Genomic DNA, 41,702 nt, shown 5'->3' with positions numbered 1-41,702 from the left:
GCTGCTTCTCCACCGCGCGCTCGGAGCCGGCGTGCGTCGCCTCGTCGATACGACGCTGCAGGTCCGCGAGCTTCCCCGCGGTCGTGTGGATGTCGGTCTCGGACGTATCTGTGGGCTCGGCGCTCACCGGATGGATCCCTTCTTGCCGATGTCGTCGCGGGCTGTCCGCCGCGCGCCGGGGTTCCTACGGTCCGTGTCGACCCCTGCGTAACGCCGAACCGGCAGGACGGCATCGCTGTCCGCGACGGAATGCCCACCGAACCCTTCGGTACTCGATTTCACTCAGACGGTACTCAGTACCATGAGTGAGGGCAAGAGACACCGGACACGGGGTCGGGGTTGAGGTCGGGGCCGATGGTGACGGTAACGGTGACGGGAGAGGATGGGTGGTCATGAGCAAGCCATCTGCGCGGATGCGACTGGCGGATGCCGCGTTCGCCCTCTTCGACGAGTGCGGCTACGAGCAGACCACCGTGGACGACATCGCCGAACGGGCCGGGGTGGGGCGCACGACGTTCTTCCGGCACTACCGGTCCAAGGAAGGGGTCATCTTCCCCGACCACGACCGGTTGCTGGAGCTGATCAAAGACCGGCTGACGACGTCGAGCCACCGCACCGCGCTGGTCTCCGTGTCGGACGCGGTCCGCCTGGTGCTGCTGCACTACATCGACGAAGGCGATCTCGCCCGGCGACGGTACGCGCTGACCAGCAAAGTGCCTGCTCTGCGCGACCGGGAGATCGCCAGCGTGGCGCGATACCAACGGCTGTTCCGTGAGTTCATCGCCGACTGGATGGGTGACCCCACGGAGTCGGCGTCACTGCGAGCCGAGCTCATGGCGGCATCCGTAGTCGCGGCCCACAACCATGTGCTCCGCCGATGGCTGCGCGGCGAGTCGACCGATCCGGTCGCGGAGATCGACGAAGCCATGCGCGAGGTGCTCGCGCTCTTCCCGGCACCCGGTTCCTCGCCGGACGATGGGCGCGGTACCACCGTCGTCGCGTTCCGGACCGGTCACGACCTCGACGCCCTGCTCCCCGAGCTGCGGCGCCTCGTCGAGGGCGAGCCCGGGCGGTGAGCCGGGGGCTCGGTGTGGGCGAGTGGAGTCGGCGAGCGCCGGGTGATGCCGCGCACATACGGTCGGTATGCCCTCTGGTGCGTGTTAGCTTCCGGCCGTGATTTCCCCAGCCATGGACGGATACGCGCCCGCAGACGGAGCGACAGGGCGCGGCCCGGGTGACGGTTCTCCCGGCACCCGTGACCCGCTCGGTCTGCTCGACCTGTTCGGCGAGCCCTTCGTCCGCGACCCCTATCCCTGGCTGGACCTGCTGCGGTCCGAGGCTCCCGTGCACCACGACCCGGTGACAGGGCTCTGGCTGGTCAGCCGCCACCCTGACGTGCGCCGGGTACTGCTGGACCCGGACGTCTTCCGCCCCGACAACGCCCAGTACAGCGTCACTCCCCTGCCCGTCGCCGTGCTGCGGGTCCTCGCCCGTGGCGGTTTCGCCCTGCCGCCCGCGCTCGCCAACAACGGCACCCCGACCCACCCCGGGCTGCGTCGCGTGGTCACCCGGTTCTTCCACGCGAGTCGTGTCGCGGACGCGGTACCGGTGATCGAGCGCATCGCCGACGAACTGCTCGACGAGGTGCGGTCGCGAATCGACGCCACGGGCGGCTGCGATCTGTTCACCTCGTTCGCCCAAGTACTCCCCTGCCGGGTGCTGATGGAGCTGCTCGGCATACGAGGCGTCGAACCGGCCACCCTGATCCGCTGGAGCGACGCGTCGCTGGAGTTGTTCTGGGGCAGACCCACCCTGGAACGGCAGCTGGAGCTGGCGAGCCTCGTCGTGGACTTCCATCAGTGGCTCACCGCGACCGTGCGCGGCGGCACGGCCCCGGCCGACTCGTTCATCGGGGCGCTCGCCCGTCACCGGCTGCCCGATGGCAGGCCGTTGGACGTGGGGACCGCGGTCGGCGTGTGCTTCTTCGTCTTCATCGCCGGCCAGTCCACGACCGGGCAGCTCATCACCACCGTACTGCGCCGGGCGTTGGCCGACTCCGGTGTGTGGTCGCGCGTGGCCGGGGAAGCGGGCCTGGCCGAGGCCTGGGTGGAAGAGGTTTTGCGGCGCGAGCCGCCCGTGACCACCTGGCGTCGGGTGACGGCTCGGGCCACCGAACTGAACGGGGTGGAGCTGCCGGCGGGCGCTCAGTTGCTGGTGATGCTCCTGGGCAGCGGATCCGATCCGGAGGTCTTCCCGTCCCCGGAGCGCATGTGCCCGCACCGGGAGAACGTCCGCCACCATCTGGCCTTCGGCGTCGGCCGTCACCGCTGCCCGGGCGCCTCGCTGGCACGCACGGAGGCAGCGGTCGCCCTGCGGGCCACGGCCCGCGGCCTGCCGGGTGTCCGACCGGCGGTTCGGTCCGGGGAACCGCCGATGCTCGGCCTGTTGTCGTTCCGAGCGCCCTTGGAGATGGTGGTCGCGTAACGGCCGCCCGCGTGTGGAGCCGTGCCTCACAGGGGCGCTGGGCGATGCACCGCATCGCCCGCGAGGGCATCGAGTCCTCGAGGCGGCTGGGCCACCACCGCGCGGTCGGGGATGCGAACGGTGTCGTGGTCGACAGGCCGCCGACGCCGACGCCGCCGCCACGAACACAGGCCCGGGTCCTTCCCCGACTTCGTCGGCGTCGCCGCCGCCCCCGTCCGCCACCGCCGTCCGGACATGACATGACATGGCTTCGTACGCCCGTCCGCCACGCCTTCTCTCTCCGGCCGCGGGACAGGTACGGCCCCCGCAGCGCCGCGATCCGCTGCGGCGCCGCGTCCCGCCCCGCGATGACACGATCAGACAGCGGGTCCCACACCGTCCATGAGGCCCTGGATCGCGGACAGAATGCCCTCCAGAGCGCCGGGCTCCGAGGCGAGGGCGGGCAGGGAGACGGACGGCCAGGCGTTGTACGCCTTCGACGGCAACACCTGCAGCCTCCCCGTCAGTTCGGGAACGGCCGGCAGCGACGCCGCGAACGCTGCCGCGCGCTCGTGGCCGAGGTGATCCTCCTCCGTCTCGAACCGGCAAGCTCCAGGGCCTGCAGTTCCTCACCCAGAACGAACACCGGCTGATCAGTCATCCGTTCCCCGCCCGTCTCGCACCCGACGCCCAGGACGCCTACGCCGCGCCCCGGCGAAACGTACGCGGGACAGGCGGCCTGGACCGAATCCAGGTACGGCAGGACGGTCGTGCGGGTACGATTCCGCACGCCTCGCAGAGGCAGGAGCACGCCTATCGAGGCAGGCGGCCCAGCACCACACGAAACCTCTCCCGCCCTGCCGTGACGCTCGCGTCCCACAGGCCCGAGGCGTCACCGCTCAGCGAGAGCGACTGCAGCCGTTGTTCCTCGGCGAGGAGGCCGGCACCCGACACGTTCTGGTCCAGCAACCCCATCGCGGTGAGCGCCGCATGACCGCAGGACACCGCCTCATCAGCGTCTCCCGACCCGTGGGCCGGCAGCGCATACCGCAGGCAGAGGACACCGAAGAAGGCGTAGGTATCGGCGACATCCGTCATCCCCTCCTCGTTCGGCTGCAGCTCAGGGAACCGCTCCAACCGGCGTACGCGATCGGCGGCGTCGGCGAGCGGCCGGTCGACGGACCAGAGATCCCGCACGGACTGCGCATAGAAGTCCAGGTCGGCTTCCCGCCCCGGCGTGCCTGCCCGCAGGCCCACGAACAGGGGCGCCATGCGTTCGGTGCAGGCGGAGACATACAGGCGAATCGCCTCGCCGCCCCTGTCGCGCAGCGCCTCCGCGACGGCGTCCTCCACCAGCGTCCGCACGCCCACCCTCATCCTCTTCGAACAGATCGACAGGCTACACAGCGGGATGACGGCCCCGGCTCGACGAACCTCGCACCGCGCCGACTCGCCCCGTTCGCGGCAGGAATCGAGAAGCGCGGCGCACGAAGTCGCGTCTAGCCTGCTCGGCATGGACATCACCATTCACACGACCTCTCTGCCGCACGACGACCCCGACGCGTCGCTCGCCTTCTACCGCGACGTCCTCGGCTTCGAGGTCCGCAGCGATGTCGGGCAGGGCAGGATGCGCTGGATCACGGTCGGCCCGGCCGGTCAGCCCGCCACGTCGATCCTGTTGGCCCCACCTGCCGCCGATCCCGGCATCACGGAGGAGGAACGCCGCACCATCGCCGAGATGATGGCCAAGGGCACCTACGGCTGGATCCTGCTGGCCACCCCGGACCTCGACGCCACGTTCGAGAAGGTGCAGGCCGGTGACACCGAGGTCGTCCAGGAGCCGACCGAGCAGCCGTACGGCATCCGCGACTGCGCCGTCCGCGACCCCGCGGGCAACCTGGTCCGCATCCAGGAACTGCGCTGAACCCTGCGGCTGTCGGTGCAGACGTGTCTGCCCACACCGTCGAGCGTCCGGGGTGCCCGCCGAGGCCGGTACCCCGCACGCTCGAAGACGCCGATGGTGGGGGAAGACGAACCACGAAGGGGAGGGTTCTCATGTGCAAGCCCGAATGGCGGCACGCACGCGTCCAAGCGCAGCGCCTGGACGATCTCGCGCGGCTCCGCCGCGTCCGCGACCGGATCGACAGGGAGTACGCGCAGCCGCTCAACGTGGAGGCGCTCGCTCGCGACGCACACATGTCCGCCGGGCACCTGAGTCGGCAGTTCCGGGCCGCCTACGGTGAGTCGCCGTACGCGTATCTGATGACGCGTCGCATCGAGCGGGCGACTGCGCTGCTGCGGCGGGGTGATCTCAGCGTCACCGAGGTCTGCTTCGCGGTCGGCTGCGCGTCGCTGGGGACGTTCACCACCCGCTTCACCGAGCTGGTCGGCATACCTCCCGGGGCCTTCCGACGCCAGGCGGCAGATGCTGTCTCCGACGTTGCCGAGGCCTCGGGTACGTCCCACGGCGCGGGCCCGGCGATCACGGTGGAGGGGATGCCCGCGTGCGTGGCCAAGCAAGTGGCGAGACCGGTCAGGAATCGAGAAGCCCAGGCCACCGCCCGGCCTCTAGCGTGAGGGACATGGCAACCACCGCTTCCCTCGCAGCCCGCACCATCCTCGCGTCCGTCACTCTTGAAGTGGCCGACCCCGATGCCGCCCGCCGCTTCTACGGCGCCTTCGGCGTGGACACGTACATACGCCTGCGGGAGTCCGTGGCGCACTCGGCGGGATTTCGCGGCTTCACCCTGGCGCTCACGGTGTCCGGGCCGGCCACCGTCGACGGCTTCGTCGCCGCCGCCGTGGACGCCGGTGCGGCGGTACTGAAGCCCGCCACGAAGTCGATGTGGGGTTACGGCGGCGTCGTCCAGGCCCCGGACGGGACGATCTGGAAGATCGCGACCTCGGCGAAGAAGGACGCCGGCCCCGCCACCCGCGAGATCGACGAGGTCGTTCTGCTGCTCGGTGTCGAGGACGTCAAGGCCACCAAGCAGTTCTACGTGGGCCGGGGCCTGACCGTGGCCAGGAGCTTCGGCGCCAAGTACGTCGAGTTCGCCCCCGGTCCGTCCAGCCCCGTCAAGCCGGCGCTGTACAAGCGCCGCGCGCTGGCCAAGGACCTGGGCGTCCCCGTGGACGGCACCGGCTCGCACCGCATCGTCCTCGGCGGCACCGCCGACGCCTTCACCGACCCGGACGGCTTCGCCTGGGAGGCCGCCGCGCCGCCCGCCCCCACACCGTCCTGACGTCCGATCTCCGACGGCACCACATGACCGCGCCGTCGGAGACAGTGTCGGACCGGCTGCGGGACCGGGCCAGATGACTGTCGCGGGCGAATGGCCCCGATCAGCATCCTCCCAGTGCCCGTGGTGTGGCCACACCGGCTCGCTACCGTCGATCCGATCGGACCGCTGCTCGCGGACACTCGGTCCCGCCCCGGAACCAAGATCGATTGTCAGTGGTGGGTGAGAGAGTAGAAGCAATCGGGTCGGAACGAGGGGGAGCCACCATGTCCGGAAGCCAGAACTACATCAATCACGTCGCTCTTGTGCTGGACGCCAGCTCGTCCATGTCACATCTGAGCAGCAAGGTCGTGGAAGTCGCCGACCAGCAGATCGCCTACCTCGCCCGTCGGTCGGGGGAGTTGGACCAGGAAACCCGCGTCACGGTCTACGTCTTCGCGGACAAGGTCGAGTGCGTCATCTATGACAAGGACGTGCTGCGGATGCCGTCCTTGAAGCAGCTGTATCGGACCGGCGGGATGACCGCCCTGCTGGCGGCGGCGCTGAAGTCGCAGGGGGAGCTGGCGCAGACGGCTCAACTGTACGGCGACCACAGCTTCCTGACGTTCGTCCTGACCGACGGCCAGGAGAACGCGAGCCATCGCTGCCCGGATGTCACTACCAGGGCTCCCCGTGACCTGGTCAAGGCCGTGTCCGAGATGATCGCGACACAGCAGGACAACTGGACGCTGGCCGTCCTGGTGCCGGACCAGATGGGCAAGCGCGAAGCCATGCAGTGCGGTTTCCCGAAGGACAACATCGCCATCTGGGACGCCACGAGCACCCAGGGGCTGGAGGAAGCCGGACAGGTCATCCGGCAGGCCACCGAGAACTTCATGGTGGGCCGTACCCAGGGCATCCGAGGATCGCGGGCCGTGTTCTCCACCGGTGCGGAGGCGGTCAACAAGGACACCATAGAGGCGGCCGGGCTCACCCCGGTGGACCCCTCGCAGTACCAGCTGATCCCGGTGGCCCGCGACGCGGCGATCCGGGACTGGGTCGTCGAGTGCGGGCACGCCTACCGCACCGGTGGTGCGTTCTACCAACTGAGCAAGTCGGAGAAGGTCCAGGCGAGGAAGCAGATCGCGGTGCTGGAGAAGAAGACGGACCGGGTGTACACAGGGCCGGAGGCCCGAGCCCTGCTCGGCCTGCCGAACACGGAAGTCCGCGTCAAGCCGGACCACAACGACGACTTCACGATCTTCGTGCAGAGCACCAGTGTGAACCGCAAGCTCGTACCGAACACGCGCCTGCTGCTGATGCTCTGACGCACTGCCGGCTTCGGCGCCGCGAGGCCCGGCTCTGTACCCGGCCAAGAGCACATGACGTAAAGAGTTGGACGGCGTCAGGTGGCGGCTTGTAGCTTGAGTCGACTGTGACGCCGTCCGAGGAGGTGAGACCCATGAACGCTGTATCGCTGTGGGTGCTCCCCCTTGCCGTCATGGTCGGGCGATCGACGTAGGTGTCGCCGGGAGTGCCTCGACAACCAGGCACTCCCGAAAGGCAACACCTATGAACTCTCCGCAGTTCACCACCGAGCCGTCGCCGAACGGTACGGCCGAGCACGACCACACCGAGGGCGACTCCCCCGGACTGCGTGGGCCGGCCTCAGGCGCCGGTCGCGCGCCCTTCGCGTACGACGTGATCATCGCCGGGTGCGGGCCGACCGGCGCGATGCTGGCCGCCGAACTGCGGCTGCACGATGTGCGGGTCCTCGTTGTGGAGAGGGAAACCGAGCCCGTTTCGTTCGTCCGCATCGTCGGTCTGCACATCCGCAGCCTTGAGCTGATGGCCATGCGCGGCCTGCTGGACCGCATACGCCGGCACGGGAGACAGCGCCCGGCGGCCGGGTTCTTCGCCGGCATAGACAAACCGGCGCCCCAGGGCCTGGATTCCGCGCACGCCTTTCTGCTGGGCATCCCGCAGCCGGTCATCGTTCAGCTACTCGAAGATCACGCGACCCAGCTGGGTGCGCACGTCCGTCGCGGTTGTGCGGTGGTCGATTTCGAGCAGGACGAGGAGGGTGTGACCGTCGAGCTGTCCGACGGCGAACAGCTTCGCTCGCGCCATCTCGTGGGCTGCGACGGCGGGCGCAGTACGGTGCGCAAACTGCTCGGCGTCGGCTTCCCCGGCGAGGCCTCTCGGACCGAGACGCTGATGGGCGAGATGGAAGTGGGTGTGCCGCAGGAGGAGATCGCCGCCACGGTGACCGAGATCGGCAAGACCGACAAGCGATTCTGGCTCAGGCCCTTCGGCGGAGGGGCATACAGCGTCGTAGTCCCGGCTGCGGGGGTCAGCGACCGTGCGGAACCGCCCACCCTTGAGGACTTCAGGCAACAGTTGCGCGCCATCGCCGGAACCGACTTCGGTGTGCACTCCCCGCGCTGGCTGTCCCGCTTCGGGGACGCCACCCGGCTGGCCGAGCGTTATCGGGTCGGGCGGGTGCTGCTGGCCGGCGACGCGGCACACATCCATCCGCCCACCGGCGGTCAGGGCCTCAACCTGGGCGTTCAGGACGCGGTCAACCTCGGCTGGAAGCTGGCCGCACAGATCCGCGGCTGGGCGCCGGAATCACTGCTGGACACCTACCACGCCGAACGCCATCCGGTCGCCGAGGACGTGCTGGACAACACCCGCGCCCAGATGGAACTGCACTCCACCGAACCGGGCCCACAGGCCCTCCGCAGACTGCTCACCGAACTCATGGACTTCGACGAGGTGAACCGCCGTCTGATCGAGAAGATCACCGCGATCGGGATCCGCTACGACTTCGGCGAAGGCCCCGATCTGCTCGGCCGCCGCCTGCGTGACATCGACGTGGAACAGGGCCGCCTCTACGGTCTGCTGCATCGTGGTCGCGGCCTGCTGCTGGACCGCACCGAACGTCTGACTGTCGGCGGCTGGTCGGACAGGGTCGATCACCTCGCGGATCCCACCGCGGCGCTGGATGCTCCGTGCGTCCTGCTGCGTCCCGACGGCCATGTCGCCTGGGTCGGCGACCGTCAACAGGACCTGGACGATCACCTCTCCCGCTGGTTCGGCAAACCGACCGCGTAGATCGTCCGTCCGGCGGCGGCTTCGTGAACCGCCCTTCGGGGCGGGCCCACGAAGCCGCGGGCCGAGTCGTGGCAGCCAGGGCAGAAGCCGACCGACGTGGTCCCTTGTCCGCGATCTCGGTTTGGGCGAGCCTCATCGCCGAGCCTGCTCAGGCACCGAGCGCTCCGACTCGTTGATCTTCCCGAAGGGGACGTGCACGCTCGGCGTGCTGCGGGCCGTGCCGGTCAGGTGGCCGACCTGGTCGTCGAAGAAGATGTGGGGCCTGAGGACCTCCATGATCGTGCTCTTGTCTATGCCGCCGAGGAAGAAGGCGTCGTTGACGGTCACGCCCCAGTTCTGCAAGCTGCGCACCGCGCGCTCGTGAGCCGGTGCGTCGCGGGCGGTGACCAGGGAGACGTGGACGCGAATCCTGTAGCCGGCGTCGGCTGCCCGCCGTTCTTCCTCGCGCCGCTGGAGCCGGTTGACGCCTGCGAGGAAGTCACGCAGGGGGCCCGGGTCGTGCGGGGTGGCGGCGTTCGTCGTCTCGTGCGAGCGGAAGCCCTCGATGCCGTCGGCCTGGTAGACCTGTTCCGAAGCGTCGTCGGCGAGAACTCCGTCGAAGTCGAAGGCGATCCGCAGGTCCTGGTCATCGTCCTCGTCGGCCACGGCCGGGCCGAGCACGCGGCCGGCGGGCAGACCGAGCGCGACGGCCTCGCGGACGTCGTCCTCGTTCGCGGACAGGAACAGGGACATGTTCAGGGCGGGCATGAAGCGGTAGGGCGAGCGGCCCTGCATGAAGATGGCCCGGCTGATCGGCAGACCGTGGCGCTGGATCGACCGCATGACCCGCAGCCCGGTCTCGGGATCGTTGCGGGACAGGATGATGACCTCGACCAGAGGGTCGTCCGGTGAGAGGTGGTTCAGGGACAGCAGCCTGCGGATGAAAGGGAAGGCGACCCCTTTTTCCAGCGTGTCGTCCAGGTGCTCCTCCTGGTAGCCGCGGTAGTCCTCCTCCCCCTGATCACGGAAGACGGCATCCGCCTCCGCCAGGTCGAACAGTGCGCTGGAGGCGACACCGACGACCAGGCGGTTCTCGAGTTCGTAGACGGCCACGGCATCCTCCCCGGCTGTACATCGCACGCAGGCTCCGATCATGGCATGTCGGGCTCGCCACGACGGCGGCCGGCGCCGTTTCACGCCCCTACGGGGCAGGGGTGTACCTGTGCCTCCGAGCCCGGCGGGCAAACGTCTCGGGCGGTGTTGTCGTCGTCAGTGACACGGCGTCACCACCGCCGATTCGTCCGCCCGTCCGGGATGTCGCAGCCGGGCGTGCGGCCCGCGTCGCGCGACCTCAGGCCGAGTTTCAAGAGGTTGCGGGCCGGACCAGTCGCTCGTCCGGGATGACCGCGACGCCGACGATCTCGATCAGCGCCTCCGGCTGCCACAGCGCCGTCGTGCCGATGCCGGCCATCGCGGGATAGACCGGCCCGGCCAGCTCACGCCACACCTTGCCGATCTCCTTCCCGTGCGCCTGGTAGTCGGGGATATCGGTCAGGTAGAGCGTGATGCTCACCAGGTCCTGCGGGATGCCGCCCGCCTCCGACAGTGTGGCGAGGACGTTGGCGAATGCCTGCCGGAACTGTTCCACGATGCCGCCGGGGACGATCTTCATGTCCGGGTCGAGGGCGGTCTGGCCGCCCAGGTGGAGCGTGTTGCCGCTGAGCGTCCCGTGCGAGTAGCCGCTGGGCGTGGGCAGGGACGCGGGGTTGATCGGGACCGGGGCCGAGTGGGTCGCCATGGAGAGCTCCTGCGGGACGGTGCCGGGGCTGGCTGTCTGCCGCCTCACCGTAGCATCTATTGACAGAGGTCTGACGCTCGTAGAAATAATGAAATACCCCGAGGGTCGGCGAACGGCCAGGAGAGGGAACACCCATGCGTCTTTCGACCGTCTCCCATGCGGCGGGCACGACCGCCGCCGTCCTCCATGGAGACACCTGGCGAGCGCTCCCGGCAGCCGACCTGTCGGCCCTGCTGACAGTCACGCCACCCCGGCAAGTGGCGGATCTGGCCGGTGAAGCGCTCGTCGACGCCGTACCGGTGCTGCCGCTCCCCGCTCCGGGCAAGGTGGTCTGCTGCGGGCTGAACTACGCCGATCACATCCGGGAGACGGGCCGGGAGCTGCCCGCGTACCCCACGCTCTTTCCCAAGTACGCCGACACCCTCACCGGTCCCGATGCCGAGGTCGTGCTGCCGAGGGGCCTCCAGGTCGACTGGGAGGCCGAACTCGCCGTCGTGGTCGGCGCGACCCTGCGCCGGGCGGACCGGGAGACCGCGCTCGCCGGGATCGCCGGCTACACGGTGGCGAACGACATGTCCGTCCGCGACTGGCAGTACCGCACCCCGGAGTGGTTCCAGGGCAAGGCATGGGACGCGTCCACTCCCCTCGGTCCCGTGGTCGTGACGCCGGACGAGATCGAGCCCACCGCGGGCCTGGAGGTGATCTGCCGGGTCAACGGCGAGCAGGTGCAGCGTGACAGCACCAAGACGCTGGTGTTCGACGCCGCCGACCTGCTCGCGTACATCTCCACCTTCACCGTGCTGCGCCCCGGCGACCTCGTGCTCACCGGCACGCCCGGCGGCGTCGGGGTGGCCCGGACGCCCCAGCGCTTCCTCTCCGACGGAGACGTCGTGGAGACCGAGATCGCCGGCATCGGCACGCTGCGCAACACCGTGCGCCTCACCGACTGACGGCGTCCCCCTCCCCTCCCCCGCGATCCGCTCCTCGCCCCCGCCCCTCGCCCCGCAGCCGCAGCCGCAGCCGCAGCCGCAGCCGCAGCCGACCAGGAGACCTCATGAACCCCGATCCCGATCAGTACGTTCCAGGTCATCACACCCCCGGTCAGTCCGCCCAGGGCCAGTACGTCCTGGACGGGGACGACTCGATGTACGCCACCGCGAGCGGCCTGGTCGTCCCGGTCGTCACGCGGGCCGGTGCGGAGCCCGGGGACACCGGGCAGTCCGCCGGGGCCACCCGGATCTCGGGGGTCAGCATCCAGCACACCCCGGCGACCCGGATCTGGTTCGGCAAGGTCCACAACGATGGCGGCTACCGGTCCGTGCCCCACCACCACGGTGAGGCCGAGACCGGCGGCTACGTGCTCTCCGGCCGGGCGCGGATCTACTTCGGCGCGAAGTTCGAGGACTACATCGACATGTCGGAGGGCGACTGGGTCTTCGTGCCGCCGTTCCTGCCGCACGTGGAGTGCAATCTCGACCGCAACAGGCCACTGACCTGGATGACGACCCGGACACCGGAGAACATCGTGGTCAATCTCCCCCAGGTCGAGGACACGGACCTGCGCGACTGGACGGACCGGCCCTGATGACCGACACCACCTCAGACATCTTCACGGCCGCCGTCACCCTGACCCCGGCCGAGGCCGAGCGCTTCGACCTCGCCTTCACCGCGGTCACCCAGCCCTGCCCATGGCCCAAGGCGTACGGGGGCGACCTCGTCGCCGCAGCCGCAGCGGCCGCGATGAGGTCCGTCGACGACGGCAAGACGCTGCACTCCATGCACTCCTACTTCATGCGCCCCGCCGACATCGGCGCCGACGTGCGCTACGAGGTCGAGCTGCTGCGCGACGGCCGCGGATACGCGACCCGGCAGGTGCGTGGCTACCAGAACGGCAAACCCCTCTACGTCTGCCTGGCCAACTTCGCGGCCGGCGAGCCCGGCGGAAGCCACACCTGCGCCGTCCCCGACTGGCTGGGCTCGGACCTGCCCGATCCCGAGGAACTGCCCAGCTCCGCGGAATGCCTCGCGGGGCGGACCGGCGGGACGATGACCGAGGCCTCGCAGGGCTACTGGTCGGAGGGCCGGGGCTTCGACATGCGTCATGTGCCGGGCCCGGTCTACCTCGACATCGAGGGTGCCCGGGAGCCGCACCAGGCGGTCTGGGTCAAGCCGTTCGACGCGCTCCGGCCGGTCGACGGGCTCACCGACGGCCAGCGCGACGCGGCTGCCCTCGCCTACGTCTGCGACTACACCATCCTGGAGCCCGTGCTGCGCGTCCTCGGCCTGCCCTGGGCCCAAGAAGGCCTGGTCACGGCGAGTCTCGACCACGCGATGTGGTTCCACCGCGCTCCGCGTCCGGGTGTGACGGACGGCTGGCTGCTCTACACCCAGCAGGCGGTCGCGGCGGACGGCGGCCGCGGGCTGGGCTCCGGCCGGTTCTTCACCCCGGACGGCACCCATCTGGCGACGGTCGTCCAGGAGGGAATGATCCGTGCCTCCGAGGGGAGGCCGGCATGACCCTCTCCCCCTCGGGACACGTCGACACCTTCGCCCGTGACCACCTCCCCGGACCCGGGCAATGGCCGGTGCTGGAGTTCACGACCGACCTGCTCCAGTACCCCGAACGCCTCAACGCCGCCGTCGAGTTGATCGACCGTCCGGCCGCCGCCTTCGGGCCCGACCGGCCCGCGCTGCGTACACCCGAGGGTGAGGTCTGGAGCTACGGCGAGCTGCGGCTGCGGGCCGCCCAGGTCGCCCAGGTGCTCACCGAGGATCTCGGTCTGGTGCCCGGCAACCGGGTGCTGCTGCGCTCCCCCAACACCCCCTGGGCCGTCGCCGCCTGGCTGGGCGTGCTCAGAGCGGGCGGGATAGCCGTCGCCACCATGGCCGCGCTGCGGGCCCGTGAGCTGGCGCCGATCGTGGCGAAGACGCGGCCGGCCGTCGCGCTGGTCGACCACCGCTTCCTCGACGACGTGTTCGCGGTACGGGACACCGTCGCGCCGAAGCTGGTCGTCGTACCGTACGGCGGCGACGCGGCCGACGACCTGAGCGAGCGGGCCGGGCGGAAGCCGGGGCGGTTCGCGGCGGTCGACACCGCCGCCGACGACGTCGCGCTGTTCGGGCCGACCTCGGGCACCACCGGCGTCCCGAAGATCACCACCCATTTCCACCGCGACATCCTGTCGATCGACAACACCTTCGGCAAGAACACGCTCCGGCTGCGATCCGACGACCTGGTGGCGTGCACCGCACCGCTCGCCTTCACCTTCGGCCTCGGCATGCTGGTCGTGTTCGCCCTGCGGGCGGGTGCCTGCGCCTACCTCACCGAGCCCGTGGCGCCGCCGCGGCTCGCCGACCTCGTGGCCGAGCACGGGGTGACCGTCCTGGCCACCGCCCCGACCGCGTACAAGCAGATCGTCACGGCCGGGAAGGTGACACGGCTGGCGGGACTGCGCCGCGCGATCAGCGCGGGAGAGCACATCCCGCGGGGCCTGTGGGAGGAACTGCGCGACCGGCTCGGCATCAAGGTCATCGACGGGATCGGTGCCACCGAGATGCTGCACATCTTCATCTCGGCGGACGGCGACGACATCCGCCCCGGTGCGACCGGCAGACCCGTGCCGGGCTACCGCGCGGCGATCCTCGGACCCGACGGCGAGGAGCTGGGCCCGGGCGCCGAGGGCCTGCTCGGGGTGATCGGCCCGGTGGGCTGCCGCTACCTCGACGACGAACGCCAGGCCGGTTACGTCGTCAACGGCTGGAACGTCACCGGCGACACCTTCCTCCGCGACGAGGACGGCTACTTCTGGTACCGGGCGCGCAACGACAGCCTGATCGTGTCGTCGGGCTACAACATCGCCGGCCCCGAGGTCGAGGCCGCCATCGACACCCATCCGGACGTCGTCGAAGCGGCGGTCGTCGGCGCGCCCGACGCCGAACGCGGCGCGATCGTCTGCGCGTTCGTCGTGCTGCGCGAGGGAGTCGTCGGTGACGCCGGGCGGGCCAAGGACATCCAGGACCACGTCAAACAGCAGATCGCGCCGTACAAGTACCCGCGCGAGGTGCGCTTCGTCGAAGCGCTGCCGCGCAATCCCAGCGGCAAACTGCAGCATTTCAAGCTCCGTCGGCTCCTGGAGGAGCAAGCATGAGGATCGCCATCGTCGGCGGCGGCCCCGGGGGCCTGTACTTCGCCGCGCTGATGAAGCAGCTCGACCCGGCGCACGAGGTCACCGTCTGGGAGCGCAACGCGCCCGACGACACCTTCGGGTTCGGGGTGGTCTTCTCCGACGAGACGTTGGGCGGCATCGACAACGCCGACGAAACCGTCCACGCCGCGATGGAGAGCCGGTTCGCCCGCTGGACGGACATCGACATCGAGTTCCACGGCCACCGCTTCACCGTCGGCGGCCAGGGTTTCGCGGCGATGAGCCGCAAGGAGCTGCTGCAGATCCTGCAGCGGCGGGCCGCCGGTCTCGACGTCACCGTCCACTACCGGACCGAGGCGCCGGACGTGGACGAACTGCGGGCCTCCCACGACCTGGTGCTGGCCGCCGACGGCCTCAACTCCGCCGTCCGCACGAAGTACGCCGACGTCTTCCGGCCGTCGCTGGACACGCGGCGCAACAAGTACATCTGGCTGGGCACCGATCTGGTCTTCGAGGCGTTCCAGTTCTTCGTCAAGGAGACGCGGTGGGGCACCATGCAGATCCACGGCTACCCGTTCTCCGACACGGGCTCGACCTTCATCGTCGAGATGCACGAGGACGTCTGGCGGCGCGCCGGCTTCGGCCGGACCGGGGACCAGGTGTTCGCGCCGGGTGTCTCCGACGACCACGCGGTCGCGAGGATCGGGGAGATCTTCGCCGACGAGCTGAAGGGCCACCGGGTCCTCACCAACAACTCCAAGTGGCTGAACTTCACGACGGTCCGCAACGAGCGCTGGTACGACGGCAACGTGGTCCTGCTCGGCGACGCCGCCCACACCGCCCACTTCTCGATCGGTTCGGGCACCAAGCTGGCCATGGAGGACGCGCTCGCCCTGGCGGCCTGCCTGCACGAGCATCCGACGGTGGCCGAGTCGCTCGCCGCCTACCAGAGCGAACGCAAGCCCGTCGTCGAGTCGACCCAGCGGGCCGCCCAGGCGTCGTTGGAGTGGTTCGAGAACATCGGTATGTACGCCGGTCAGGAGCCGGCGCAGTTCGTCTTCAACCTGCTCACCCGCTCGCGGCGCATCACCTTCGACAACCTCAGGGAACGCGACGGCGAGTTCGCCGCGCTGATGGAGGCCGAGTTCGCCAGGCACCAGCGGGCGCCCACGGTGGCCCCGGCGATGTTCCAGCCGGTCCGGATCGGTCCGCTCGAACTGAAGAACCGCGTGATCGTCTCCCCGATGGACATGTACTCCTGCGACTCCGGCGTCCCCGGTGACTTCCATCTGGTGCATCTGGGCTCCAAGGCGCTGGGCGGGGCCGGTCTGGTGATGAGCGAGATGGTCTGTGTGTCGCCGGAGGGTCGGATCACCCCGGGCTGCCCGGGGTTGTGGACGGACGAGCAGCGCGACGCCTGGCGCCGGGTCACCGGCTTCGTGCACGAGCGCACGAGCGGGAGGATCGGCCTGCAGCTCGGCCACTCGGGCCGCAAGGGCTCGACCAGACTCATGTGGGAGGGCATCGACCAGCCGCTGGACGAGGGCAACTGGGAGGTGATCGGCCCCTCGGCGCTGCCGTACGGCGCCGGCTGCCACGTCCCCCGGGAAGCCACCCGCGCGGACCTGGACAAGGTGGTCGCGGACTTCACCGGTGCCGCCCTGCGCGGGGTGGAGGCGGGCTTCGACCTCATCGAGGTGCACGCCGCCCACGGCTACCTGCTCTCCTCCTTCCTCTCCCCCGTCGCCAACAGGCGCACCGACGAGTACGGCGGCTCCCTGGAGAACCGGCTGCGCTTCCCCCTGGAGGTCTTCGACGCGGTGCGCCGCGCCGTCCCGTCCGCCGTCCCGGTCACGGTCCGCATCTCGGCGACCGACTGGATGCCGGACGGCAACACCGAGGACGACGCCGTGGACATCGCGCGCGCGTTCATCGAGCACGGTGCGGCCGCCATCGACGTCTCCTCCGGTCAGGTCTCCCAGGACGAGAAGCCGGCCTACGGCCGCTCCTACCAGACGCCGTTCGCCGACAAGATCCGGCATCTGGTGGCCGCGCCGGCCGGGGTGCCGGTGATCGCGGTCGGTGCCATCTCCTCGTACGACGACGTGAACTCGATCCTGCTCGCCGGACGGGCCGACATGTGCGCCCTGGGACGCACCCATCTCTACAACCCGCAGTGGACCTTGCAGGCCGCCGCGGAGCAGGAGTACGCAGGGTCCGGCGCGCAGTGGCCGGTGCAGTGGTCGGCGGGCAGCCGCAGACCGCCCTCCTCCCGCACCGACAAGATCTCGCCGCGTCTGTCGCTGTTGCGGGCGGGAGCCGCCGAGGACGTGCACCTGCGGTGGACCGCCGCTTCCGACGCGGCGTCCACGTGATCGCCTCTCCCGGCGCCGAGAACCCGGTCGGCGTGCACCGCACACGGATCGAGTGGATCGACACCGACGCGGCCGGCATCTACCACAACAGCACGGTCGTACGGTTCGTTGAGGCCGCGGAGGCCTCGCTCATGCGGGAGCTCGGCCTGCACGGCTACTTCCCGGTCGCACCGCGCGTGCGCTACGAGGTGGACTTCGACGCGCCGCTCTTCTTCGGACAGGACGTGTGCACGGTCGTGGAACCGGTGCGGGTCGGCACCAGTTCGATGACCTTCGTCTTCGAGGTCTGGGGCGAGGAGTTCCGCGGCCGTCCGCGCGGCCGGGCCGCACGCGGCCGTTATGTGACCGTCCATATCGGCGGGGACCACCGCGAGGGTGCCGCGAGTGCCCCGTGGCCCGAGGAGTGGGTCGCCGCGCTGACCGGGCCGGTCCGGTCGTCGGATGCCCGTCCGGCATACTCACTGGAATGAGTACGATCAAAGGCGACCGGCCCACAGCGGCCGGGCGTCGTTCCCGGACAGTGCTCGTGAGCTTCCTCGGCGCCATCGTCCGCAAGATGGGCAACTGGATGCCCATCGCCGGCACAGTCGAACTGTTGACCGGGCTGGGTCTGGACGCGCCCAGCGTCCGGACGGCGGTCTTCCGGCTCAAGAAGCGCGGCTGGCTGGAGTCGGAGAGCCGCGCGGGGATGCGCGGCTACACACTGACGCCGACCGCGCTGGAGGCACTCGCCGCGGGTGACGAGATCATCTGGCACGCCCGGCAGCCGGCCGATCTCGGGGACGGCTGGTGCTTCGTGAACTTCTCCGTCCCCGAGTCCGCTCGTGCCCTGCGACACCAGCTGACCGCGCACCTCACCTCGCTCGGTTTCGGCAACATCGGATCGGCGGTCTGGATCGCGCCGGCGCGGATGCTCCCGGCCGCGCAGCGCGCCATCGCCGAACTGGACCTCACTGAGCAGTGCGCCGTCTTCGTCGGCGACTACGTCGCCGGGCAGAACCTGACGGCCATGGTCCGGGGCGGCTGGGACCTCGACGAGATCGACCGGCGCTACCGCGAGTTCATCGGCGAGTACGACGGGGAGGCGGACCTCCTCGGCGAGGCCGCGGTCATCGACGGGCAGCACGCCTTCGTCACCTACCTCGCCGTCATCGACCACTGGCGCAAACTGCCCTTCCGCGACCCCGGGCTGCCGCGCGAGGTGCTCGCCGAGGACTGGAGCGGCCCGGCCGCCGTCCGGCTCTTCGAGCGGATGGTCACCCTCCTGGAGGGCAGGGCGCTGGCCCACGCCGCTCCCTACTGGTCCACACAGCCGAAGGCGGCCGAGCGGGCGGACGACACCAGGGCGCTTCAGCGCAGCTCCTGATCGTCCTGCGGTCCCGCAGCGCGGGGCACGCGGGCCGGGCGTGAGTCGTCGGTGACTCATTTCCGGTAATGCGCAAGCGAGTTCGACCGACACAGGCAACCCACAGGTCCCGTTTCACCTCCTTCGTGGCGTGAGGCGCTCCCGGTACGTACGGGGCGCCCGCGCTCGAAGCGTGAGGAGGGACCCTTGATCCGTACCCGGCGAACGGGTGTCATCGCCGTTGCCGTGCTCGCGGCACTGGCGGGATCACCCGGATCGGCCCAGGCCCAACAGCCGCCCGGCGCCCCGGCGGCGGTATCGGCCGCGTCGGACGACGACCTGCCGAAGGGCTGGAGTGTCACCGGCCAAGGAGTGGTACGGAAGCTGGTCTGGCGGTCCGGGCAGAACGTGCCCATGGGGGACGCCCGGGTCGAGTTCCACGCCGGAGGCCGGCTGCTCGGCGTCCCGAAGGCGGCCAAGGACGGGCGTACGTTCCGGCTCGCGCTCGACCAGGACACCCCGCTGAAGGACCTCAGGGTCATGGCGGCCGGACGCCGACTGGACGCGGCGGCCGGCGACTCCGGCGGGAGCGAGGACCGTTCGCCGGACACGGCGCGGCCCTCGGCACAGCCGCCGGCGAACTCCGTCGACCCCGGCAGGCCCGGCGCCTACCGCACGGTCTCCGGCGAGTACGACCTTCCCCCCGTGCGGTTGCCCGGATTCCCCGAGCCCGTCGAGATGCGGGCCGTCGTCGTCGCGCCGAAGGGCGCCACCGGCAAGCGGCCGCTCGCGCTGTTCCTGCACGGCCGGCACAGCACCTGCTACAAGCCGGGCGGCGAGGACGTCACCGGTGAATGGCCCTGCCCGGCCGGGCAGAAGGCGATTCCCAGCCACAAGGGTTATCTGCGGGACCAGAAACTGCTGGCGTCCCAGGGCTATATGACGGTGTCGATCTCGGCGAACGGGATCAACGGCCAGGACTGGCAGGCCGAGGACGGCGGCGCGCAGGCCCGTTCCTCGCTGGTGCGGCAACACCTCGCGCGCTGGGCCGGCTGGAGCGCCGACCGGGACGACGCCCCGCCCGTGGTGCGCGACGCGCCCACGGCCGACCTCTCCCGCGTCCTGCTCGTCGGTCACTCGCGCGGCGGCGAGGGAGTCGACCGGGCCGCGATGGACAGCCTCTACCCGGCGCCCGCCGCGCAGGACGGCTACCGCGGCCCGGTCCGCTGGAAGATCCGCGGCACCGTGCTCATCGGACCCACGATCTTCGGCCAGAACCCCGTGCCCGACGTCCCGTCCGCGACCATCCTGCCCGGTTGTGACGGCGACGTCTCCGACCTCCAGGGCCAGGTGTACGTGGACGGCACGCGCGGCGTCAGCAAGGGCAAGGCCCTGCACAGCGCCGTGTACATGGTCGGCGCCAACCACAACTTCTTCAACACCGAGTGGACGCCGGGCCAGGCCGAGGCGCCCGCCTCCGACGACTTCTCGGACGACCCCGAGAGCGGCGAACGGGACGCGGTGTGCTCCCCGGGCGCCCGTACCCGGCTCACCGCCGACCAGCAGCACAAGGCCGGCGCCACCTACATAGCCGCGGCGGCCCGGCTGTTCGTTGCGGGCGACGACCGGGTACGCCCGCTGCTGGACGGCTCGGACCGGCGCGCCCCGTCGGCCGACCCGGCCCGGGTGCTGACCCACGCCGTCGGCGCCCGCCGCACCGGCGGATTCCTGCCCGACGGCGGGGTGAAGGTGACCGGCGCAGGCAGGCTGTGCGCGGCGGTCGACCCCGCCCCGGCCAGGGCCTGCCTGGGCAAGGGCGTCCGAGGGGCGTCCCCGCACTTCGCCTGGTGGCAGACGGAGAAGGAGGCGGGCCGCAGCGCCGTCGCACTGAAGTGGTCCGCGGCGGGCAGGGCGACGAAGGTCACGCCGGCCGCACCGCTCTCCCTGACCGGCGCCAAGGACCTGGCGCTGCGGGTGATCGTGCCGCCGAACACCGCCGGTACCAAGCTGGACGTGTCCCTGACCGACTCCGCCGGCCGCCGGGCCGACCTCGGTCGGGTGAAGGTCGCGGGGCTGCCCGGCACCGAGCGCACCGCTTCGTACTGGGCGCGCGAGGTACGGATCCCGCTGACCGCCGCCACCCGTGGCCGGTTCGACCTCAAGCACGTCAAGTCCCTGGAGCTGACCCCGCGTTCGCGGTCCGGGCGAGCCTGGATGATGGATGCCTGGGGCTGGTCACCGGGTACTCCGGCGGTCACCGCCGCCGCCCTTCCGCGCGTCGACATCGGCCGGCTCACGGTGAAGGAGGGCGACTCCGGCACCCGCACGTACCAGATCCCGGTCAAGGTCACCGGCCACGGCAGCGGCAAGGTCCGCTTCTCGGTCCTGGACCCGGACACCGGCCGCGCCGTGGACAAGCTGGTCACGGTACGGCCTGGGGCAAGCCCGATCAAGGTGCCGGTCGTGGTGGAGGGCGACACCCGCTTCGGTTACGAGCAGAGCCAGGATCTGGTCGCCAAGGCCGTGCGCGGCGCGGTCGTCGGCTCGTACCTGGGCGGCGTCACCGCGGTGAACGACGACCCCGAGCCCGAGATGACGCTGACGCCGGTCGTGGACCGGGTGACCGAGGGCGGAAAGCTGACCTGGCGTGTGTCGCTCTCGGCGCCGGCCGAGGTGGAGCTCGTGCGGGATCTGCGGGTGCTGCCGGTCACCGAAGGAGTCGAGTTGTCCACCAAGGACGTGGATCCGCGGTGGTTGAGGGACAACACCGGTGAGGGGCCCGATCCCGAGCGCCCGCTGTCGCAGGCGGGCCTGTGGCTGTTGACCGACATCCCCGCCGGGAGCACGACCGGCGACATCACGGTGCCCACGGTGAGGGACAGGGTGACCGAACCGGCCGAGTCGTTGCGCCTGGCGCTGACCGGCGAGGACGGCGAGCCCGTGCCCGGCGGGCCGGTGGTGACGGGGACGGTCGTGGACGCGCCGTAGGCCACATGCCCGCGACGTGGAGGGGGGCACGGACCGAGGGGGCACGGACCGAGGAATCGGTCCGTGCCCCCTGCCGTGCCGAGACCGTGCCTCGGGTGAGGACGCGGGTACGGATACAGATGCGGGGACGGTTGCACGGGCGGCGTTCAGTGGCCCCGGAAGACCGGAGCGCGCCGTTCGAGGAAGGCCTCGACGGCCTCGCGGTGGTCGGCGGTGGAGCCGAGCCGCCGCTGCACGACGGACTCGCGGTCCAGCGCGGCCGGCAGGCTCGCTGCGGCCGCAGACCGCAGCAACGCCTTGGTCTCCCGGTGGGCCGCGGTGGGCCCGGCGGCCAGCGCACGGGCCACGGCCAGCCCCTCGGCGGCGGCCGAGCCGTCCGCCACCACGCGGTGCACGAGGCCCCATTGCTCCGCGTCCCGCGCGGAGAACGCGTCTCCGAGGAGCATGAGCCCGGCCGCCCGTGACGGGCCCAGCTGGCGGGCGAGGGCGCGGGCGACACCGGAGTCGGAGGCCAGGGCGACACCGGTGAAGGCGGTGGCGAACCGGGCGCTCTCGGCGGCGACCCGCAGGTCGGCACAGAGCGCGATGCCGAGGCCGGCCCCGACGCAGGCGCCCTCGACGGCGGCGACCACCGGGACGGGCAGCGCCTGCAGTTCCTTGACCAGCGGGTTGTAGTGCTCGGGGATGTTGGCGAAGGCGGCGCCCGGCGCGTCCTTCAGCAGCCGGGCGTGCTCCTTGAGGTCCTGGCCGACGCAGAAGTGCCGTCCGCGAGCGGTGATCAGGGCTGCCCGTACGTGCCGGGCGGCGTCCGTGGTCAGCCGACGTGCCGCCGTCAGGAGCGCGCCGCGCAGGTGTGCGTCGAGCGCGTTGCCGCCGGCGCCCCCGCGCAGCTCGATGACGGCGACGGCGTCGATGACCTCGTACGACACGCCATGGGGAGCGGAAGTGCCGGTCACGGCCATGCGTAGAACCCCTGTCCGCTCTTGCGGCCGAGTTCACCGCGGGCGACCATCTCCCGCAGCAGTCGGGGCGGGGCGAACCGTTCGCCGAGGGTGGCGTGCAGGTGTTCGGCGATGGCGAGGCGTACGTCGAGACCGACCAGGTCGGTCAGGCGCAGCGGCCCGATGGGGTGCTTGTAGCCCAGGGACATGGCGGTGTCGATGGCGTCGGGGGCGGCGACGCCCTCCTCCGCCATGCGGATCGCCTCCAGCCCCAGGGCGAGCCCCAGGCGGCTGCTGGCGAAGCCGGGCGAGTCGCCGACGACCACCTCCTGCTTGCCGAGGGCACGGGTCCAGCCGACGGCCGACTCCAGGGTGTCGCTGGTGGTGTCGGGCGCCAGGACCACCTCGATCAGGGCGGAGACCGGCACGGGGTTGAAGAAGTGCATGCCCAGGAAGCGGCCGGGGCGCCGCAGGGCCGCCGCGAGGTCGGTCACCGAGAGAGAGCTGGTGTTGCTGGCGAGCACGCACCGCTCCCCCACGGCCTGTTCGGCCGCGGCGAGCAGGCGGGCCTTGAGCGCCGCGTCCTCCGGCACCGCCTCGACGACGAGATCGGCGTCACGGGGCAGTTCGGCCACCGAAGCCACCACGGTGAGCCGGAACGCGTCGCTCTCGGCCCCGCCCCGGCGCAGGGCGGCGGCGATGCGCTCGACGGCGGCGTCCGCGGCTTCGGCGTCCTGTTCCACGACCACCACCGATGACCCGACGGCCGCGAAGGACTGCGCGATACCGGCGCCCATCCGGCCGCCACCGATCACCCCCACGACCGCGGGCGGTGCCGCTTTCTGTTCTTCTGCTTCTGCCGCTGCCGCCGAGGTCATGCCCGGCCTCCGTTCTTGTCCAGGAAGCGCGTCATGCGCTCCTGCTTGTCGCGGCCCTCGAACAACACGGCCTGGGCAAGGTCGTCGGCGACCGGGTGGGCGCCGGGGGCGTCCGTGACGAGCTTGGTGAGGCGCAGGGCGAGCGCCGAGGCGCGGGCCATGCGGTCGAGCAGGGCATGCGCCTCGGTGGTCAGCCGCTGCGCCGGTACGACGTCCATGACCAGCCCGCAGGCGAGCGCGGCGGCGGCGTCGAGGTTCCGGCCGGCCAGCAGCACCTGTTTGGCCACCGACTCTCCGACGAGTTCCCTCAGCCGCCAGCAGGCGCCGGCGGCTGCGAGGATGCCGAGGCCCGGCTCGGGGTTGCCGAACACCGCGTCCGGACCGGCGATCCGTATGTCACAGGCGTACGCCAGCTCCGCGCCTCCGCCGAGGGCCCAGCCGTCGACGGCGGCCACGGTGGGCAGGGGCAGTCGGCGGACCCGTTCGAAGAGGCGGCTGTTGATGCCCTGCAGGGCCTCGTCGCGGCCCCGTGCGCGCAGTTCGGCGATGTCGGCGCCGCCGGCGAAGACCCCGCCGTGGCCGGTGAGCAGCATGAGGCGCGGGGTGCGCTCCAACTCCTCGCACAGTTGGTGGAGTTCGGCGATCATACGGGCGTCGATGGCGTTGCGGGCCTCGGGCCGGTGCAGGGTGACCACGACCCGGTCCGCGTGTTCTTCGACGAGGAGGGTGTCGTACGAGGTTGCGGCGGCCGTGCTCATACGCGCTCCACCAGCAGCGACACGCCCAGCCCGACGCCCACGCACATGGTCGCCAGGCCCCGGCGGCCGTCCTCGCGCTCCAGTCGGCCGAGCAGGGCGAGCACGATGCGGGTGCCCGAGCAGCCGAGCGGGTGCCCCAGGGCGATCGCGCCGCCGTCGGCGTTGACCCGGTCCTCGTCGAGCTTCAGTCGGCGCACCACCGTCAGCACCTGGGAGGCGAACGCCTCGTTCACCTCGATCGCGTCCAGGTCGTCGATGTGCCAGCCCGCCCGGTCCAGTGCCTTGGCGGTGGCCGGCACGGGGCCGAGCCCCATCAGACGGGGCTCGACCCCGGCCGAGGCGGCGGTGACGACACGGGCCCGTGGCGTGAGGCCGTACCGTTCGACCGCCGCCCCGCTCGCCACCACCACGGCGGCCGCCCCGTCGGACAGTGGCGAGGAATTGCCCGCGGTGACGATCCCGTCGCCGCGGAAGGAGGTGCGCAGCCCGCTCAGCCGCTCCAGTGAGGTGGCGGGCCGGGGCCCTTCGTCCCGGGTGACCTCGCCGTCCTGGACCGGCACCGGGACGATCTCCCGGTCGAACCGGCCGGCCTGCTGGGCAGCCACGGCCCGGCGGTGGCTGCGCAGCGCGAAGGAGTCCGCCTCCAGGCGGGTGATGCCGTCCAGGGCGGCGAGTTCCTCGGCGGTCTCGCCCATCGACAAGGTGGTGTCGGCGGAGAAGCGCGGGTTGGTGAACCGCCAGCCGAGGGGGGTGTCGTGCACCTCGCCGGGGCGGGCCCAGGGGGTGCCGGGCTTGGCCATCACCCAGGGCGCGCGGGTCATCGACTCCACGCCGCCCGCCACGATCAGGTCGGCCTCGCCCGCCCGTACGGTCTGGGTGGCGGACGCCACGGCCGTCAGGCCGGACGCGCACAGCCGGTTGACGGTGTATCCGGGCACGGTGTGCGGCAGTCCGGCCAGCAGCGCCGCCATGCGGGCCACGTTGCGATTGTCCTCGCCGGCCTGGTTCGCGGAGCCGAGGATCACCTCGTCGACGGCCTCGGCCGGGATCGCGGAGCGCTCCACCGCCGCACGGACGACGAGGGCGGCCAGGTCGTCGGGGCGTACGGAGGCCAGCGCCCCTCGGTGGCGGCCCAGAGGGGTGCGGGCGCCGTCGATCAGATAGACCTCGTCAGACATGGGCGGACTCCTTCGCGGGGGCATGGCGGGGGGACCGGGCGATCGCGGCCGGTCCGGTCACCGCGGCCAGGTGGGTGACGGCGGTGGAGAAATCGGTGGGCAAGAGGGAACTCCAGGCCGAACGTTCGGTTGATCGAGGGGTGCACTGCGCCCTGGGCGCAGCGAGAAGCGGAGACGGTGAGAAAAGTCCGGTCAGACGTCCGCGAGCAGGATCGACGGGCGTTCCACGCAGTCGGCGACGTAGCGCAGGAAGCCGCCGGCCACGCCGCCGTCACACACACGGTGGTCGAAGCTGAACGACAGCTGGGTGACCTTGCGGACGGTCAGCTCCCCGTCCACGACCCACGGCTTGTCGACGATGCGGCCCACACCGAGGAGCGCGGCCTCCGGGTGGTTGATGATGGGTGTCGATCCGTCGACACCGAACACCCCGTAGTTGTTGAGGGTGAAGGTGCCGCCGGTCAGCGCCGCCGGCGGGAGGTTGCCGCCTCGGGCGAGTTCGGTCAACCGGGCCAGTTCCGCGGCCAGTTGGACCGTCGTCAGACGGTGGGCGTCGCGGACGACGGGGACCATCAGGCCGCGGTCGGTCTGGGCGGCGAAGCCCAGATGCACCTCGCCGAAGCGGACGATCTCGCGACGCTCGGTGTCGACGGTGGAGTTCAGCTCCGGGAAGCGGGCCAGTCCGGCGACACAGATACGGGCCAGCAGGGCGAGCAGCCCGACGCGGCCGCCCGGTGCGGCGGCGTTCAGTTCCCTCTTCGCCCGCAGCAGGCCCGTGGCGTCCACGTCGACCCAGGTGGTGGCGTCGGGGATCTCGGTGCGGCTGCGGGAGAGCTTGTCGGCGACCGCGCGGCGCAGTCCGCGCAGCGGGATGCGTTCGGGGCCCGCCGGCGCGGGGTCCCCCTGCGGTCGCGGAGCCGGAGCCGGCGTGGGCCGCGACGCGGTCTGCCGGGCCAGCTCGACGGCCTGCTCCACGTCACGGCGCAGCACGATCCCGGCCGGGCCGGAGGGCGTCAGAGCGGCGAGGTCGATTCCGTGGTCCCGGGCCATCCTGCGGACCAGCGGCGAGATGGCGCGGGGCGCCGTTCGTCGCGTGGGTCCGTCGGCCGGGGTCGGCGTCGGCGTCGTTTCCCGTGCGAGGAGCGCCGAGGGTGCCGGGCGGTCGGCCGCTGTCGGCTCGCCGGCCCGGGCAGCCGCGGGTCCGACGGCAGGGGACGTGCCGGTGGTCGACGGCATGCCGGGTCGCCTGCGTCGGCGGCGCGGGGCCGGGCCGTGGCCGGTGCCGTAGCCGATCAGGACGTTGCCGGAGCCGGCCTGCTCCTCCTCCCGGTACCGCTCCGCCGCGGTGTCCGGTCGAGCGGCAGCCCCGGCGGACCCGGCGAGGGACGGGCCGATCGGGCCCGCGCCCGGGTCGCCGTTCTGGCCGGAGGCCGCCGCACTCACCGTGATCAGCGGCTCCCCCACCGCCAGTGGCGTGCCGGCCTCCGCGTGCAGGCGCAGCACCGTGCCCGCGTACGGGACCGGCACCTCCACCGCCGCCTTGGCGGTCTCGACCTCGACGACGATCTGGTCGATCGTGACCGTGTCGCCGACCGCGACCTTCCACTCGACGATCTCGGCGTCGGTGAGGCCCTCACCGAGGTCGGGGAGCCGGAACAGCTGTTCGGCGTGTGTCGCGGTGGTCATGCGGCTGCTCCCTTCGGCAGGCCGAGGTGCCGGACGTCCGGGTCGTCGGCGAACTGGAGACGGTCGACGGCGTCGAGGATCCGGTCGACGCCGGGCAGGTGGGCGTGCTCCAGCTTGGGCGGCGGGTAGGGGATGTCGAAGCCGGTCACCCGCAGGACGGGCGCGGCCAGGGAGTGGAAGCAGCGTTCCTGGACGCGTGCGGCGATCTCCGCTCCGACGCCGGCGAAGCCCTGGGCCTCCTGGACGACCACGCAGCGGCCGGTGCGGCGTACGGACGCGGTGACCGTCTCGTCGTCGAAGGGCACGAGGGTGCGCAGGTCGACGACCTCCAAGTCGATGCCCTCGGCCGCCGCAGCCTCGGCCGCGGCCAGGGCGACCGGGACCGACGGGCCGTAGGCGACGAGTGTGGCGTCGTGGCCCTCCCGCCGGATCGCCGCCCGGCCGAAGGGCAGGGCGGCGCGGTGCCGGAGGCCGGTGTCCTCCTTCGACCAGTACAGCTTCTTGGGCTCCAGGAAGACCACCGGGTCGGGGTCGGCTACGGCGTCCCGCAGCAGCCAGTAGGCGTCCTCGGCCGTCGCGGGGGTGACGACCTTCAGCCCGGGGGTGTGCGCGTAGTACGCCTCGCTGGAGTCGCAGTGGTGTTCGACTCCGCCGATGCCGCCCGCGTAGGGGATGCGGATGACCATCGGCAGGTTCAGCCGTCCCCGGGTGCGGTTGCGCAGCTTGGCGACGTGCGAGGCGATCTGCTCGAACGCGGGGTAGGCGAAGGCGTCGAACTGCATCTCGACGACGGGCCGGAAGCCGCCCATCGCCATGCCGACGGCCAGACCCACGATGCCGGCCTCGGCCAGCGGGGTGTCGAAGCAGCGCTCCTCGCCGAAGTCACGGGTCAGCCCGTCGGTGATCCGGAAGACACCGCCCAGCGGGCCGACGTCCTCGCCGAAGACCAGCACCCGCTCGTCCTCGCTCAGCGCGTCGCGCAGCGCGGTGTTCAGCGCCTGCGCCATCGTCACTTTGGTCATGGTGGTCAGTCCTCCTGGGCAAACGGCGTGGCGATGTCGGCGGACTCGGCGCTCTCGGCGCTCTCGGCGCTCTCGGCGCTCTCGGCCAGTTCGGCCGCCAGCAGGGCGCGCTGTTCGCGCAGTTGCGGGGTCGGCTCGGCGTAGACGTGGTCGAACAGCTCCAGCGGGTCGCCGACGGTCTCGGCGTTCATCCCGGTGCGCAGCTCCGCGGCCAGTGCCTCCGCCTCCTCCCCCACGGCTGCGATGTCCTGGTCGGTGAGCGCGCCGCGCGCCCGCAGGTACGTCTCCAGGCGGATGAGCGGGTCGGCGGACCGCCACTGCTCGACCTCGTCCGCGTCCCGGTAGCGGGTGGCGTCGTCGGCGTTGGTGTGGGCGTCCATGCGGTAGGTGTGCGCCTCGACGAGGACGGGGCCGTGGCCGGCGCGGGCATGGGCGACGGCGTCGGTCAGCACGGCCAGGACGGCGACCGGGTCGTTGCCGTCGACCTGTTCGGAGCGCACCCCGTAGCCGACGCCCTTGTAGGCGAGGGCGGGTGCCGCGGTCTGCCGGGCCAGCGGGACGGAGATCGCGTACTTGTTGTTCTGGACGAAGAAGACGACCGGCGCGCGGAAGACCGCCGCGAAGTTCAGTGCCTCGTGGAAGTCTCCCTCGCTCGTGGCGCCGTCGCCGACGAGGGCCATCGCAACCCCGTCCTCGCCCTTGCGCCGCAGGGACTCCGCCATGCCGGTGGCGTGCAGGACCTGGGTGGCCAGGGGGGTGCACTGGGGCGCGGTGCGGGTGGCGGCCGGGTCGTAGCCGCAGTGCCAGTCGCCGCGCAGCAGTGTCAGCACCTCGACGGGGTCGATGCCGCGGGTGACCAGGGCGACGGAGTCCCGGTAGGTCGGGAAGAGCCAGTCGTCCGGGCGCAGCGCCAGCGCGGCGCCGACCTGGCAGGCCTCCTGCCCCCGGCTGGAGGGGTAGACCGCGAGCCGCCCCTGCTTGGTGAGGGCGGTCGCCTGGGTGTCGAACCGGCGCCCCAGCACCATCCGCCGGTGGGCCTCGCGCAGGACCTCGACCGGGGGCTCGGCGTACGCGGCCGGCGGCCTGGCCACCGGCGTGCCGTCCTCGGCCACGAACCGCACCGGCGTGAGCGACGGCAGGAGGCCCTGGACCGTCTGTCGGAGGCTCTTCACGGACATGGAGGGCGCTCGCTTTCTCTGGACACTTGACGGGAGAATGGTCGCTACTGCGGAATATGTGTTCAATACTTCGGCGGAACCGGCGATGAACTGCCGGATCCTGCGTCCCGGGAGAGCAATGTGTCCGAGGAATTCCCCGCGCCGGTCCAGGAGACCGGACGAACTGCCGCCCCCGTCCCGCTCGACGCCATCGACCGGCAGATCCTGGCCCTGCTCCTGAAGGACGGCCGGGTGTCGGTCCGGGCCCTCGCCGACCAGGTGCACATCTCACGCGCCAACGCCTACACACGTATCGGCAGGCTGCTCGCCGACGAGGTCGTCACCGGCTTCACCGCCCAGCTCAACCCGCAGCGGGCGGGCCTCGGCACCAGCGCGTACGTCACGATGTCGATCGAGCAGAACGCGTGGCGGGACATCTCGCGCGAGCTGCGCGAGATCCCCTACATCGAGCATGTCGCCCTCGTCACCGGGGACTTCGACGTCCTCGCCCTCGTCCGCACGCCCGACAACGCGCTGCTGCGCCGGATCGTGCTGGAGAACATCCAGGCGATCGCGGGTGTGCGGTCGACCCGCACCTGGCTGGTCTTCGACGAGGTGCGGGGGCGCGGGGCCGACTGGGGTGCCTGACCGCGCCGGTCACGCCGCCGCGGCGACGTGCCGCCGGGACCGTACGACCCGGAACCGGCCGGTGACGAAGTGGGCGCCCCCGGCCGGGAGGTCCGATCCGGCCGAGGAGGGGTCGGCGGGGAGGTCGTCCGCGAGGTTCTGCACCAGGTGGGCTCCGGCGTCCAGCGCCGCCGCCTCGGCGACCGCCAGCACCAGCGGATCGGTCGAGTGGACCGCCGCGTACAGCGCGCCGTGGCGGCCCACGGTACGGCGGAACAGTTCAAGGCTGTGCGCGGTCGAGTCGGTCCCGATCAGGAAGGCCACCGGCCCCGGCCACTCCCGGGCGTAGATCCGTTCGTCCCGTGCCTCCAGGCGCACGAGCAGCGGGCTGCGCACATCGGCGTGCGGATGGTCCGGATGACGCAGCGCCTGCGAGGGGTGCACCACCGTGCCGCATCGCGTGGCCCGCGCGAGTTCCGCCGCCACCGTGTCGTCGGTGATCGCTCCCACCAGCCTCGCCACGCGGGCGGGGTGCCCGAGCAGCCGGTCCACCGCCTCGCCGAGGTCGGCTCCGAGGTCCCGCAGACTCTTGCGTCCCTCGTCCGTCGCGATGCCCGCCGCCGGCGCCAGGAGGTTCTGCGGGGTGGTGCGGAGCCTGCCGTTGCACCGGCACAGGGAGGCCGCGAGGCCGCGCACGAGAGAGCGGTAGTCGTCGGTGGAGTCGACGATCACCGTGTTCAGGCCGGCCCGCTGGGCGAACACGACGGCCTGCCGGGCGTTCTGCTCCAGCCAGTCGGCGAACCGCGCCGACCCGGTGAAGTCGACGATGCGCACGGCCGGGTCCGTGGCCAGCCGCCGGTGCAACCGCTCCTTCGGCGGGGCCACCGCGAGCGTCACGATGTCCGGGGAGTGACCGGCCTCCGCCAGCACCTGCCGGGCCACGCGCACGGTGATCGCCAGCGGCAGTACGGCCCTCGGGTGCGGAGCCACGATCACGGGATTGCCGGTGACCAGGCTGGCGAAGAGGCCCGGATAGCCGTTCCAGAGCGGATAGTCGGCGCAGCCGATGAGCAGGGACACCCCGCGGGGCACCAGGGTGCAGGTGCCCCGCATCTCCAGCGGACGTCCCCGCCCCCGGACGCTCTCCCAGCGCAGGTCGGCCGGAACGCGCTCGGACTCGGCGAAGGCCTGGGCCACCGCCTCCAGCGCGCGGTTCTGGGCGCGCGGCCCGGCGGCCCGGAGCGCCGCCGTCGGCGGCTGGCCGGTGGTGTGGTGCACCGCGAGGGCCAGTTCATGACTGCGGGTGTTGAGCCGTCGCAGAATCTCGACGGCCAGACCGGCCCGTTCGGACGGGCCCGCGGCACGCCATCCGGCCGTCGCCCGGGTGGCCGCGGCCACCAGCACCGCGGGATCGCAGTGCGGATAGCCGATGCCCATGGCGATCCCGTACGGGGAGAACTCGGTGGCCACCCGGCCCAGTTCGCCCGGCTGGTCGAGGTCGAAGGGCCGTCCCAGCAGGGAGGCGAAGACCTTCGCGGCCGTCCGGGTCGATCGCATGCCCGCATCCGCGGCGTCCTGCCCGGTCGCCGCCGTGAAGGGCATACGGCACTCACCGGCCGCCATGGCCCGTACGACGTCGTGGAGCAGCGCCCGGTGCCGCTCGTAGGCGGTGGGGCCCACGGCCGTCAGCCTCTCCACGCCGCAGCGAGGGCGAGGAGGGTGTCGTTCTCCTCCGGCAGGCCGATCGTCACCCGGACCCCCTCACCCGGGAACGGACGGACCACGACCCGCCCGTCCAGACAGTGCAGGGCGAAGCCGGCGCTGTCGTCCGCGAGCGGCAGCCACACGAAGTTGGCCTGGGACGCGGGGACTTCGAAGCCGAGTGCGCGCAGTCTCCCGGTCACCCGCTCCCGCTCGGCGGTGGTCAGCGCGGCACGGCGGGCGACCTCGGCGCGCTCGCCGAGGGCGACGACGGCGGCTTCCTGCGCGAGTGCGCTGACGCTGAACGGCACCTGGGTCTTGCGCACATGGCCGGCGATCTCCGGTGGCGCGACACAGTACCCGGCGCGCAGGCCCGCCAGGCCGTACGCCTTGGAGAACGTGCGCAGCACCACGACGTTGGGCCGGTCGCCGAGCAGCGCCAGGCCGTCGGGGACCAGCGCCGGGTCGGCGTACTCCCGGTAGGCCTCGTCGACGACCACCAGCACGTCCCCGGGCACGCGGTCGACGAAGTCGCGCAGGGCCTTCTCGCCGACCGCGGTGGAGGTGGGGTTGTTGGGGTTGCAGACGAAGACCAGCCGGGTCCGGGCGGTGATCGCCGCCGCCATCGCGTCAAGGTCCAGCGCGTGGTCGCGCAGCGGCACCCGGACCGCCGTACCGCCCGCCACGGCGGTGAGGATCGGGTACGCCTCGAAGGAGCGCCAGCCGAAGACGACCTCGTCGCCCGCTGCGACGACCGCGTGCAGCAGCTGGCCGCAGACCTCGGAGGACCCCGCGCCCACCGCGATCCGGTCGGGGTCGACTCCGTGGTGGTCGGCTATGGCCCGCACGAGGCGGGTGGCGCTCAGGTCGGGATAGCGCGACACGCCGCCCGCCAGTTCGGCCAGCCTCCCGGCGACGCCCGGCAGCAGCCCGTACGGGGTTTCGTTGCTGGCCAGCACGATCGCGCCGGGGAGTTTGCGACCCGGGACGTAGGAGGGCAGCTCCGCCAGGGAGGAACGGACACGCACCATGCTCGACTCGCTTCTGCGGTGGTGAGGCCCGGGGCCGCGCCTCCGGGCACTTGTGACAGGGAAATGGTGGAGATAGCGCGACAAACGCTCAACCCTTTGGGGAATTCGACGACAAATCGCCGATGATCACCCCGCACGGCGGCAAGGCGTCTTTGTACCGGCTGGTACCGGACGCCCCCACGAGACGGACTGCGCGGCGGCAGTCGTGCCCGACCGACCGTGATGGGTCGGGCACATGGTCATGCGCTCCACCTCGCGAGCTCTTCCTGGACCCTTGTCTCGCCCGAGGAGACTGCCCGTGCCCGGTTCCGGACTCACTCGCCCCCTGCGCCCGCTGTCGGGCGTCGTGACGCTCCGACAGCTTGAGAAGCAGCAAGGACAGGCCTGACAGCACCACCAGAACGATGCCTACGACGACGTCGGTGACCTGGGTGCCGTCGAACACCTCGGTGTTCTGCCGACTGATGACCCACGGCGAGGCGATCATCCAGGCCCCGGCTGCCAGCACTGCCGGATCGGAGCACTTGCCGGGGTAACGGCTGAACCGGGCCGTCGCGAGGAACAGGACGATCAGCCCGACACCCAGTTCGTTTCGGTGTGCGTCCTTGGCCGTCTCGGGATAGCCGGCGATCCACGGCGCCATGAACAGCACCAACGCGCAGATGATCAAGAACAGCCGATGATCTGTTGTCGTTGCCCTCGCAACAGAATCTGCCGGGAGTCCCGATCGGAACGGGCAGTGCCGGGATTCCGCACGGTCTCCATATCGACCGCCTCCGCCTGACGGGGGTGGCCGACCGGGTTCCCGGACTCCCGGCGAGTGGTAACGCCGCCCACCGGCCGGGCTGCTCCCAGTGGGCGAAGTGCATCTGTTCGGTCCCTCTGTTCAGTCGAGGATCGCGGTGGCTTCGATCTCGACCAGGTGGTCGGGGACGTCCAGGGCCGCAACACCCAGCAGCGTCGCCGGCGGGACCGGGGTGATGCCCAGCTTGGTGGACGCCCGGGAGATGCCTTCCAGGAGGCGGGGCATCTTGTCGGGGGTCCAGTCGACGACGTAGACGGTCAGTTTCGCCACGTCGTCGAAGGAGCCGCCGGCCTCGGCCAGGGCGGTGCCGATGTTGAGGTAGCACTGCTCGACCTGAGCCGCGAGGTCGCCTTCGCCGACCGTGGTCCCCTCGGCGTCCCAGGCGACCTGGCCGGCGATGAAGACCAGCTTCGATCCGGTCGCGATCGACACCTGCCGGTAGACGTCGATCTTGGGCAATCCACTCGGGTTCACCAGGTTGATGGCCATGCTGCCTGCCTCCTCGTCCTGAGCGCCTGTGGGCTCGTGTCCACCCGTCCGAGGCGCCCTCGGTCTCTTGTGGTTACTCAGGAACCGTAGGAGAGTGGCCGCTGACATGGAAGAACGCACTTTCCAGTGACTGGGGAACCCGATGGTGACCAAACAGATCAAGGGCCCATCCGACGAAGCAGACTTCAGGCGCGCGGACTCATTGGCGCGAGAGATCTTCTCCGACGTCGCCAACAAGTGGGCGTTCCTGATCATCGAGACTCTCGGTGAACGCACGCTGCGCTTCAGCGAGCTGCGGAACCAGATCGAGGGCATCAGCCACAAGATGCTCACCCAGAACCTGCGCATGCTGGAGCGCAACGGCCTGGTCGAGAGAGACGTACACCCCACCGTCCCTCCGCGTGTCGAGTACACCCTCACCGAGCCGGGCCAGGGCCTGCGCGCGACCGTCGACGCCATGTGCGACTGGACGCATCGCTACTTCGGGCACATCGAGTCGGCCCGCCACCGCTTCGACGGTAGAGGGCTGACGGCTGACGGGGCGGCTGGCTGACGGCTGACGGCTGGTCACGATCTACTGCTGGAGCACCAGACCCAGCCTGAGGCTGATGGGACAACCTCTAGTGCCATAGGGCGTCGACCACGGCAGTGAGGCCGGCGCCCCCGGCCAGGACGACACAGGCACTGGCGGCATGGCGTTTGAGCAGGTCACGTCGTAGTTCCCGGTAACGGTTCTCGTACTGGTCACGCAGTTCGACGATGTGGTGGGCCAGTGTGTGCCGCGTACCAGTGAGGCGCTGTTCGATGTAGAGACGCGTGATCTCTTCGGCCTGTGCGGTGGTCGCCCACGGCAGTCGCGAGCACAGCGCCTCCGCTTCCTCGCGCGCCTGGAGGTGGCAGATCCGGGCCTTGAGGTAGCCCTCGACCTCACCGACGAGTGCCGTGTCGCGGTCGGCGTGCGCACGGTCGCTCCCGCCCTTGCTCATGAGCGGTCGCCCGTGGGTCCTTCGGCCTCGACGACGTCACGCCGTCCGACATTCGCCGCGTGCTCCTGCTCGGCGATGTGCGGGTGGTGCAGATCGAAGGCGGGGGATTCGGACCGGATCCTGGGCAGCGTGATGAAGTTGTGGCGCGGAGGCGGACACGAGGTGGCCCATTCCAGGGACCGGCCGTACCCCCAAGGTTCGTTGACGTCGACCTTCTTGCCGGTTTTGGCGGTCTTCCAGACGTTGCAGAGGAACGGCAGGGTGGACAACCCGAGCACGAACGCGCCGACACTGGAGAGCGTGTTGAGAGCGGTACAACCGTCGGCGGCCAGATGGTCGGCGTAGCGGCGGGGCATTCCTTTTTCGGCTCCGAGCCAGTGCTGCGCGAGGAACGTGGTGTGCAAGCCGACGAAGAGGGCCCAGAAGTGGATCTTCTCCAGGCGGTGGTCGAGCATGGTGCCGGTCATCTTCGGCCACCAGAAGCTGGCACGGGAGAGACTGGCTCAGTCATCGGTCGCCATCAGCATCCTTTGTCGGTCGCCGCAACACAGCAGTTCCAGGGGCAGGCCGCGTGCGCAGATCGCGCTTCGGGCAGGTCAGGCGCGTGACGCCGGTCGCGAAAAACCTATTCCAGCACTCCGTCCCACTTGCGGGCTCACTGAACACATCAGACCGAATGATGGCTTTTTCTATTCTTTCGGGTGAACTGCTCCGCCAGGCGCACCGACGGCCGAAAGACGCGGGGACTGGTGAGCCGGCGGGGTCAAGACACCCCATCGCGAAGCGTGTTGAACGGCGGGACGCCGTGACACCGTAGGCGCTTCGGCCGACCGCGACGTGGTCGTGCGGCCCCACCGGGCGGCCCCGTGCGCAGGGACGGCGCTGGAGTGGGCTGCGGTCCGTCCGTCCGCGACAAGGGCGCGCAGGATCATCGACAGCCCTGCCCCCTTTACAGAAGTCATGACTCAGGTCGCCCAGTGAGGGCACCCGCCCGCAGCCCCGCTCCTGCGGCACCGCCCCACCGGAAGGGCTGGTTCCCGTCGGCACCGCGTAGACGGGAACTGGTGTCCGACCGCTTGCGGGTGAACGTTTGCCATGCTGAAAGAAGCGGCCAGAGAGGTGGCGAGCGAGCGTGGACGCATCGGAGCGGATGCCGGAAGTGCTGACCGACACGGCACGGCCCCAGCCGGAACCCGGCGCTGCGCCCCCTTCACGGCACGGCGACGGACACCGGCAGCGACGTCGACGGCGGCACCGGCGCCGGTAGTGGGCCTTCGCACAAGGCGTAGCGTGGAAGATGTGAGGACGGGGAACGTGACGGCCCCCGCCCTCACCCAGGCGTTGCGGGACCCGGCCGGTGCTCGCCGTCGTCCGTCGTCCGCTCACTTCCGCCGGAGGCGGGCGGGTCCGGCGCGACCCCGGGTGAGGGGGCGGATTGCGCCTTCTTCAGCGCCGCGTCGAGGGCTTCCTGGACCTCGTCGGGCAGGTGGTGAGTGAGCACCCAGTCGACGATGAGACCGGCGATCTCGCGCAGTTTGATGTTGGTGTGCTGGGAGACGTCCTTGAGAACGTCGAAACCCTGCTGAGGGCGTAGTGCACCGAGGGCGATGATCACCCCGATCGCCTGATCGATCACCGCATGGGATGTGATGGCCGTTTGCAGTTGTTCATTGTCCCGCTGAAGATCGATGATCTTGGCTACGGGGTCATCCGACCCCTGCGGATGGCGCACTTCAGCCGACTCGGGACGGCTGTTGTGCGGGACACCCATCGTTATCACGCTCCCATTGCAGCGGCTTTCGGCGCCCGCCCGGACGCAACGCCCGTCCGAACGCGCCGACGACACCACCACTCTTACCCGCAAACCCGCTCTGTCGGCATCTCAATCTGTGTGCCATGGCCCGCATGTCCGTAAGTGCCAGACGCCACGCGGACACCCTGCGCTTCGTGCTGTTCGAGGCCAGACCCGCCGGGCCTTGAGTTTCCTCAGCTGGTACGCGCCAGTGACCTGTCCCCGAGTCAGGTCCGTTCCGGGCTCGCGGCCTTGAAGGGCCAGGCCGCGGAGAAGGGCTGGCACCCGCTGACCTGGACCCGGCAGACGGGCTACCAGCTCGGAGCCGAGCGGGCGGTGCTGGAGGCATACGAACTGGCCGTGAACAAGGAGAAGCTGACCGAGTTCCGGTTCATCACCGGCACCGTCGCCCCGCACACCGCCGCCCACCCGGGCGACAAGTGGGTCAAGCACATCGTCGCCCAGCTCGACTCCATCGAGTCCGCCCTCGACCTCATCGCCAGCTCGTGACCTGTGGCGGGACCGCCCTGCGGGCGCCCCCTCGACACTCGTTCGGAGGCACCCGTCATGCGCCGACGCCGCTATCCCTCGGACACCACGAACGCTGAATGGGCCCTGCTCGAAGGGCTGTGGCCGACCCCGGCATGCGAGACCAGCGAGTGCGGTCGGCCGGAGAAGCATCCCCGCCGCGAGATCGTCGACGCGATCCGCTACGTCGTGGACACCGGCTGCAAGTGGCGGGCTCTGCCTGCGGATTTCCCGCCCTGGCCGCACGGTCTGGGGGGTCATGGCCCGCTGGGCCGCGGCCGGGATCATCGGGCAGATCCGTGACCATCTCGCCGGGCGGATCCGCCGCGACATGGGCAAAGGCCCCCGGGCGGTGGACACCGTGCTTGACTCCCCGAGCGTGAAAGCCGCGGAGACCGTCTCCAAGGCCACCCGCGGCCACGACGCGGGCGAAGAAGATCAACGGCCGCAAGCGCCACCTGGTCGTCGACACCCGCGGCCTACCCCTCATGGTCATGGTCATCCCCGCCGACCTGCACGACACCGCAGCCGCCAAGGAAGGTCCCTTCCGCCTGCGCCTGATGCACCCCGAGTCACCATCGTCTGTGCCGACTCCGCCTACGCCGGGAAACTCGTCGACTGGGCGAAACAGCACCTCAACCTCACCAACAAGCCCATCAGCCGTCCCAAGGACGCCTCCGGCTTCGTCGTGCTCCCACGCCGCTGGGTCGTCGAACGCAGCCTGGCGTGGATGATGCACGCCCGCCGCCACGCGAGGGACTACGAACGGCTCATCCCGCACTCCGAGACCCTGATCACCTGGGCAGCCATCACCCTCATGACCAGGCGCCTCGCCCGAAAGGGCGCCACCCCCAGCTGGCCGAGGAAACCGGCGCCGGTCGATCCTTGAGCCTCTGGCCAGCCCAACGAGGCCTGGTGTGAACCGCTACCGGCGGCGGCAGCAGAACTCTGCATGAGTGGGACGGGGAAAGGCGCGGGAGACGATGTCGAACCCGGCGCGTTGCAGCATGCCCTCGACGATCCAGGTGTAGGTGGAGAACTCCTCTCGGACATGGGCTTCGAAGTCGGCCTTGGTGAAGCCCTCGCCGTCCGGACGGCCTGCTGCATCGATCCACTGCTGCAGGTGGGTCTCTGCGCTGGAGGGCTCGAAACTGAAGATCACGTCCCACAAGTAGAAGACCCCGCCACGACGGAGCATCCCGGCTGCGTTGAGCAGGGCCTGCTGTTTCCAGAAGTCCGGGAGCTGGTGCAGGGCCGACTTCGTAGTCACCACGTCGGCGAGAGGGCCCTGGTGGGTGTAGTCGAGAAAGCCGGCGTGGTGCCATTGCGGTGCAACACCGAACCGGTCAGCCCGCGCCTTGGCGAAGGCCAGCATTTCCTCGGAGACGTCCACACCGTGCGCGACGGCCCCGCGCTGTGCGGCCTGGACGGCCAGTGAGCCGGTGCCGCACGCGAGATCGACCAGTTGGGTGCCTGCACTGACGCCCAAGCGGTCCAGCAGCACGTCGTCAGCTTGCGGGTCAGTGCCCTGGTTGCGGTCGTAGGCAGCGACTGCGGCCTTGCTGCCCAAGTCGATGCCGACCGGCGCATATTCGGAGAAGTACCAGACAGGACGGGAATGTGTGGTGTCGCTTCGTGGCATGCCCCGTTTGTAGGCTGCCGACAGGACTTACGGCAACGGCAACTTACGTACCGCGGCATTGCGAAAGGTGAAAGGTGCAGGATCACGACCAGTACCGCCTGTTCCTCCACCTCGCGGAGACGCTCAGCTTCACCCGCACCGCTGCTGACTGCCACGTCAGCCCTGCCACCCTGTCCCGCACCGTGCAGCGGCTTGAGGCCGCCACCGGACACCGCCTCCTCGACCGCGGCCCTCACGGGGTATGCCTGACCACGCACGGCCGCGCCTTCCGCCAATACGCAGCCGAAGCCCTGGACCTATGGACCCGCTACCGCAGCGACGGTGCAGCAGACGACGACCTCAGCGGACACCTGCGGGTGTTCGCCTCCGTCACCGCATGCCACACCCTCCTGCCCGACCTGCTCACCCCGCTGCGCGACGCGCACCCGCGCGTGAGCATCTCCTTACGCACCGGCGACGCCGCAGCCGCCCTTGCCCTGCTCGACCAGGGCGAGGCCGACCTTGCCGTCGCAGCCCTCCCAGCCCGGATTCCCGCCACCGTGCTCGCCCGACAGATCACGCAGACCTCGCTCGTCCTCGTCCAGGCCAGGCCCCCGTTGGACGACGAGGAGTTCACCGCCGCAGCGGAGCCCTTCGTCCTGCCACGGCAGGGACTCGTGCGCGCTGCCGCAGACCAGTGGTTCCGAGACCTGGGCATCCATCCGCACATCGCTGCCGAGACCGACGGCCATGAAGCGCTGCTCACCCTTGTCGCTCTGGGCTACGGCACGGGCATCGTCCCCGATCTTGTCCTGCAACACAGCGGACTCCGCACCAGATTTCGCCAGGTGACCGCCCCATCCGTACCAGATCGGCTCACCATCGGCGTCTGCATCCGACGGGCCGACGTACACCGCCCCTTGGTCGCCGCAGCCTGGGCGGCAACCCAGCCGGGCAGAGCGGACCGCCTAGCTCAGCTGTGACGGGGTTCAAAAACACGCACTCAGAGGGCGTTTATGCAGTTCAAGCCCTAAATATGGCTCTCGCCCCTGCCCTGCTTTGGGGGCCTTCATCCCATAGGCGGCGAATGATGCTCTCCAGGGCGGATGCTCAGCCATCCGTCTCGTTCGCTTTCACGCCTGGAACTCCGTCTGGTTTGAAGTTGCCATGGAATCGCCCAGTGAGCGACGGAACCGAGCCCTCCGCCTCGCACGTGATCACGCTACGCCGTCAGCGAGCGCAAGCCGTACCCCAGCGACCTGTCCGACGCCCGATGGGCCCTGATCGAGCCGATGTTGACGGCCTGGACAAAGGCCCGACTCGACCGCAGATCAACCGGACAGCCGGCCAAGGTCGATTTACGGGACGTCTTCAACGCCATCCTCTACGTGAACCGCACCGGAATCCCCTGGAAATACCTCCCGCACGACTTCCCGAACCACGGCACCGTTTACGCCTACTACGCCGCCTGGCGCGACGAAGGATTCTTCACCCAGCTCAACTACGACCTGACCGGACTGGCGCGAGTAAAAGAGGGGCTCAAGCCCGAGCCGACCGCATCCGTGATCGACACGCAGAGCGTGAAGACTTCCACCAACGTGCCCGTGACCAGCCAGGGAACGGACGCCGCGAAGAAGATCGTGGGCCGAAAGCGGGGCATCCTCGCCGTGACCGTCACCGCCGCCGGCCTCTCGGAGAACGCCCTGGGAATCCGCCTCCTCGACCAGGCGAAGGAGATGCACCCGACCATCTCGAAGAGCTGGGTCGACACCGGCTTCAAGAATGCCGTCGTCGAGCACGGCGCCACCCTCGGAATCGACGTCGAAGTCGTCAACCGGAATCCGGAGAGCCGCGGCTTTCAGGTCGTGAAAAGGCGCTGGGTGGTGGAGCGGAGTATCGGCTGGATCATGATGCACCGCCGCCTCGCCCGCGACTACGAGACCCTCACCGCCAGCTCCGAGGCCATGATCCACATCGCCTCGATCGACAAACTCGCCAGGCGCATAACGGACGAGACGACACCCACCTGGCGAGGAGCGTACTAGGGCGTAAACGGCAATCTGCCCACTTAAACGCCCTCTCAGGCTGCCGAGTACAGCTCGGCGCTCAAGGTCCGCGGGGTGCAGTACGACGCGCCCGGCCGGGACTCCGACAGCTTCTCTTCCGGCAACACCCGCGGTGGATTCAGCGGGTCACGGGTTTCGCGGCAGAACCTGTTCGCCTCGGAACGCAGCCCCAGCGGCCAGCGGCAGTACCCGGACAGCGCGGTCGACCGTGTCCAGCTGATCCAGCAGTTGTACGCCGCCGGGCTGCCGAGCAAGTCGATCGCGGATCTGTTGCCGTGTGTCGTGAACGGTGCCGCCACGCCAGAGCTGATCGACCGGCTGTCGGCGGAAGGGGATCGCATCGACAGCCGGATCGGCGATCTGGTGGGGTTCTGGCGCTCGGTTCCGAGCGGCGATTGCTCGGTGCGGTCGTGGTCAAGGACGTGGTATGGCTGACTCGCCAGCAGAATCCAGCGGAAGTTCGGGATTACTCGTTGACTGGCGGGACGTCGGCAGGTCTCGGGTTCGCCGGATCGGAGAGAAGAGCAGGATCAGTGCGGCGAGCGGGACTCCCGCTGTCGTGATGGCCATGGCGGTGCGGAGGCCGAGCGCGGTTCCGAGCGTGCCGCCGAGCAGTGCTCCGATGGGGATCGTTCCGTAGCTGAGGAATGCTGTGCTTGCGGTGAGGCGACCGAGGAGATGCGGCGGACAGTAGCGTTGCTGAAAGCTCGCCTTGATGATGTTGCCGGCCACGACGCCCGCGACGACGCTGGAGCCGCCTGTCACAAAGAGCAGGACCCCGGCTCCGCCGACGGTCAGCGGGATGAGCAGACCGAGCATGGGAAGTCCCAGTTCGAACAGCAGTGTCGCGCGAGCCGTGCCGATCCGGTGAGCGACCCGGCGTGCAGCGAATGCCCCGGCCACGCCTCCGGCGCTAGGGCCTGTGTGATGTTGTGATCAGCCAGTTGCCTTCAGCAGGTCGTTGATCCAGATCATCGAGGCACGGAGGTGGAGGCCGGCGAGGTAGCT

Annotated in this window: 38 protein-coding genes and 4 pseudogenes; 22 read left to right on the top strand and 20 right to left on the bottom strand. The window is 70.5% G+C overall.

Annotated features, from left to right (window positions below; translation table 11 throughout):
* Positions 1-392: 392 nt before the first annotated feature.
* Together ACWCRJ_RS41810 and ACWCRJ_RS41805 are read left to right on the top strand one after the other, a co-directional pair.
* Positions 393-1,076, top strand: a complete 684-nt coding sequence (locus ACWCRJ_RS41810) for a TetR/AcrR family transcriptional regulator (RefSeq protein WP_450944216.1) — start codon at positions 393-395, stop codon at positions 1,074-1,076.
* A 112-nt stretch (positions 1,077-1,188) separates the two neighbouring features.
* Entirely contained in the window at positions 1,189-2,484 is a 1,296-nt protein-coding gene (locus tag ACWCRJ_RS41805; RefSeq protein ID WP_450944219.1) for a cytochrome P450, read from the top strand.
* 356 nt (positions 2,485-2,840) lie between these two features.
* Here the strand turns inward: ACWCRJ_RS41805 and ACWCRJ_RS41800 are convergent, their stop codons facing one another.
* Together ACWCRJ_RS41800 and ACWCRJ_RS41795 are read right to left on the bottom strand one after the other, a co-directional pair.
* Positions 2,841-2,972, bottom strand: coding sequence for a hypothetical protein (locus tag ACWCRJ_RS41800; RefSeq protein WP_450944215.1), 132 nt, complete (start codon positions 2,970-2,972; stop codon positions 2,841-2,843).
* A 304-nt stretch (positions 2,973-3,276) separates the two neighbouring features.
* Positions 3,277-3,828, bottom strand: coding sequence for a hypothetical protein (locus ACWCRJ_RS41795; protein ID WP_450944214.1), 552 nt, complete (start codon positions 3,826-3,828; stop codon positions 3,277-3,279).
* A gap of 148 nt (positions 3,829-3,976) precedes the next feature.
* Here ACWCRJ_RS41795 and ACWCRJ_RS41790 point away from each other — a divergent pair, with 148 nt between their 5' ends.
* The 5 genes from ACWCRJ_RS41790 (at position 3,977) to rox (ending at position 8,798) form a co-directional block, all read left to right on the top strand.
* Entirely contained in the window at positions 3,977-4,387 is a 411-nt protein-coding gene (locus ACWCRJ_RS41790) for a VOC family protein (RefSeq protein WP_450944213.1), read from the top strand.
* Between the two features lie 131 nt (positions 4,388-4,518).
* Positions 4,519-5,040, top strand: a complete 522-nt coding sequence (locus tag ACWCRJ_RS41785; protein ID WP_450944212.1) for a helix-turn-helix transcriptional regulator — start codon at positions 4,519-4,521, stop codon at positions 5,038-5,040.
* A 5-nt stretch (positions 5,041-5,045) separates the two neighbouring features.
* A complete protein-coding gene (locus tag ACWCRJ_RS41780; protein WP_450944211.1) occupies positions 5,046-5,705 on the top strand; it encodes a glyoxalase in 660 nt (219 codons plus the stop codon).
* Between the two features lie 263 nt (positions 5,706-5,968).
* Positions 5,969-7,009 (top strand): VWA domain-containing protein, encoded by a 1,041-nt coding sequence (locus tag ACWCRJ_RS41775; protein ID WP_450944210.1) that lies wholly within the window; start codon positions 5,969-5,971, stop codon positions 7,007-7,009.
* A gap of 244 nt (positions 7,010-7,253) precedes the next feature.
* Positions 7,254-8,798 carry a rifampin monooxygenase gene (gene rox / locus ACWCRJ_RS41770; RefSeq protein ID WP_450944209.1) on the top strand — a complete coding sequence of 515 codons (1,545 nt, stop codon included), beginning with the start codon at positions 7,254-7,256 and terminating at the stop codon, positions 8,796-8,798.
* Between the two features lie 132 nt (positions 8,799-8,930).
* Here the strand turns inward: rox and ACWCRJ_RS41765 are convergent, their stop codons facing one another.
* Entirely contained in the window at positions 8,931-9,890 is a 960-nt protein-coding gene (locus tag ACWCRJ_RS41765; RefSeq protein ID WP_450944208.1) for a 5'-nucleotidase, read from the bottom strand.
* Positions 9,891-10,140: 250 nt separating this feature from the next.
* Positions 10,141-10,575: a RidA family protein gene (locus ACWCRJ_RS41760; RefSeq protein WP_450944207.1), complete on the bottom strand. Its 435-nt coding sequence runs from the start codon at positions 10,573-10,575 to the stop codon at positions 10,141-10,143.
* Positions 10,576-10,709: 134 nt separating this feature from the next.
* Here ACWCRJ_RS41760 and ACWCRJ_RS41755 point away from each other — a divergent pair, with 134 nt between their 5' ends.
* From ACWCRJ_RS41755 to ACWCRJ_RS41720, 8 genes are all read left to right on the top strand, one after another.
* Positions 10,710-11,525: a fumarylacetoacetate hydrolase family protein gene (locus ACWCRJ_RS41755; protein WP_450944206.1), complete on the top strand. Its 816-nt coding sequence runs from the start codon at positions 10,710-10,712 to the stop codon at positions 11,523-11,525.
* Between the two features lie 104 nt (positions 11,526-11,629).
* Entirely contained in the window at positions 11,630-12,160 is a 531-nt protein-coding gene (locus ACWCRJ_RS41750; protein WP_450944205.1) for a cupin domain-containing protein, read from the top strand.
* Positions 12,160-13,092, top strand: a complete 933-nt coding sequence (locus tag ACWCRJ_RS41745; protein ID WP_450944204.1) for an acyl-CoA thioesterase — start codon at positions 12,160-12,162, stop codon at positions 13,090-13,092. Before ACWCRJ_RS41750 ends, ACWCRJ_RS41745 begins: the two co-directional genes overlap by 1 nt.
* Positions 13,089-14,723, top strand: a complete 1,635-nt coding sequence (locus ACWCRJ_RS41740; protein WP_450944203.1) for an AMP-binding protein — start codon at positions 13,089-13,091, stop codon at positions 14,721-14,723. The genes ACWCRJ_RS41745 and ACWCRJ_RS41740 overlap by 4 nt, the downstream gene beginning before the upstream one ends.
* Positions 14,720-17,095: a bifunctional salicylyl-CoA 5-hydroxylase/oxidoreductase gene (locus ACWCRJ_RS41735; protein ID WP_450944202.1), complete on the top strand. Its 2,376-nt coding sequence runs from the start codon at positions 14,720-14,722 to the stop codon at positions 17,093-17,095. Before ACWCRJ_RS41740 ends, ACWCRJ_RS41735 begins: the two co-directional genes overlap by 4 nt.
* The gene (locus ACWCRJ_RS41730; protein WP_450944201.1) at positions 17,062-17,565 is read left to right on the top strand and encodes an acyl-CoA thioesterase; all 504 of its coding nucleotides are present in this window, start codon (positions 17,062-17,064) and stop codon (positions 17,563-17,565) included. Before ACWCRJ_RS41735 ends, ACWCRJ_RS41730 begins: the two co-directional genes overlap by 34 nt.
* Complete coding sequence (locus ACWCRJ_RS41725) at positions 17,562-18,461, top strand: PaaX family transcriptional regulator (RefSeq protein WP_450944200.1); 900 nt, start codon at positions 17,562-17,564, stop codon at positions 18,459-18,461. The genes ACWCRJ_RS41730 and ACWCRJ_RS41725 overlap by 4 nt, the downstream gene beginning before the upstream one ends.
* 186 nt (positions 18,462-18,647) lie before the next feature.
* Positions 18,648-21,428: a hypothetical protein gene (locus tag ACWCRJ_RS41720; protein ID WP_450944199.1), complete on the top strand. Its 2,781-nt coding sequence runs from the start codon at positions 18,648-18,650 to the stop codon at positions 21,426-21,428.
* 146 nt (positions 21,429-21,574) lie between these two features.
* Here the strand turns inward: ACWCRJ_RS41720 and ACWCRJ_RS41715 are convergent, their stop codons facing one another.
* From ACWCRJ_RS41715 to pdhA, 7 genes are all read right to left on the bottom strand, one after another.
* Positions 21,575-22,390 carry an enoyl-CoA hydratase/isomerase family protein gene (locus ACWCRJ_RS41715; RefSeq protein ID WP_450944198.1) on the bottom strand — a complete coding sequence of 272 codons (816 nt, stop codon included), beginning with the start codon at positions 22,388-22,390 and terminating at the stop codon, positions 21,575-21,577.
* Positions 22,381-23,247 carry a 3-hydroxyacyl-CoA dehydrogenase family protein gene (locus ACWCRJ_RS41710; protein ID WP_450944197.1) on the bottom strand — a complete coding sequence of 289 codons (867 nt, stop codon included), beginning with the start codon at positions 23,245-23,247 and terminating at the stop codon, positions 22,381-22,383. The genes ACWCRJ_RS41715 and ACWCRJ_RS41710 overlap by 10 nt, the downstream gene beginning before the upstream one ends.
* Positions 23,244-24,005: an enoyl-CoA hydratase/isomerase family protein gene (locus ACWCRJ_RS41705; RefSeq protein ID WP_450944196.1), complete on the bottom strand. Its 762-nt coding sequence runs from the start codon at positions 24,003-24,005 to the stop codon at positions 23,244-23,246. Before ACWCRJ_RS41705 ends, ACWCRJ_RS41710 begins: the two co-directional genes overlap by 4 nt.
* Positions 24,002-25,183, bottom strand: coding sequence for a thiolase family protein (locus ACWCRJ_RS41700; RefSeq protein ID WP_450944195.1), 1,182 nt, complete (start codon positions 25,181-25,183; stop codon positions 24,002-24,004). The genes ACWCRJ_RS41705 and ACWCRJ_RS41700 overlap by 4 nt, the downstream gene beginning before the upstream one ends.
* 192 nt (positions 25,184-25,375) lie before the next feature.
* Positions 25,376-26,869: a dihydrolipoamide acetyltransferase family protein gene (locus ACWCRJ_RS41695; protein WP_450944194.1), complete on the bottom strand. Its 1,494-nt coding sequence runs from the start codon at positions 26,867-26,869 to the stop codon at positions 25,376-25,378.
* Positions 26,866-27,891, bottom strand: a complete 1,026-nt coding sequence (locus ACWCRJ_RS41690; RefSeq protein WP_450944193.1) for an alpha-ketoacid dehydrogenase subunit beta — start codon at positions 27,889-27,891, stop codon at positions 26,866-26,868. The genes ACWCRJ_RS41695 and ACWCRJ_RS41690 overlap by 4 nt, the downstream gene beginning before the upstream one ends.
* A 5-nt stretch (positions 27,892-27,896) precedes the next feature.
* Positions 27,897-29,069: a pyruvate dehydrogenase (acetyl-transferring) E1 component subunit alpha gene (pdhA, locus tag ACWCRJ_RS41685; RefSeq protein ID WP_450944192.1), complete on the bottom strand. Its 1,173-nt coding sequence runs from the start codon at positions 29,067-29,069 to the stop codon at positions 27,897-27,899.
* 120 nt (positions 29,070-29,189) lie between these two features.
* On the opposite strand from pdhA, the gene ACWCRJ_RS41680 reads away from it, so the two are divergent.
* Positions 29,190-29,696 carry an Lrp/AsnC family transcriptional regulator gene (locus tag ACWCRJ_RS41680; protein WP_450944191.1) on the top strand — a complete coding sequence of 169 codons (507 nt, stop codon included), beginning with the start codon at positions 29,190-29,192 and terminating at the stop codon, positions 29,694-29,696.
* A gap of 9 nt (positions 29,697-29,705) precedes the next feature.
* Here the strand turns inward: ACWCRJ_RS41680 and paaN are convergent, their stop codons facing one another.
* The 4 genes from paaN to ACWCRJ_RS41660 all read right to left on the bottom strand — a co-directional run bounded on the left by paaN (position 29,706) and on the right by ACWCRJ_RS41660 (position 33,701).
* A complete protein-coding gene (gene paaN, locus ACWCRJ_RS41675; RefSeq protein WP_450944190.1) occupies positions 29,706-31,373 on the bottom strand; it encodes a phenylacetic acid degradation protein PaaN in 1,668 nt (555 codons plus the stop codon).
* A complete protein-coding gene (gene hisC, locus ACWCRJ_RS41670; RefSeq protein ID WP_450944189.1) occupies positions 31,361-32,407 on the bottom strand; it encodes a histidinol-phosphate transaminase in 1,047 nt (348 codons plus the stop codon). The genes paaN and hisC overlap by 13 nt, the downstream gene beginning before the upstream one ends.
* Positions 32,408-32,495: 88 nt before the next feature.
* On the bottom strand, positions 32,496-33,059 hold the full coding sequence (locus tag ACWCRJ_RS41665) for an SPW repeat domain-containing protein (protein ID WP_450944218.1): 564 nt from the start codon (positions 33,057-33,059) through the stop codon (positions 32,496-32,498).
* A gap of 234 nt (positions 33,060-33,293) precedes the next feature.
* Positions 33,294-33,701 (bottom strand): RidA family protein, encoded by a 408-nt coding sequence (locus ACWCRJ_RS41660; protein WP_450944188.1) that lies wholly within the window; start codon positions 33,699-33,701, stop codon positions 33,294-33,296.
* Between the two features lie 142 nt (positions 33,702-33,843).
* Here ACWCRJ_RS41660 and ACWCRJ_RS41655 point away from each other — a divergent pair, with 142 nt between their 5' ends.
* Positions 33,844-34,254, top strand: coding sequence for a winged helix-turn-helix transcriptional regulator (locus ACWCRJ_RS41655; protein ID WP_450944187.1), 411 nt, complete (start codon positions 33,844-33,846; stop codon positions 34,252-34,254).
* A 67-nt stretch (positions 34,255-34,321) separates the two neighbouring features.
* Here ACWCRJ_RS41655 and ACWCRJ_RS41650 read toward each other — a convergent pair whose 3' ends face one another.
* The 3 genes and pseudogenes from ACWCRJ_RS41650 to ACWCRJ_RS41640 all read right to left on the bottom strand — a co-directional run bounded on the left by ACWCRJ_RS41650 (position 34,322) and on the right by ACWCRJ_RS41640 (position 36,458).
* A complete protein-coding gene (locus tag ACWCRJ_RS41650; RefSeq protein WP_450944186.1) occupies positions 34,322-34,687 on the bottom strand; it encodes a hypothetical protein in 366 nt (121 codons plus the stop codon).
* Positions 34,684-35,169 (bottom strand): annotated as a pseudogene (locus tag ACWCRJ_RS41645) (cbb3-type cytochrome c oxidase subunit I); the annotation flags it as partial. The gene ACWCRJ_RS41650 and the pseudogene ACWCRJ_RS41645, both read right to left, overlap by 4 nt.
* Positions 35,170-36,017: 848 nt before the next feature.
* Positions 36,018-36,458 carry an ANTAR domain-containing protein gene (locus tag ACWCRJ_RS41640; RefSeq protein WP_450944185.1) on the bottom strand — a complete coding sequence of 147 codons (441 nt, stop codon included), beginning with the start codon at positions 36,456-36,458 and terminating at the stop codon, positions 36,018-36,020.
* 125 nt (positions 36,459-36,583) lie between these two features.
* On the opposite strand from ACWCRJ_RS41640, the pseudogene ACWCRJ_RS41635 reads away from it, so the two are divergent.
* Both ACWCRJ_RS41635 and ACWCRJ_RS41630 read left to right on the top strand, forming a co-directional pair.
* Positions 36,584-36,989, top strand: a pseudogene (locus ACWCRJ_RS41635) (RacP protein).
* Between the two features lie 57 nt (positions 36,990-37,046).
* A pseudogene (locus ACWCRJ_RS41630) lies at positions 37,047-37,878 on the top strand (IS5 family transposase); the annotation flags it as partial.
* Positions 37,879-37,932: 54 nt separating this feature from the next.
* Here the strand turns inward: ACWCRJ_RS41630 and ACWCRJ_RS41625 are convergent.
* Complete coding sequence (locus ACWCRJ_RS41625) at positions 37,933-38,649, bottom strand: class I SAM-dependent methyltransferase (protein ID WP_450944184.1); 717 nt, start codon at positions 38,647-38,649, stop codon at positions 37,933-37,935.
* Between the two features lie 74 nt (positions 38,650-38,723).
* Between ACWCRJ_RS41625 and ilvY the strand changes: the two genes are divergently transcribed.
* The 3 genes from ilvY (at position 38,724) to ACWCRJ_RS41610 (ending at position 41,129) form a co-directional block, all read left to right on the top strand.
* Entirely contained in the window at positions 38,724-39,611 is an 888-nt protein-coding gene (gene ilvY, locus ACWCRJ_RS41620; protein WP_450944183.1) for an HTH-type transcriptional activator IlvY, read from the top strand.
* A gap of 276 nt (positions 39,612-39,887) precedes the next feature.
* Positions 39,888-40,673, top strand: a complete 786-nt coding sequence (locus ACWCRJ_RS41615) for an IS5 family transposase (protein WP_450944217.1) — start codon at positions 39,888-39,890, stop codon at positions 40,671-40,673.
* A gap of 75 nt (positions 40,674-40,748) precedes the next feature.
* Positions 40,749-41,129, top strand: coding sequence for a MerR family transcriptional regulator (locus ACWCRJ_RS41610; protein ID WP_450944182.1), 381 nt, complete (start codon positions 40,749-40,751; stop codon positions 41,127-41,129).
* Here the strand turns inward: ACWCRJ_RS41610 and ACWCRJ_RS41605 are convergent.
* Positions 41,109-41,609, bottom strand: a pseudogene (locus ACWCRJ_RS41605) (MFS transporter); the annotation flags it as partial. The gene ACWCRJ_RS41610 and the pseudogene ACWCRJ_RS41605 overlap by 21 nt on opposite strands.
* Positions 41,610-41,702: the final 93 nt, after the last annotated feature.

Source organism: Streptomyces sp. NPDC002324 (assembly GCF_053593335.1).
Note: the sequence above shows the minus strand (reverse complement) of the source record. Positions and strands in the feature narration are given on the sequence as shown.

Coding starts and splice junctions, on each gene's coding strand:
- ACWCRJ_RS41650 (WP_450944186.1), bottom strand. CDS start 34,687: ATGAGCAAGGGCGGGAGCGACCGTGCGCACGCCGACCGCGACACGGCA.
- ACWCRJ_RS41690 (WP_450944193.1), bottom strand. CDS start 27,891: ATGACCAAAGTGACGATGGCGCAGGCGCTGAACACCGCGCTGCGCGAC.
- ACWCRJ_RS41755 (WP_450944206.1), top strand. CDS start 10,710: ATGCGTCTTTCGACCGTCTCCCATGCGGCGGGCACGACCGCCGCCGTC.
- rox (WP_450944209.1), top strand. CDS start 7,254: ATGAACTCTCCGCAGTTCACCACCGAGCCGTCGCCGAACGGTACGGCC.
- ACWCRJ_RS41715 (WP_450944198.1), bottom strand. CDS start 22,390: ATGGCCGTGACCGGCACTTCCGCTCCCCATGGCGTGTCGTACGAGGTC.
- ACWCRJ_RS41735 (WP_450944202.1), top strand. CDS start 14,720: ATGAGGATCGCCATCGTCGGCGGCGGCCCCGGGGGCCTGTACTTCGCC.
- ACWCRJ_RS41775 (WP_450944210.1), top strand. CDS start 5,969: ATGTCCGGAAGCCAGAACTACATCAATCACGTCGCTCTTGTGCTGGAC.
- ACWCRJ_RS41780 (WP_450944211.1), top strand. CDS start 5,046: ATGGCAACCACCGCTTCCCTCGCAGCCCGCACCATCCTCGCGTCCGTC.
- ACWCRJ_RS41710 (WP_450944197.1), bottom strand. CDS start 23,247: ATGACCTCGGCGGCAGCGGCAGAAGCAGAAGAACAGAAAGCGGCACCG.
- ACWCRJ_RS41740 (WP_450944203.1), top strand. CDS start 13,089: ATGACCCTCTCCCCCTCGGGACACGTCGACACCTTCGCCCGTGACCAC.
- ACWCRJ_RS41655 (WP_450944187.1), top strand. CDS start 33,844: ATGGTGACCAAACAGATCAAGGGCCCATCCGACGAAGCAGACTTCAGG.
- ACWCRJ_RS41810 (WP_450944216.1), top strand. CDS start 393: ATGAGCAAGCCATCTGCGCGGATGCGACTGGCGGATGCCGCGTTCGCC.
- ACWCRJ_RS41750 (WP_450944205.1), top strand. CDS start 11,630: ATGAACCCCGATCCCGATCAGTACGTTCCAGGTCATCACACCCCCGGT.
- ACWCRJ_RS41700 (WP_450944195.1), bottom strand. CDS start 25,183: ATGTCTGACGAGGTCTATCTGATCGACGGCGCCCGCACCCCTCTGGGC.
- ACWCRJ_RS41725 (WP_450944200.1), top strand. CDS start 17,562: ATGAGTACGATCAAAGGCGACCGGCCCACAGCGGCCGGGCGTCGTTCC.
- ACWCRJ_RS41805 (WP_450944219.1), top strand. CDS start 1,189: ATGGACGGATACGCGCCCGCAGACGGAGCGACAGGGCGCGGCCCGGGT.
- hisC (WP_450944189.1), bottom strand. CDS start 32,407: ATGGTGCGTGTCCGTTCCTCCCTGGCGGAGCTGCCCTCCTACGTCCCG.
- ACWCRJ_RS41640 (WP_450944185.1), bottom strand. CDS start 36,458: ATGGGTGTCCCGCACAACAGCCGTCCCGAGTCGGCTGAAGTGCGCCAT.
- ACWCRJ_RS41660 (WP_450944188.1), bottom strand. CDS start 33,701: ATGGCCATCAACCTGGTGAACCCGAGTGGATTGCCCAAGATCGACGTC.
- ACWCRJ_RS41760 (WP_450944207.1), bottom strand. CDS start 10,575: ATGGCGACCCACTCGGCCCCGGTCCCGATCAACCCCGCGTCCCTGCCC.
- ACWCRJ_RS41745 (WP_450944204.1), top strand. CDS start 12,160: ATGACCGACACCACCTCAGACATCTTCACGGCCGCCGTCACCCTGACC.
- ACWCRJ_RS41705 (WP_450944196.1), bottom strand. CDS start 24,005: ATGAGCACGGCCGCCGCAACCTCGTACGACACCCTCCTCGTCGAAGAA.
- ACWCRJ_RS41790 (WP_450944213.1), top strand. CDS start 3,977: ATGGACATCACCATTCACACGACCTCTCTGCCGCACGACGACCCCGAC.
- pdhA (WP_450944192.1), bottom strand. CDS start 29,069: ATGTCCGTGAAGAGCCTCCGACAGACGGTCCAGGGCCTCCTGCCGTCG.
- ACWCRJ_RS41695 (WP_450944194.1), bottom strand. CDS start 26,869: ATGACCACCGCGACACACGCCGAACAGCTGTTCCGGCTCCCCGACCTC.
- ACWCRJ_RS41785 (WP_450944212.1), top strand. CDS start 4,519: ATGTGCAAGCCCGAATGGCGGCACGCACGCGTCCAAGCGCAGCGCCTG.
- ACWCRJ_RS41625 (WP_450944184.1), bottom strand. CDS start 38,649: ATGCCACGAAGCGACACCACACATTCCCGTCCTGTCTGGTACTTCTCC.